The organism is Acinetobacter sp. UBA801 (assembly GCA_002296655.1).
Classification (GTDB): Bacteria; Pseudomonadota; Gammaproteobacteria; order Pseudomonadales; family Moraxellaceae; genus Acinetobacter.
This window is the reverse complement of record DBIN01000022.1, coordinates 24,621-67,871: the sequence shown is the minus strand read 5'-3', so window position 1 is coordinate 67,871 and position 43,251 is coordinate 24,621. Positions and strand designations below refer to the sequence as shown.

General features: G+C 40.0%; 36 protein-coding genes, 1 tRNA gene and 3 pseudogenes. 26 read left to right on the top strand and 14 right to left on the bottom strand.

Annotated elements, in window-relative coordinates; genetic code table 11:
• Nucleotides 1-186: transposase (locus tag B2W49_RS04125; RefSeq protein WP_291334786.1), on the bottom strand; the 186-nt coding region annotated here is incomplete at its 3' end.
• Nucleotides 187-264: 78 nt separating this feature from the next.
• On the opposite strand from B2W49_RS04125, the gene B2W49_RS04120 reads away from it, so the two are divergent.
• Nucleotides 265-831 carry a cold shock domain-containing protein gene (locus B2W49_RS04120; protein WP_291334784.1) on the top strand — a complete coding sequence of 189 codons (567 nt, stop codon included), beginning with the start codon at nucleotides 265-267 and terminating at the stop codon, nucleotides 829-831.
• A gap of 38 nt (nucleotides 832-869) precedes the next feature.
• Here B2W49_RS04120 and gigC read toward each other — a convergent pair whose 3' ends face one another.
• Nucleotides 870-1,751 (bottom strand): LysR family transcriptional regulator GigC, encoded by an 882-nt coding sequence (gigC, locus tag B2W49_RS04115; RefSeq protein WP_236162525.1) that lies wholly within the window; start codon nucleotides 1,749-1,751, stop codon nucleotides 870-872.
• Nucleotides 1,752-1,836: 85 nt separating this feature from the next.
• Between gigC and B2W49_RS04110 the strand changes: the two genes are divergently transcribed.
• A complete protein-coding gene (locus B2W49_RS04110; protein WP_236162526.1) occupies nucleotides 1,837-2,598 on the top strand; it encodes a ferredoxin--NADP reductase in 762 nt (253 codons plus the stop codon).
• A gap of 817 nt (nucleotides 2,599-3,415) precedes the next feature.
• Here the strand turns inward: B2W49_RS04110 and B2W49_RS04105 are convergent.
• Nucleotides 3,416-3,838, bottom strand: coding sequence for a hypothetical protein (locus B2W49_RS04105; protein ID WP_230245208.1), 423 nt, complete (start codon nucleotides 3,836-3,838; stop codon nucleotides 3,416-3,418).
• A gap of 206 nt (nucleotides 3,839-4,044) precedes the next feature.
• On the opposite strand from B2W49_RS04105, the gene B2W49_RS04100 reads away from it, so the two are divergent.
• From B2W49_RS04100 to B2W49_RS04085, 4 genes are all read left to right on the top strand, one after another.
• Entirely contained in the window at nucleotides 4,045-4,323 is a 279-nt protein-coding gene (locus B2W49_RS04100) for a hypothetical protein (RefSeq protein ID WP_291334778.1), read from the top strand.
• 258 nt (nucleotides 4,324-4,581) lie between these two features.
• Nucleotides 4,582-6,309: a mechanosensitive ion channel gene (locus B2W49_RS04095; protein ID WP_291334776.1), complete on the top strand. Its 1,728-nt coding sequence runs from the start codon at nucleotides 4,582-4,584 to the stop codon at nucleotides 6,307-6,309.
• Between the two features lie 97 nt (nucleotides 6,310-6,406).
• Entirely contained in the window at nucleotides 6,407-6,577 is a 171-nt protein-coding gene (locus tag B2W49_RS04090) for a hypothetical protein (RefSeq protein ID WP_291334774.1), read from the top strand.
• A 185-nt stretch (nucleotides 6,578-6,762) separates the two neighbouring features.
• On the top strand, nucleotides 6,763-6,915 hold the full coding sequence (locus B2W49_RS04085) for a hypothetical protein (RefSeq protein ID WP_291334772.1): 153 nt from the start codon (nucleotides 6,763-6,765) through the stop codon (nucleotides 6,913-6,915).
• A 183-nt stretch (nucleotides 6,916-7,098) separates the two neighbouring features.
• On the opposite strand, the gene B2W49_RS04080 is transcribed toward B2W49_RS04085, so the two are convergent.
• The gene (locus B2W49_RS04080) at nucleotides 7,099-8,301 is read right to left on the bottom strand and encodes an NAD(P)/FAD-dependent oxidoreductase (RefSeq protein WP_291334770.1); all 1,203 of its coding nucleotides are present in this window, start codon (nucleotides 8,299-8,301) and stop codon (nucleotides 7,099-7,101) included.
• Nucleotides 8,302-8,511: 210 nt separating this feature from the next.
• Here B2W49_RS04080 and B2W49_RS04075 point away from each other — a divergent pair.
• A pseudogene (locus tag B2W49_RS04075) lies at nucleotides 8,512-8,706 on the top strand (IS5/IS1182 family transposase); the annotation flags it as partial.
• A gap of 1 nt (nucleotide 8,707) precedes the next feature.
• Nucleotides 8,708-8,917 (top strand): annotated as a pseudogene (locus B2W49_RS12175) (hypothetical protein); the annotation flags it as partial.
• Nucleotide 8,918: 1 nt separating this feature from the next.
• Here B2W49_RS12175 and B2W49_RS04070 read toward each other — a convergent pair.
• A complete protein-coding gene (locus B2W49_RS04070; protein ID WP_291334769.1) occupies nucleotides 8,919-9,791 on the bottom strand; it encodes a 1-aminocyclopropane-1-carboxylate deaminase/D-cysteine desulfhydrase in 873 nt (290 codons plus the stop codon).
• Between the two features lie 118 nt (nucleotides 9,792-9,909).
• Here B2W49_RS04070 and B2W49_RS04065 point away from each other — a divergent pair, with 118 nt between their 5' ends.
• Entirely contained in the window at nucleotides 9,910-10,119 is a 210-nt protein-coding gene (locus B2W49_RS04065) for an NF038215 family lipoprotein (RefSeq protein ID WP_291334767.1), read from the top strand.
• A 76-nt stretch (nucleotides 10,120-10,195) separates the two neighbouring features.
• On the top strand, nucleotides 10,196-10,819 hold the full coding sequence (locus B2W49_RS04060; protein WP_291334765.1) for a LysE family translocator: 624 nt from the start codon (nucleotides 10,196-10,198) through the stop codon (nucleotides 10,817-10,819).
• A gap of 38 nt (nucleotides 10,820-10,857) precedes the next feature.
• Here the strand turns inward: B2W49_RS04060 and B2W49_RS12140 are convergent.
• Nucleotides 10,858-11,157: pseudogene (locus B2W49_RS12140) on the bottom strand (hypothetical protein).
• 192 nt (nucleotides 11,158-11,349) lie between these two features.
• The gene (gene metG / locus B2W49_RS04050; RefSeq protein ID WP_291334761.1) at nucleotides 11,350-13,407 is read right to left on the bottom strand and encodes a methionine--tRNA ligase; all 2,058 of its coding nucleotides are present in this window, start codon (nucleotides 13,405-13,407) and stop codon (nucleotides 11,350-11,352) included.
• Nucleotides 13,408-13,685: 278 nt separating this feature from the next.
• On the opposite strand from metG, the gene apbC reads away from it, so the two are divergent.
• From apbC to B2W49_RS04015, 7 genes are all read left to right on the top strand, one after another.
• Nucleotides 13,686-14,939: an iron-sulfur cluster carrier protein ApbC gene (apbC, locus tag B2W49_RS04045; protein ID WP_291334759.1), complete on the top strand. Its 1,254-nt coding sequence runs from the start codon at nucleotides 13,686-13,688 to the stop codon at nucleotides 14,937-14,939.
• 372 nt (nucleotides 14,940-15,311) lie between these two features.
• Entirely contained in the window at nucleotides 15,312-15,905 is a 594-nt protein-coding gene (locus tag B2W49_RS04040; protein WP_291334757.1) for a LysE family translocator, read from the top strand.
• Nucleotides 15,906-16,319: 414 nt separating this feature from the next.
• Nucleotides 16,320-16,889: a dCTP deaminase gene (gene dcd, locus B2W49_RS04035; protein WP_004975507.1), complete on the top strand. Its 570-nt coding sequence runs from the start codon at nucleotides 16,320-16,322 to the stop codon at nucleotides 16,887-16,889.
• Nucleotides 16,890-17,133: 244 nt separating this feature from the next.
• The gene (locus tag B2W49_RS04030; RefSeq protein WP_291334754.1) at nucleotides 17,134-19,137 is read left to right on the top strand and encodes a hypothetical protein; all 2,004 of its coding nucleotides are present in this window, start codon (nucleotides 17,134-17,136) and stop codon (nucleotides 19,135-19,137) included.
• Nucleotides 19,138-19,150: 13 nt separating this feature from the next.
• On the top strand, nucleotides 19,151-19,867 hold the full coding sequence (locus tag B2W49_RS04025; protein ID WP_291334752.1) for a hypothetical protein: 717 nt from the start codon (nucleotides 19,151-19,153) through the stop codon (nucleotides 19,865-19,867).
• 33 nt (nucleotides 19,868-19,900) lie between these two features.
• On the top strand, nucleotides 19,901-22,147 hold the full coding sequence (locus B2W49_RS04020) for a DUF6160 family protein (RefSeq protein WP_291334750.1): 2,247 nt from the start codon (nucleotides 19,901-19,903) through the stop codon (nucleotides 22,145-22,147).
• Between the two features lie 14 nt (nucleotides 22,148-22,161).
• Nucleotides 22,162-23,586 (top strand): hypothetical protein, encoded by a 1,425-nt coding sequence (locus tag B2W49_RS04015; protein ID WP_291334748.1) that lies wholly within the window; start codon nucleotides 22,162-22,164, stop codon nucleotides 23,584-23,586.
• Nucleotides 23,587-23,644: 58 nt separating this feature from the next.
• Here B2W49_RS04015 and B2W49_RS04010 read toward each other — a convergent pair whose 3' ends face one another.
• The 4 genes from B2W49_RS04010 to B2W49_RS03995 all read right to left on the bottom strand — a co-directional run bounded on the left by B2W49_RS04010 (nucleotide 23,645) and on the right by B2W49_RS03995 (nucleotide 30,477).
• Nucleotides 23,645-25,360, bottom strand: coding sequence for a proline--tRNA ligase (locus tag B2W49_RS04010; RefSeq protein WP_291334746.1), 1,716 nt, complete (start codon nucleotides 25,358-25,360; stop codon nucleotides 23,645-23,647).
• A 122-nt stretch (nucleotides 25,361-25,482) separates the two neighbouring features.
• A complete protein-coding gene (locus B2W49_RS04005) occupies nucleotides 25,483-28,587 on the bottom strand; it encodes an efflux RND transporter permease subunit (RefSeq protein ID WP_291334744.1) in 3,105 nt (1,034 codons plus the stop codon).
• Nucleotides 28,588-28,649: 62 nt separating this feature from the next.
• Nucleotides 28,650-29,783 carry an efflux RND transporter periplasmic adaptor subunit gene (locus B2W49_RS04000; protein WP_291334742.1) on the bottom strand — a complete coding sequence of 378 codons (1,134 nt, stop codon included), beginning with the start codon at nucleotides 29,781-29,783 and terminating at the stop codon, nucleotides 28,650-28,652.
• Nucleotides 29,784-29,832: 49 nt separating this feature from the next.
• Entirely contained in the window at nucleotides 29,833-30,477 is a 645-nt protein-coding gene (locus B2W49_RS03995; protein ID WP_414630578.1) for a hypothetical protein, read from the bottom strand.
• 277 nt (nucleotides 30,478-30,754) lie between these two features.
• On the opposite strand from B2W49_RS03995, the gene pilG reads away from it, so the two are divergent.
• The 6 genes from pilG to B2W49_RS03965 all read left to right on the top strand — a co-directional run bounded on the left by pilG (nucleotide 30,755) and on the right by B2W49_RS03965 (nucleotide 39,355).
• Nucleotides 30,755-31,138, top strand: a complete 384-nt coding sequence (pilG, locus tag B2W49_RS03990; RefSeq protein ID WP_004975524.1) for a twitching motility response regulator PilG — start codon at nucleotides 30,755-30,757, stop codon at nucleotides 31,136-31,138.
• A gap of 32 nt (nucleotides 31,139-31,170) precedes the next feature.
• Complete coding sequence (locus B2W49_RS03985; RefSeq protein WP_291334740.1) at nucleotides 31,171-31,539, top strand: response regulator; 369 nt, start codon at nucleotides 31,171-31,173, stop codon at nucleotides 31,537-31,539.
• A gap of 3 nt (nucleotides 31,540-31,542) precedes the next feature.
• On the top strand, nucleotides 31,543-32,079 hold the full coding sequence (locus B2W49_RS03980; RefSeq protein ID WP_291334738.1) for a chemotaxis protein CheW: 537 nt from the start codon (nucleotides 31,543-31,545) through the stop codon (nucleotides 32,077-32,079).
• 45 nt (nucleotides 32,080-32,124) lie between these two features.
• Nucleotides 32,125-34,200, top strand: a complete 2,076-nt coding sequence (locus B2W49_RS03975; RefSeq protein WP_291334736.1) for a methyl-accepting chemotaxis protein — start codon at nucleotides 32,125-32,127, stop codon at nucleotides 34,198-34,200.
• Between the two features lie 169 nt (nucleotides 34,201-34,369).
• On the top strand, nucleotides 34,370-38,893 hold the full coding sequence (locus B2W49_RS03970) for an Hpt domain-containing protein (protein WP_291334734.1): 4,524 nt from the start codon (nucleotides 34,370-34,372) through the stop codon (nucleotides 38,891-38,893).
• Nucleotides 38,894-38,896: 3 nt separating this feature from the next.
• Nucleotides 38,897-39,355 (top strand): hypothetical protein, encoded by a 459-nt coding sequence (locus B2W49_RS03965; RefSeq protein ID WP_167846162.1) that lies wholly within the window; start codon nucleotides 38,897-38,899, stop codon nucleotides 39,353-39,355.
• A gap of 82 nt (nucleotides 39,356-39,437) precedes the next feature.
• On the opposite strand, the gene dapE is transcribed toward B2W49_RS03965, so the two are convergent.
• The 3 genes from dapE to B2W49_RS03950 all read right to left on the bottom strand — a co-directional run bounded on the left by dapE (nucleotide 39,438) and on the right by B2W49_RS03950 (nucleotide 41,864).
• A complete protein-coding gene (gene dapE, locus B2W49_RS03960; protein ID WP_291334732.1) occupies nucleotides 39,438-40,571 on the bottom strand; it encodes a succinyl-diaminopimelate desuccinylase in 1,134 nt (377 codons plus the stop codon).
• A 141-nt stretch (nucleotides 40,572-40,712) separates the two neighbouring features.
• Nucleotides 40,713-40,859 (bottom strand): entericidin A/B family lipoprotein, encoded by a 147-nt coding sequence (locus tag B2W49_RS03955; RefSeq protein ID WP_070152591.1) that lies wholly within the window; start codon nucleotides 40,857-40,859, stop codon nucleotides 40,713-40,715.
• 120 nt (nucleotides 40,860-40,979) lie between these two features.
• Complete coding sequence (locus B2W49_RS03950) at nucleotides 40,980-41,864, bottom strand: DUF1853 family protein (RefSeq protein WP_291334728.1); 885 nt, start codon at nucleotides 41,862-41,864, stop codon at nucleotides 40,980-40,982.
• 87 nt (nucleotides 41,865-41,951) lie between these two features.
• Between B2W49_RS03950 and B2W49_RS03945 the strand changes: the two genes are divergently transcribed.
• The 3 genes from B2W49_RS03945 to B2W49_RS03935 all read left to right on the top strand — a co-directional run bounded on the left by B2W49_RS03945 (nucleotide 41,952) and on the right by B2W49_RS03935 (nucleotide 43,203).
• Nucleotides 41,952-42,332 (top strand): YbaN family protein, encoded by a 381-nt coding sequence (locus B2W49_RS03945; protein ID WP_291334726.1) that lies wholly within the window; start codon nucleotides 41,952-41,954, stop codon nucleotides 42,330-42,332.
• An 8-nt stretch (nucleotides 42,333-42,340) separates the two neighbouring features.
• Nucleotides 42,341-42,865 carry a cell wall-recycling L,D-carboxypeptidase ElsL gene (gene elsL, locus B2W49_RS03940; protein ID WP_291334724.1) on the top strand — a complete coding sequence of 175 codons (525 nt, stop codon included), beginning with the start codon at nucleotides 42,341-42,343 and terminating at the stop codon, nucleotides 42,863-42,865.
• Between the two features lie 262 nt (nucleotides 42,866-43,127).
• A tRNA-Val gene (locus tag B2W49_RS03935) sits at nucleotides 43,128-43,203 on the top strand.
• Nucleotides 43,204-43,251 lie beyond the last annotated feature (48 nt).

Genomic DNA, 43,251 nt, shown 5'->3' with positions numbered 1-43,251 from the left:
ATGATGGCTGAAGATCCTGATCCAAGGACTGACAAGGTTGGCATTAATACTATGTTGCAGTGCGACCGAAGCGATCGAGGTATTAGGATTTTTACAGGCATTGACAATACTGAGTTTGAATTCTTTGCTGTATGTTCTGCGTTTTTTAGCAACAGGAGGTGTTGCTGAATATATATCCATGTTCATGGATTAAGTCCCCACTTGTTTTTAGGTGGGAACTAAATTAAGGCTTATAGGATCGCTTGGTAAGGCTGTGTTAGCCGGATGCTTACAATAAAAACTTATAACGAAGAACGAGGCTTTGGTTTTATTCAAATAGAAGGAGAGCCTAAAGATTTGTTTTTTCATATTAAAGATTTTCCCAATAAAAATATTCCACTAAAGGTTGGAGAAAATCTAAAATTTCGTAAAGTAGAAGAAAATGGCAAGTTCAAAGCAGATAATATCGTCCGTCTAGATATTAAAGTTGCAGTCGAAAGGCATACGCCTCAATCAAGGGCAATTCATACCACAAAGCAGAATCATAAAAGACAGCAGAAGTCTGAAAATAACTCATCCAATTTTGTGACTTTTATGGGTATATTGATTATATTCGGCTTGTCTTATGCAGTATTTAATAAGTATCAAGCTTGGCAAAATAGTCAGCCTGAAGCTTTATCAGTACAAAAAGCAGTAGAAGTTCCAGTAGTCGAACAGAACTTTACTTGTGATGGGCGTGAGCACTGTAGTCAAATGACGTCTTACGAAGAGGCGTTATTCTTTGTAAGAAATTGTCCAAATACTAAAATGGACGGTGATGGTGACGGCATACCATGTGAGAGTCAGTTTTAATTGTTAAAAAAGAGTACCTTGACTGGTACTCCTATGAACTATTTCGCGTCGCAAAACTTCATAAATGCTTTTAAACCAGGTCCTTGGTATTTCTGACGGTGTACCAACATGAATAACGGGCGCGTCAATTGCCAGAAAGGTGTATCCAAAATCACCAATTGACCTTTTTCTAGTAAAGGCTCAATCGCCAATCGTGAAATACACGACACACCAATTCCACCTGCGACAATTTTTAAAATCGCTTCGTTATGACCCAAAGTTAAACGAATATTGGCATCAGGCAGGTCTTTTAAAATTGCATTGTCAAACACTTCACGGGTGCCTGAACCTTCTTCACGTAAAATCCATTCGGCATCTTCAAAATCTGCAATGCTTAAGGAACGGTTTAACTGTGCTAAAGGATGACTTGGTGCACAGCACACAGCAAGTTCATCGTCACGCCAATGAATACATTGCAGTTGTGGTAAGTGACAAGAACCTTCAATCAGTGCTAAATCTAGTTGAAACTGGTTCACAGCTTCAATCATTTGGCGAGTATTGCCCACTTGTAATTGTAAATGCGCCTGAGGTTGAATTTGCAAAAAGTCTGCCATTAAATCAGGCATCAAATAGTCACTGATGGTCAGCGTTGCGCCTAAACGCAAATCAATACTTTGTAGCTCGCCTTTAGCAGCTTGCTCAAAAGCTTCACAACGACCCAAAATTTCTAAGGCTTGTGGCAATAAGAAACGACCTAAATCGTTCAGTTGTAGACGCTTACCCAAACGGTCAAACAGTGGAGCGCCTAAGCCATCTTCCAAATCTGCTAAGGCCATGCTTGCAGCACTTTGGGTGAGCTTAACGGCATCACTGGCTTTAGTTACTGTCCCTTCCTGGGCAACTGCTACAAAAACCGCCAACTGGCGTAAAGTCATGCGCATGAATCAAGCCTTAACATTTAAAAAATATTCATAAATTACCCCGACATGCTAACATGAGCACAGTCTTTCATGCCACGCTCAAATCATGTCAATTGAAAAATTTACTTTAGAAAAAGTGCTTTCGGTTCATCGTTGGACCAACACCTTATTTAGCTTCACTATGACCCGTCCTGCACATTTTAAATTTACCGCAGGGCAGTTTGCACGTATCGGGTTAAAAGTGGGTGATGAATTGGTGGTACGTGCTTATTCGGTGGTGTCATCACCATTTGCTGAAACTTTGGAGTTTTTTTCGATTGTTGTGCCAGATGGTGCGTTTACTTCTAACTTGCAGCACCTTCAAGTGGGCGATGAGCTGTACTTGGAAAAAATTCCGTATGGTTTTTTGACTTTGGCGCGTTATCAATTGCCTGCACCACACGATTTATGGTTACTGGCCACAGGTACAGGTCTTGCCCCATTTTTATCCATGCTGCAAGACTTTGAAACATGGACAAAATATCAACATATTTATTTGGTTTATAGCGTGCGTACCGAAGCCGAATTGGCTTATGTCGATAAAATTCACGAAATTGCCGAAACTTTTGGCGAAGGGCATACAGGCTTTGAATTTATCCCAATTATCACCCGCGACCCTCAAGCTGCTTTGCATGATCGTTTACCTGTGTTAATTGCAAATGGTGAACTGGAGCAGGTTGCAGGCAGTGTATTTAACCCTGAAACCAGCCATGTAATGTTATGCGGTAACCCTGCTATGGTCGATGACACCAAAGAAGCCTTAAAAGCACGTGGTTTAAGTATGAATCGCCGCGGGGAAGGCAATATTGCAGTTGAAAATTATTGGTGAGGATGGGATGCAGCTATTTAAATAACCACTGTTTAAATTTATAGCCAATCTAGGCTTCATGTTTCATATTTATAGTCGCATATACCATACAGGCTGAAATTCTGGAAACTCAGGTATCTGTGCAAGATCATGTGCTCAATTTAAGATGGACCAATTAGCTGTCAAACCAGTGCACCATTAGCTGAATTACTTAAACAGTCCGACAAGATTAAAACCTTAACAATCAATAGTCGTGGTGGTGAGATCGGTTTCGCATTGATTTGGGTAATTTGGTTTATGATCATCAACTTGATGTACAAGTTGGATAGTATTGCTGTTGTTCTTGTGCCAATTATGTGTTTGCTGCGGGCAAAGTAAAAGATTTAAACTTGCGTAGCCCACTAGGTGGCATGTGGCGATTTTTAAAAAAATGCAATTTGACAGTGCCGAAATGGAGCAAATGTATAACGAATATATTGGCTCAATCTGCGAAAGAAACCGCTTTTTTCAGAAATTCAAAGTTCAGCAAAGCTAAACCATTGCAAGGCAGGCGCTTGAATATGAAAAATAAAACGCTGGGACGTTTGGTGCTATACGTCTAATAAAATACAAATTTTTGTAACTATCAGGTGCGTTTTACGCTGTTTTTGGATGCCTAAATCAAGTTTAAAAATAAATGTATTTTCACAATTCGCTAAAAATTAGGTGTTGATGTAACTTTCATCATCCAGACAAAAACCTCAACTACAACGTTGCAGATGAGGTTTTTGCTTTGTACGATTCCAGTTTGGAAAAAGCTTTTGAGGGCAATGCTTGAAAGTGATTTTTTTGAAAGAGATTAGTGTACAAACATATCCATATATTCACGGATTTCCTGAATCGCGCTATCGACATCACTACTTAGCCAAGTCGGTTCGAAAAAGCCTGCATAATGTTCTAAGCGTTCTTGAGGAACCACCAAACGCACAGGGCATTCTTCTTCAAGTAAGCGCCACGGCAAAATTGGCACTTCATTATCCAAAAATGCAGCAATGTTGCGAATATCAATGATCATGGCATTTACACAATCTGGAAATGGCATGACCGAAAATTCTTCGGTACGACGACGAAAATATTCTAAATCGCTCCAGTTAAGCAGATAGCTTGGCTTGCTAAATTCAATAATACCAATCAGATGCCCATCACGGGTATAGTGCAAGGCACATTGATGAGTGACGTCAGTGTCAAGATCAAGCGATACACTTTGTTGACGATACGCCATAAAGCTTTAAATACACAAAAAACGGGCCATGATTATAGCGCATTTCCACACTTGAGGCAGATTTGTCTGCATGGACGGATCAGTGAGTATGGGCGATTCACATTTATTACATCTATTCACCATCTCACTATGCTTTGTGACACAAAGCATTGCAGCAGCTTGTTAGTATAAAAATTCACCAGATAAATATTTTAAGTGAGGGGAACATGCCACATGATTTTAATAAACCACCTCATGTAAGTTCCACTGAGGAAATCACCCGTAAAAAACGTATTCCAGTGTTTATGCTGATATTGGTGGGTATTTTTTTATTGGCATTGCTGATTTACATGATGGCGGACCGCAAACCGAGTCCAAGTGATGCACCGCCTGGGCATCCTAATCCTGAAGTTCAACAAGCGACACCCAATAGTACAACAACAGGTACAGCAGGGGATGAAGCTCGAGCAGTGGACAGAGATACTGCCACCGCAACTGATCAGTAGCGATGAGTTACATGAGTTGAAAAAATCGCCCCATAGCATTGAAGCCTTGCATTATGCAGGGCTTTTTTGTGGGTTTTCGCAAGTTTTATTGACACTCCTTTGTAGAATTGTTGCGATTCTGCATCCTAAGGTTGAATAAAAAATATGCAAATTCTATGGTGAATAGAGCTTTACTCAATAATTTGAATCGATAAAAAGCAGTTTTGCGCCGTGGTGCAAACCTAAAAATGAATCTAATCACCATGAGGATTAAACAAGATGAATGATTATTTTAATGGGAACCTACATGGCAGAGCTTTTGATGCCATGTATTATTGGGAGCAATTTCAACCCATTTTAGCTGCAGTCGCAATTTTACTTGTCGGGTGGGTGATTGCATTATTGGTTGCGGGTGGAATTAAAAAGGTTCTACAAAAATTAGGCACCGATCAAAAGTTATCAAATGCAACGGGGCATCGTTCAAATATTGAACTGATTGTGTCACGGGTCGTGTTTTGGGTGATTTTAATTATTGCGGTCATTGGTGCGCTGAATGTGTTGAATCTGACCAGTGTCAGTGGGCCATTCAGTAATATGATTCAGCAGTTCTTACTGTTTATTCCTTCTTTACTGGCTGCTGTAGCCGTTGCTTTTATTGGGTGGATTTTGGCAAATCTGGTCAAAGTGGGGATGCAAAAACTGTTGGGACGTACCCAGTTGGATGAAAAACTCAGTACCGATGTCGGTGTGAGTGGCTTGAGTCAAAATATCAGTGAAATTGTTTATTGGCTGATTTTATTGCTGTTCTTGCCAATTGTGTTGTCAATTTTAGGCTTAAACGGTCTGTTGTTCCCTGTGCAGAACATGGTGAATGAAGTTGTGCTGTATTTACCAAACATCTTCATTGCAGGCGTGATCATTTTTGTTGGATACATTCTGGCAAAAATTGTGCGTGGCATTGTCGAAGGTTTATTGGGCAGCCTGAATATTCAACAGCATGCTGAAAAAGTCGGCATCTTCAAAAACTCAAATTTACCTAAATTACTCGGTTCGTTTGTTTTCGCCTTAGTGATCATCACCGCCTTGATTATTGGTTTTGAAGCACTTGGAATTGAAGCCATTTCTCAGCCTGCGACTGCCATGCTGTATGAAATTATGAATGCAATCCCGCATATTATTGCGGCAGGTCTGATTCTTATTTTGGCTTATGTGGTGTCACGCTTTGTATCCAATATTGTGGTGGAAGTGGTTGCAGGCACAGGAGTAGATGATATTCCTGCCAAACTCGATTTACAGCGCTTTTTAGGTATGACTAAAATTTCATGTGTGGTTGGTTATCTGATCGTATTCTTTACCATGCTATTTGCGGTATCTGAAGCGGCAAACCGTTTGGGCTTTGATCAAGTCAGCGGCTTGATTGCCATGTTTATCCAGTTTGGTGCAGATATCCTGTTGGGTGCTGTTATTTTGGTGGTGGGTTTCTGGCTCGCGAACTTGGTCGCCAAAGTGGTACAGCGCGGTGAATATAACAGCTCACGTTGGTTGGCAAACTTAGTCCGTATTTTAATTATGGGCTTGGTGGTTGCCATGGGCTTACGCGCGATGGGTATTGCCGATTCGATTGTGAATTTGGCCTTTGGTTTAACCCTCGGCTCTGTTGCAGTGGCTTTCGCACTCGCCTTTGGTTTAGGCGGTCGCCAACCTGCAGAACGAGTGTTAACTGATTTGATTGATAAAGCCAAACGTGAGGCGAATCAACCGAATCCTTTGCACAAAGCAGAAACAGCAACGACTACACCAACATCAAACGTGATGACACCTATTGTATCTGAGCAGCCACAAACCTCTGTAAGTGATGTGACTACAACACCTGAAGCGGCAACTGATCATGCTGTGCCAGATACCTTAAAGGTTGATCCTGAACATCCACCAGTCAATAACCCATTTGGTTCGACAGGTGAGACTGAGCCAGATGTCGATGAACATCCAAAAAATGACCCGAAATAAACTGTTCAAATTTTGATTTGAATCAATAAGATGATCGACCAATCACCGTATTGGTCGATTTCTTTTCGGTATTCATTAAAAAAAAGAGGAAACGATAATGTCTAAATCAGCACCTAATAAGTTTTTTGCCCCAATCGTGATTGTTGGTATCACCATCGGTTTTTTTGTTGCAGCTTATAAGTTTGTCTTTGCTAAGCCAGCAGCAACAGAAAAATCAACTGAAAATATTGAAAAAAGTTATCTAAAAGAGGATAGACCAAGCTCTTAAATTATGTTAAAAATTAATCAACTTTGACAGGAATAAGTCAAAGACTGATTTTGGATAATCAGATTAATAGCTTGGAAGGCTTAATGAGCGTTTAAAGGGGGAAATATAAAATTTGGTTTTTAACCGAGCTGAAATATTTAAGTCTTAAAATTCGCGCAAGGATGACAATAATGAGAGAAATCAATATGCTAAATAAACTCCGTATCAGTTTAAAAGTTCAAGTGGTAAATTCGTTACCTATGCATCAACAAAGTGCAGTCCTCAAAATGCAGCAAACTGAATCACGTTTGGCAAACACGCCAAAATTGGTATTATTTCGTACCGATTATTTAGAATAAAATAACAAGATTCACGTATTGCTCAGTTTTATAGTGCGTGATGCTGTTCATTAAAGAAAAAGCCAGTTTAGAAAAACTGGCTTTTGTTATTTTAAAATTTGATTCGCAACATCAATATTGATTCATTTTGACTCGAAGCATTGCTATCACATGCTTTAATTGAATGTTTCATATAAAAGCTGCTTAAACATACTCCGATGCTGCATGTGCAGATGACCATGCCCATTGAAAGTTGTAGCCACCTAAATGTCCTGTCACATCTAAAACTTCACCAACAAAATACAAGCCTTTTTGTTTTTTACTTTCCATAGTTTTAGAGGAAACTTCTTGGGTATCCACTCCACCTAAAGTAACTTCGGCAGTACGATAACCCTCTGTACCCGATGGTTTAACTTCAAAGGCATTTAAACGTGCTGCAATCTGTTCTAGCTTGTCATCACTAATATTGCCAACTGCAGTTTCAGAAAGCTCTGGCCAAATTAGTTGCTGTAACTCTACTACTACACTTTTTGGCAAATGTTCACTGAGCAAGGTGCGCAGTAAGACTTTAGGACTTTTTTGCTTTTTATCTTTAAAAAAGTCGTAGAGTTCTAAATAAGGCAAAAAGTTAATTTTAAAATTTTGCCCGACATCCCAATAATTAGAAAGCTGTAAGGCACTTGGTCCACTCAAACCGCGATGTGTAAATAGCAGAGCTTCGGTAAAACTATTCAATGAATTTGTTAAAGTCGCTTCCACCGCATTACCGCTTAAACGTGTAGTGACTTCTTTAAAGCTGTCTGAGAAGGTAAAAGGCACTAAGCCTGCTCGGGTCGGGTAAACACGATGACCAAACTGTTTAGCAATTTCATAGCCAATTCCAGAGCCACCTAAAGTTGGAATAGATAAACCACCTGTTGCAACGACCACTGCGCTTGCTTGGAAATAACCCAAAGTCGTTGCAATTTGGAAACCTTGATCTTCTAGGGCATTCACTGCTTTGACTTCACAATTGGTTTGAATATTGACCAAATTGGTTTTTTCACATTCGGCCAAGAGCATGGCTAAAATTTCTTTAGCACCTTTTAAAGTGAATAATTGTCCGTGTTTACGTTCTTCATATTCAATGCCGTATTCGCAAACCAAACCAATAAAATCCCAGTTGGTATAACGGGTGAGAGCAGAAATGACAAAATGTGGATTATGTGAAATATAATGGTTTGGCTCGACTTCTAAGTTGGTGAAGTTACATTTGCCACCACCAGACATCAGAATTTTTTTGCCCACTTTATTGGCTTTTTCTAGCACCAATACTTTACGACCACGTTGTGCTGCCATATAAGCAGTCATCAGCCCCGATGCACCCGCACCTAATACCAAAACATCATATTGATTTGCAGTTGCCATGTTGCACCGAGAGAAATGAGAAAGCGCATTATTATAGACTTTATCGTTTGTCGTTGCCGTTTTTTTGCATTTGAATTGTGATTTATATGCCTATCTTTCAATAAAGCATGAACTATTTATCATAAAAATAGATCATTGCTGTGATGCACTCACTTCGGCTTTGTTGCATAAACCTATGTGTAAAGGCTTTTTCAGCAGTATGAATTTCAAATGAAGAAGCCTACACACAAAATCTACCGCACAACCCATTGGTCTTTATATAACCGAGCACTCGTTAATCGCGGAAATATGGCTATGTGATTCGATCCAACTACGCAATGGTATGCTCCATCAAAAGGCAAACAAAGACGAAATCAAATCTACTCCGACGAAGCCATCCAAGGCTGCTTAATGATTAAATCCTTGAAGTTGGGTTGAAACTAAGATGCATTGCATCAAATGATGAGGAGATAAACTCAGTGCAAGGCGTTTTGATCGCCAAGTCAAAGAGATTCATGCACGTGTAGCAGTTCTCAACAGATGTACGCAATTAGGTCTGACCTTACCCAAATTGCGCTTAAATTTGCTGATTTGTGGCGCTTTGCCTTTCAAATCTTTATGCAACAAAGTCTGTTGAATTAGGCAGATGCAATATGCCTGCCTTGTAAACCACCACTATGAATGAGCAAAATATGTTCGCCTGTATTGAACTCGCCTCGTTGTATCATGTGACTTAATCCAAACAGCATTTTTCCTGTATAAATTTGCTCGAGTGGAATTGCATGTTCTTTTTCAAACGCTCGAATAAAGGCTAGTAATTCAGGTGTGGTTTTGGCATAACCGCCACAGCAAAACTCATCAGTGATTTGCCAATTTCTTTTCATGGTCAGTTGTTTAACATCCTGCGTTAAAAAATCTCCCTTTAATGCAGAAAAACCCAAAATCTGTTGATGTGGATGACTCGCTTCAATCAAACCTGTAAGTGTGCCACCTGTACCAACGGCACAACAAATCAGATCAAACTGATGCAAATCATCGGCACTTAAAATTTCCTGACAGCCCTGAATTGCCAATGCGTTAGTACCACCTTCAGGAAGAATATAAGCATCGGGATATTCATGCTGCAAATCCTGTAAAAACTCGGGACTGCTTTTCTGACGATACATTTCACGTGAAACAAATTGAAATTGCATGCCCATCTCATGGGCTAAAGCCAAAGTTGAGTTCAAAGGGCGTTGTGCCAACTCTTCACCACGGATGATTGCGGTACTTTTCCAACCAAACAACTGAGCGGCAAAAGCGGTTGCAGCAATATGATTTGAATATGCGCCGCCAAAAGTCAGAACGTGTTGATAACCCTGCGCTTGGGCAGCTAAAAAATTATATTTTAGTTTGTAAAACTTATTGCCCGAAATATTAGGATGCACTAAATCGAGGCGTTTAATCCACAGCTCACGACCATAAAAATCAATACGTTGTAATGGAATTTCTTGCGCGATGGTATCGAACACACAGATCAGCAATAAGATTAATAACATAATTATAAAGGGCACGGTAACAAACACAATGAATTTACGTGCTGAATGAATGCTATGCTCGAACGATAAATATAAGAACAGGAGAAAAAACATGTCATTCTTTTCTCATCAATGGTGTTGTTTATTTTTGCTTAGTGTGATTCTGGGTTTATGTGCATGTGATGCCGCAAGTGTGCAAGAAACACAAACGCAAAGCTCAAACAAAATAGAAACTCGCGGCGTGATTATGGTGGGCATGCCTGTACATGAACATCACTATCAATTGGTTACGACATCTAGTAGGAAAATGAGCCATAAATAATTTGACCAAATAGTACAACCATGGAAATAAAAACCGTAAAATAGCTAAATTGATTTTGTTGTGTTAGGTGTTGGTTTTGGAATCCTTGCTTATATTAGGTTCAATTGCGATGGCATTAATGCTAGGCGCAATGAGTCCTGGCCCCACCTTTATTTATGTGGCAAAAAATTCGATAGCCATTTCGCGTAAGCATGGTTTATATACGGCCTTAGGCACAGGTACGGGTGCCGCAATTTTTGGTTTATTGGCGGTGATGGGGTTGCAGGCTATTTTATTGGCTGTGCCTTCTGCATATTTGCTGCTTAAAATTTGTGGTGGTTTATATCTGTTATTTTTGGCTTATAAAATTGTGAAGCATGCTAAAGCGCCTATTCAAACCAATCTTGTAGATGGGCTGCAAATGTCATTGCGCCGCGCGTTTACCACAGGTTTAATTACGCAGTTATCTAACCCTAAAATTGCAATTGTCTTGGCGAGTATTTTTACGGCTTTGTTGCCTAAAGAAATTCCGAACTATTTTTATGTGGTGCTGCCAATTCTGTGTTTTTTTATTGATGCAGGTTGGTGCTCATTGGTTGCGGTGGCTTTATCGGCTGAAAAACCGCGTCAGGCTTATATTAAATTTAAAGCTATTTTTGACCGTGCGGCAGGGGCGGTTATGACGGTATTGGGCTTAAAGTTAATTTTTGGGGTGAAGTGATTTTTTGTATAAATCCTCTTAAGAAAGAGGCTTTATACTTAGTACATATTATTTTTACATTCTGGTTGAGAGCGATCAATAACTTGAGTACCTTCAACGCGATAACCAATTTGACCTACAATGAATGCTTGGTTTAATTGAGTAATAACAATATCAGATAAAGCAACTGCACAGCGATCTTATTCAATTGCGCGATCTACAGCGGTTTTGAAGTTCGGAACACCTAAAGGAAATAATACAACAGGTACTTTATCTTCACCTGTAACTCGTTCACCTTTTACAAATTGATTTGAGTTTAAGTTATAGTTTTTCGTAGATGCGACCGTCATATCCGCCATACGTACTGAACAACCTGTGAAAGCAAGTGTCGATACAGATCATGCGATTGCTAATAGTTTTTTTTAATGCATCTAAAACATTTTTTAATAAATACAAGCAACGATATTTGAATTAGAATTATTTAGAAATCAATAAAATAATTATATTTTTAAGAAAAATGCGCCATTTCGGCGCATTTTTCAATTTACAGCTTAGCTGACTTTATCCCCTGGTTTCGCACCGCTTTCAGGTGAAATGACCCAAACACCGTCACCATTCCCCGCAGCGAGTACCATCCCGTTAGAAATACCAAAACGCATCTTACGTGGCGCAAGGTTAGCCACCATTACCACAAATTTACCTTTTAAATCTTCAGGTGCGTAAAACTCGCGGATACCACTAAATACATTACGTGGCTCGGCTTCACCGACATTTAAAGTCAGTTGAAGCAGTTTGTCAGAACCTTCAACGGTAGTAGCTTCTAAAACTTCTGCGACACGTAAATCAATTTTGACAAAGTCATCAATCGTGATAATTTCCGCTTCACCCACTTTAGGTTCAGCTTTTTTCTCTTTGGCTTTTTCTTTTTTCTTTTCTGCTTTTGGTGCTTCAGTAGGTGAGGCTAAAGAATCTTTAGATGCATCCACCATTGCAGCTACCGCTTTCGGGTCTAAACGTTGCATGAGGGGTTGGAACAAAGCAATTTCATGTGCAACCAAAATTTGCTGACGAGATTCAAAGTTAAAGCTGTCTAATTGCAAGAAGGCTTGAACTTGTTCAGCCAATGTCGGCAGTACAGGAGCCAGATAAATCGCCAACTGACGGAACAAGTTAATCCCCACAGAACATACGTCATGAACTTGCTGTTCTTCGCCTTCAATTTTGGCTAAAGCCCAAGGTTTTTTCTCATCAATATATTGGTTGGCACGGTCTGCAAGTGCCATAATTTCACGAATGGCTGCAGAGAATTCACGCTCTTCATAGGCTTTGGCAATCGAGTCACCTGCAGCAATAAAGCTTTGTACTAATTCAGGTTCAGCACAGTTTGCACTTAATTTGTTATCAAATTTGGTGTTGATGAATTTCGCACAACGGCTGGCAATATTCACCACTTTACCCACAAGGTCAGAGTTTACTTTCTGCACAAAATCATCCAGATTTAAGTCAGAGTCTTCAACTTTGTCAGACAGTTTTGATGCAAAGTAATAGCGTAAATATTCAGGGTTTAAATGCTGTAAGTATGTTTCTGCCTTAATGAATGTGCCGCGAGATTTCGACATTTTTTGACCATTTACAGTCAAGAAACCATTTACAAATAAACCTGTAGGTGTGCGATAACCTGCGCCATTCAACATTGCAGGCCAGAACAAGGCGTGGAAATATACGATGTCTTTACCAATGAAGTGATAGACTTCTTTGTCTGAATCTTTTTTCCAATAATCGTCAAAATTTAGGTCAGGGCGTTTGGTTTTCACGTAGTTTTCAAAACTCGACATATAACCAATTGGCGCATCAACCCAGACATAAAAATATTTATTTGGCGCATCTGGAATTTCAAAACCAAAATATGGCGCATCACGTGAAATATCCCAGTCATTCAAGCCATTTTCAAACCATTCATCCAATTTGTTGGCAATTGAAACTGGCAAACGACCTTCATCACGCGTCCATTTTTGTAAGTATTCGCCAAAATTAGGCAATTTAAAAAAATAATGATCTGATGATTTTTCTACAGGTGTTGCACCGCTTAAAGTCGATTTTGGATTAATCAGCTCAGTCGCGTTATAGGTAGTGCCGCAAACTTCGCAAGAATCGCCATATTGATCTTCTGCTTTACATTTTGGACAAGTGCCTTTGATAAAACGATCCGATAAGAACATGCCTTTTTCAGGATCAAATAATTGCGTAACAGGACGCACGGCAATATTGCCTGCATCACGGTTTTTGACATAAATTTCACTGGCACGTGCGCGGTTGGTGTCACTATGGGTTGAATCATAATGATCAAAATGCACGCCAAAACCGTCAAAATCACGAATGTGTTCTTGTTGCACATTGGCAATTTGCTGTTCAGGACTAATTCCATTGGCTTCGGCACGCAGCATGATTGCTGTACCATGAGCATCATCCGCACAGACATAAGTCACATCATGTCCCATTGCACGCATGGCGCGAACCCAGATATCTGCCTGGATATAACCGAGTAAGTGACCCATATGGATCGGACCATTGGCGTATGGTAGGGCGTTAGTGACTAAAATTTGACGCACGGATATAACTCTCTCAAATAGGGACGATGCAATTCGGTCAATTTTACCTTAGATAGCACATAGATGCACAAGGGATTCCATGAATTCTTTTCAAATCCGGCTAGAAGGCTAAACACAATATCGAAACAAGCTCTTGGTCTGTATTTGAAGATAAATCATGTCAAAAACCAAGCAATATACTCAGAATTAAGTATTTCACTGATAGCACGACTTAACCTTAGACTGAATTATCGTTACACTATCAAAATCGCGGTATTTCCAAACTTTGGAGTAAATCTATGTCTTGGCTTTCTTCACTTAAATCTGTTTTTTCACCTTCGCATACGGTGAATGAGGAAGCTATTCAGCACGTGCTACAAAGTTATGTATTGCCTGAATCTGAACATGCTTTAAAAGATCGTATTTCCCAAGTGAATGTGCAGGGTGAAATTTTACAAATCACCATCAATACTTATCCTGAAGAAAAACAATATTTACAACAAATTCATGATGAGTTGGCAGATGCTTTAGAAAAATGCGGCATTAAAGAATTGAATATGCATGTGATTCAGCAGAAAACTGGACAGAAAAAAGAAAGTTGTGGGCATCAACATACTGAAGGTGAAAGCTGCTCAACATCGACCACACAGACCACAGCATCTCATTTACCCCCCGTGATAGATGCTGCAGGTCAAAGTTCAATGCAAGAAGCCGATCCGAATAATCCACCGATTCAAAAAGCAGCGCCACAACAACGTGATGTGCCGAAACATCCGCGTATTCAAAACGTGATTTTGGTTGCTTCGGGCAAAGGCGGGGTTGGAAAATCCACCACTACGGTAAATTTGGCTTTGGCATTACAAAAGCTTGGCTTAAAAGTTGGTGTATTAGATGCCGATATTTATGGTCCTAGTATTCCGACCATGCTCGGCAATGCAGGTAAAACCCCAATGATTGAAGCTGAGCAGTTTGTACCGTTGGATGCTTTTGGGATGCCTGTGTTATCCATCGGGCATTTAACGGGTGACCACAACACACCTGTGGCATGGCGTGGACCAAAAGCCACAGGTGCATTAATGCAACTTTTTAATCAGACTCTATGGCCAGATTTAGATGTATTGATGATTGATATGCCACCAGGAACGGGGGATATTCAACTGACACTTGCACAGCGCATTCCTGTAACGGGAGCGGTAATTGTAACCACACCACAAAATGTCGCTTTAATGGATGCTGTCAAAGGCATAGAGTTGTTTAATCGTGTGCAAATTCCTGTCATGGGTGTAATTGAGAATATGTCGACGCATATCTGTTCAAACTGTGGCTACGAAGAACAAATTTTTGGTCAGGGCGGCGGCGATAAACTGGCAGAACAATATGACATTCCGTTGCTTGGGCGTTTACCCTTAAATGTCAGTATTCGTGAAAATGTCGATGCAGGTACGCCGTCAGTGATTGCAGGCGATGATGCTGCCGATAGTTACATTGCGATTGCTCAGAAAATTGCAAAAAAACTGCCTAAAGCTGAAAAAGATCAGAATCGTATTTTCTAATCGGGGACCTCTGCTTGGAATGATTGCAGTTGTCGTCATTCAGTTATCGTCCTTTAAATTCTGAATGATTCATCTTTAAAAGCTAAGTCACAATATTTTGAAAATTTGGCTCACTTCGGTGAGCTATTTTTTTGATTAAAAAACACACAAGCATCTGATTTAATGGCGTTTAATCTCTAATTAACTTAAAAATGTTAAGAAAAAATGACTTATAAGTTACTATTCAATTAAATAATATTTTCTATATAAGTGTTTGAATAAGAATAATAAATTTAAAATATTAAACTAATCAGTAATTTGTCTTACAAAATACTTTTTGCCAATTGCAATGAACTATTTTAATCTGCGTTCATTCAGTAGTGAGGTCAATTCATGATTTCATGGTTTTTTATCGGTTTGGTGATCACAATTTTATTGACACCAGGGCCAACCAATACCTTGCTTGCATCATCAGGTATTCAGGTTGGTATCCGTAAATCTTTCCGATTAATTCCAGCAGAAGCATTGGGTTATTTGATTTCTATTACACTTTGGGGTGCTTTAATTGGTACAGTGTCTACCCATCTTCCATTATTGCCCACCATTCTAAAATTATTCAGTGCAAGCTATATTATTTTCTTGGCGATTAAATTGTGGCGCACGGCCAAAGTTGAGCAAAGCTTTAATCAATCTACGATTCGTGCGAGTGAGCTATTTTTAGCGACTTTATTGAATCCGAAAGCATTGTTGTTTGCCTCTGCGATTTTCCCAACGATTGCATGGGTAAAAGCAGACTATTATGTGGCACACATGCTGGCATTTTTATGTTTAATCGTGCCGATTGCTTTTTTCTGGACATTTATTGGTTCGGTGCTCGCTAAAAATAAAATTAGCTGGCTCAATCAGTGCAATCTACAAAAAACAGCTTCTATTGTGTTGCTGAGTTTTTCAATTCCTTTAAGTTATTCGGCTTTATTGAGTTTGTAAAGCTAACGTTGTATCTAGAATTTATATCTACTGGAAATAGGGTCTGTTGACATTTCATAAATGGCTTGCGCTGTGGGCTAAAACTGAGCAGATCAGGCATGAAACGCAGGGAATAGCGAGACTATTTCCAAGTTTCATAACGCAATCTGAGAAAGTTTTAGCCACAGCCTTTCAGGACAAACATATTTTTTGCTGCTATTGCGTTATGTGCCAGTCATTTAGAATGACTAAATTTCCTGTCCCATGCCTTATATCAGCTAAAAAATATGCGTTGTCGCAAACATAGACGAATTGTCAACAGACCCTAATCATTGCACTCAAAAAGCGATGTGAGGGAAACGGCTGGTTTTCATTAACTTAGATTTCAGTTAAAGTACAGCACAGTTAAACATTCATATTTTGGATAGAAAATAAATGGCAATTAAGTCTGATCGTTGGATTCGCGAAATGAGCGAAAAACACGGCATGATTGAACCGTATGCAGAAAACCAAGTTCGCTTTGATGAAAATGGCGAAAAACTCATTTCTTATGGTGTTTCTAGCTATGGTTATGATGTACGTTGTGCCCGTGAATTTAAAGTCTTTACCAATGTTCACTCAGCAATTGTCGATCCAAAAAACTTTGATGAAAAAAGTTTTATCGATATTGAATCAGATGTGTGCATCATTCCGCCAAACTCGTTTGCATTGGCGCGTACCGTTGAATATTTCCGTATTCCACGCAATGTATTAACAGTGTGTTTAGGTAAATCGACCTATGCACGTTGTGGCATTATTGTGAATGTCACGCCACTCGAACCAGAGTGGGAAGGTCATGTCACCTTAGAATTTTCTAATACCACGAACTTGCCTGCACGTATTTATGCGGGCGAAGGTGTGGCGCAAATGCTGTTCTTTGAATCAGATGAAGTTTGTGAAACCTCGTACAAAGACCGTGGTGGTAAATATCAAGGGCAGACAGGCGTGACCTTGCCTAAAGCATAAGCAACAACTATCTATCACAATTTTTCTATTGAAGAAGCGAGCCAATGTGCTCGCTTTTTTTCATTCATCGGAAAGCTGTGCTGTTTAGCCAGTTTGTTTTGCATTTGCATAAATATTCAGCATAATTAAATATGAGAATGGTTTGGCATAATCACGTTTTTAAGGATAAAAACACTCAAATAAATAGCCAAGCTATAGATAAATAAAAGAAAGATGCGGAGCATCAGATAAAAGGATGGTCGAGATGACTGAACACGCAATTACTTTCCCTTTTTGTAAGCATTGCTTAGCCACTGCGATAGGCTTTTTTTTGGCGAACCCAAGTTATGCCTTGCAAGCACTCTCCGATGACTCTTTGTCAAATACCACAGGCGAAGGGGTTGCTTTAGTTCTTGATAATTTCAAAATGGTGTTTCAGCAACCGAATGATCTATCAACAGGGTCGAGCTATACACGTGGGTTAGAAAACCCTAGTCAATATGATACGGGCTTTATTCGTATTATCCCGACGGGGGAGAATTATCAGAATATTTCAGAACATACCTATAAGAAAGTTTATAATCAGGTTTATGATGCTGAATATTTGGCAGGTGTTTCAACTACATCAACATTATATCAAAGTACCTATACAACGACTTTCAATAACTATAAAACACAAAATTATAGCTCTACAAAAACAGCAGTGAGCAGTGAAATCTCAGTTGGTGTGCGTCAAAGTTTAGTGGCAGAATACTTTGAATCTGACCTAATGCAAGAATATTATCAACAGCGCTATAATGATTATTATGATGGTACAATTATTACTGGATTAAAAAATGATGGGACTACCTCATACACATTAACGGCATTGCAGGAAAATAAATCTAATGAGTATGCAGCAATAAATACCTATGAAATGATTGAAATTTTATATGGTAATAGAAGTGCTGATACCGTACCTTCAACACAGTGGACGCAAGGGGTTACAAGAGTTAATCATATTGATCCTAAGGTTGCTCAAACTGTAGAAACTGTAACTCAAGAGCGGCTAAACTATGAAGGGGATAAAATTGCAAACACAGCAGCTTCAAATGCAATCAAAGAATTAGAATTATTAGCAGTAAATAACGCAACTCAAGCAGCAAAAGCAGCAGCGGCACAAACTTCAGTAGGGGCACTCAGAACTAAAGCAGATGTCTTTATTTATGGCTTAGCATTGTCTAAAAGTGATAACTCATTAAGCAGTCGTTATAGCAATCAAGGCTTTAACTGGGGTTCAGCAGATAACCCATGGTTATTCCGTGCAGGCACAGAAAAAGTAAAACAATTTAAAAATGTAGAAAAAGATGTTGGTTATTTAGCACTAGAGGCACCACTCGCGACTACTACGCCAACTGAAAGTGATAATAATATTAAATTGGGTTTTTGGACTGATATTTTTTCACGTCAGTTGAACTCAAGCGCAGAGGTAGATCCAAGCACTGGGGCGCCAAAATCGGGTTTAGATAAAGAACACCGTTTACGCACTCAGTTTATTGCCAATGGTTTAAGTTTAAATGGTTCACAGACCCGACTATTTCAGACTTTAGACTCTGATAACCCAAATCATCATCAAACCTTGGGTATGGCAAGTGTATTGCGTTTAAATACCAATGATAATCCTGCGAATCTAAGTTTCACAGATTCAAACTTAGATAGTAAAGGAATTCGCATTAGTACAGCAGCAAAATCAGATACTTTGGATGGAACGGCGGTCACACCAGCAATAGATGGTTCATTGGCACCAGTTTTTCATGATACAGAAGGTTTGTATTTATACAGTCCAAATATCAATTTAGTTTTAGGGAATATGTATCAGCCTTTTGTGGTTGGTTCTGAGGGCAATAATATTGTGCTAGAAGTAACACGTATTCCGAATGTTCCTGAAATTTACAATAAAATTTATCAAAATTATGAAGACGGAAAGGGTGGATATTTAGGTTCTACAGCATTTACAGGTTCTACCTGTAATGTGGTGAGCTGTGGCACACCGCTAAAAGCCAATGCCAATGACAGTGCTGCGATGTATCAAGGACGTAATGCGACACATAGTAGTATTGCAATTGGTACTGTAGAACGCTTGCCAAATAATATGTTGCGTGCCAAGGATCATGATAATTCCACAGGTGTTGTATTTAAAGGTGTAGATGGTACTGCTAAGAATCTAGGTTCAGTTGCAATAGATGGTGTGCTGATTCAGCACCTTAAATTTAAAACAACAGGTCTATAAAAGGAGAATCATCATGTTGAAAAAACTGTCTTGTATTGCATTGATGTGTAGTCCTTTGACCCATGCCAATTTAATTGCACTGGAAAATCATGAATTAACGCAGGCTACTGGCCAAGGTGGAGCAGACCTCAGTTGGACGTTATCGTTAAACCATGAATATGCCGAAAATTTAGAACTCAGCAATATTTCTAAATTTAATGGTGGGACTAAACCTACAGAAGTTTATTATCGCTATAGTAAAAATTGTGCTGACAATAATGTGCTCTGTCGTTTAGCCATTGCACCCAATAACCATGAAGATAATAACGGCAATAAAAAATGGCTGGTATTTAAACAAATTCAGGGCACCATACAAATAGATAAATTTTCTTTAGATGGCACAACCATTATTAATCATAAAAATGACCCACAAACCGCTATGCAGCTTAAGTTTTATGATGATAAGCCGTTAAAAATTAGAAATTTAGGCTTCGCTGCATTATCTATTGAAACAGGTTCTGGGCAGGGAGTAAATGAAGGTTATGCAAATTCAGAGGTATATACCAATTTTCTAGGAAGAAATTATCAACAAGATGGTAGTTATAACTTAGTTCAGCAAGATGTACCTTTGTTTGATCAGGGCGCTGAAAAAGGATTTATGGGCTTAAATATTCACGGCAATATGCACATGTCTGGCAATGTGAAAATATTTAGCTACAACTGTACAGGTTCAGCAGCAAGTCGTTGTTGAATATAGGATTAAGTACAGTATAGGGAAATAACAATGAAAAAAATAATGCAGTTGAATTTATTAACATTGAGCGTACTTTGTGCGCAACAAGTGTATGCTTTAGAGCTGATTGCAGACCAGCATTTGTCTGATGTAAGTGGGAAAGATGGTATTGTAATCACCCATGAAATGTCTAAAGCCACGATTAATCAAGTCAATTGGTATGATCCTGATTTAGTGGCTGGAACTCAACAGGGTTTAGGCTTACATAATGTAGAAATTAAAGGACAGAATAACCAGCCTATTATCAGTAAGCTTGCTTTAGATGTGGGGAAAACTGATGTTGGCGCAGGTGTGCGTATCGATGCGAGTATTGATGCTTTTCAATCGACAGCTGACTTAAACTTGGTCAAAAGAAGCTGTGTTGCGAATAGTTGTACTAAAGAAACACAAAGCTTGGGTCAGTTCGGCTTAGAAACTAAATCACCTTTAAAAGTTTTATTAGAAACCAAAGCAGGTTTATTCAATCAAAATGAAACGGCACATTTAAACTTCCAGTTACAGAATGCCAAAATTAGTCATGGTTTAGGTAAGCATCAATTATCTATGCATGATTTTAACTTTAATTTTGCGACTGACGGCTATATGTATATTGATGCCGATGAGGGATTGGTCTTTACCACTAAAAATGGCTCTACCGACCATTTTGTAAATCTTGGACGAGTGAAAGACCTGAGTGATGTTGCAAGTAGCCGACAAAATGCAACCAATCCTGGGGTCAATATTGACTTGCGTTATGATGATAAAAATTTAATTCGCTTTGGTGCATCTGGTGCAGTGAGCAATGCGAAATTGTTTTTTAATGGGCAGCAAAAAAATGTTGCCAATTTTGACGTTTCGAATAAGGTCAATGGTGTAATTGAAACTAAAAATACCGCAGTTACAGGCTACGATACTGTGGTGGGACAAGGTGGTTTGCATTTGGGCTTATCTGCTGATTTTACCAATCAAAATACGACAGGTTTGGCCGCAGGGCAATTACCAACAACTTTAGAAATTGGGCACACAGGAAAAGGCAGTTATGCGGTTGAATTTTCGAATTTAAGACCGCTAACCACACGTGATGCACAAGGTAATTTGCACAATAAAAATGCCTATATCGATTTTGGCGATATTTATATTAATACCGTACAAGCGAAAAATCTCAATTTTTTAGTCAATGAAAATATAAAAAATACGATTGGTGCATCGAGTCCTATTTTAAACCAGTTGCTATCGAGTAAGCTTGAAGGTGATCAGTTCTCACTGATTGCTGTTCGTGGCATGGACTTTCAGTCAATTGCAGCCAAAGCGAGAATTATTTCTGACAATTCTTTAAATGAATTGTCAGGGGATGGTGGTTCTTGGGGTATTGGAATTCCAATTTATAATTTAAATGCCAATGTGGCATTGTCGGGTAAACAATATCTGTCACCTTATGATCAAACAAATAAAACTGGAATTGGTTATAACGCCATGGTTTCTACTGAAGGTTATGGCATTGATTCTAAAACAGGATTACCCAGTACCACTTCTATTATCTTAATTGATGGGCAAAATAGCCTGCATGCAGGAGAAACTGTTAACTATTATGCTGGTTTAAGAAATATTGATGCATTAATTCAGTCCGATGGTGTGATTGGTTATGAAGATGAAGGGATTTATATACGTGCAGATCATTTATTGATTGCAGCAAAAGCAGAGTTAGCGATTGGACAATTACCGGGTTCAAAATACAACTGCGTCACAGGATCAACTAAATGCGCTGGCTTTGTACCATACGATAATTTCTCTAAAAAAGATGATGTGTTGACCACAATTGCTTTTAAATTAGATGGCAATGGCGAGTTGTTGGTAATTCCAGGAATGGATCCAACCGATACTAATCCGAACACAAACTTTTTGTCTTTTGATGCGAACTTTAAGTTTAGAAGTCTAGATAGCACAGAACAGGCAGATCCAAAGAACTTGGGTAGTTATTTTAGTTTGATTAATGAAGATCAAGTGAATAATGAAACTGTTCAGACTTCTTCAATTAACTTGAATCGTATGGAAGGTCATTTAGGTGTTAAAGGAAAAGTCGTCGTCAGTGCAGATACGGTTACTTTAGACAATCAAGTTAAATTTAATTATAAAAATGATATTGCTCGACCGTTTAAAACAGACTTTGCAATGTCTACCAATGGCAATATGCAGAAAATTGCATCTGTCGCGCTTACTGGTGGAACCATGCGCAGCACATTGGGCATTACGCCACGCTAAAGGATAGAAATAAAATGAAAAAAACAATTTTAGTTGCATCTATTTTAAGTACAGCTTTTTCATTCAATTCTGCTCAAGCGATGCAGGCTTTAAATGATGATCAATTATCTCATGTACAAGGTCAGGCACTTTTGAACCTGATGACTGCGACAGATCAATCACAAGGGCTCAACTTTTATAAGCTGAGTGTTGATGCACTCATGGAGCTCAATGCCAACATTAAAACGCTACAATTGGGTTGTGGTGGTGTAAATAATGCGATTGGTAGTAAAGCGGGATGCGATATTGATATTTCCAATATTGCATTGAGTGGTTTGAATGAATCTTATGATTCAACAGGTAGCCCAAAGTTTAATGGTGAACGTGCGGGTACTAGTGCGCAAATTACCAATCCATTTATTGAATTTGCGATTAGTGGAAATAGTGCGTCAACACGTGAAGTGGTTGGTTTTCGCTTAGGTGCAGAAGAAATTTTAGGTCTACTGACTTTGGGGACTGATAACGTACAAAACCCCAATGACGGGATTAAAAGTTTTAGTGGTTATATGAAAATGGCACAAACTCAAGGGCATTCATTTACTGAGCAAGCGACATTTGGTATGACCGATGATGAAATTATTTCTGGTCGTTTAACAGCTTTGGGGCAGACAAGAAAGTTTGATAGTAAGCCATTTACAAATGGTGTTAGAACAGAAGGGCATACAGGGATTACAGTTCCTTCTATGAAAGTAGATTTTACTATGCCAGAAACGGTGGTTACGGGTCAACGTATGACTGCTGCCAAAGTGAGTGGTATTCGCTCATCTATTCCTTCTATTCCTTTAGCTGTTGCAGAGTCGGGTAAGAGTTTACCAGGTAGTGTTCAGGGAACTCCTGACTTCTCTCAAGACCAGCTTTATGTGGAATTTCCTGCTTTATTATTTGGTTCTCTTGGGACACACTCATTCTTTAAAATGGCAGCAGGCTCGAGTTTGGATGAACTTAATATGGATATTACTTTTGTTCAAGCTTTGAATATGATTCACAATATTCCACTCAATGGCACAGGAGGTTATTTATCTCTGCAAAGTAAACCTGTGCATTGGCAAGGAGCCGATCAGGGTGATGTTGCTCAACAAGGGTGGTGGATGTCTTTTAAAGAACCTATACAACTGGGATATTTAGCAACAACAGATAAGGTTGATATTTCTGCGGTATTACCACAAGTAGCTACAGCGATTAGTGACTATTTGCTCAATAAATCCGAACCAATTGAGGTTAGGGTTGATGAGGCTTTAGGTTCTTTGGCTGGCGTAGCTGTTGAAAAAAAATTGAATATTAATGTAGGTCAATTTACGAATTATGCAACAGGAAATCCAGCTACGATTACATTAAAGGATAAGCTTTTAAATAACCAAAACGTTACCCCTAACTGTTATGGTGGTATGAAATTCTGTTAATTCCAAATGAAAAAAATCCCGCCAGTTGTGCGGGATTTTTTATACTCAGTGTTTAATCTTATTTGGCAATTTGGATGAGTAATTCTTCTTTCGTTAGGTTGCTAGATTCAGCATCACGACGACCTTTATATTCAAAAGTACCTGCATCTAAACCTTTCTCACCAATCACAATACGGTGCGGAATACCTGTAAGCTCAAGGTCAGAGAATTTCACCCCAGGACGTTCATTACGATCATCCAGTAATACATCATAACCTGCAGCTTGAAGTTCAGCATAAAGTGCTTCTGCTGCTTCTAATGTACGTGGTGATTTATGTGCATTCATTGGCACAATCGCAATTTCAAATGGTGCGATGGCTGCAGGCCAAATAATCCCTTTATCATCAAAGTTCTGTTCAATAGCAGAGGCAACCACACGCGTAACACCAATCCCATAGCATCCCATGGTAACAGTAAACGGTTTGCCATCTTCACCTAATACTTTACAGCCCAACGCTTCTGAGTATTTAGTCCCAAGCTGGAAGATATGACCGACTTCAATACCGCGTTTAATTTGTAGCGTTCCTTTCCCATCGGGAGATGGATCGCCCTCAACGACATTACGTAAATCATAAACTTCAGTATATTGTGCATCGCGCTCCCAGTTCACACCTGTTGCGTGTTGATCAACTTGGTTTGCACCAGCAACAAAGTCAGACAGTACCGATACAGCACGGTCTACAATCACAGTTATACCTTTTTCAACCAAACCTTGTGGACCAACAAAGCCAGCAGTTAAACCTAATGCTGCAATTTGTGCATCGGTTGCAAAAGTAAGTGGTGCAGCAATCTGTGGATGCTTTTCTGCTTTAATTTCGTTGAGTTCATGGTCACCACGCAAGAATAATGCAATCACAGGGATTTGACCCGATTCATCTGCAACACCTTGAACCAAGAGCGCTTTGACTGACTGGTTACTATTCGTGCCTAAAAATGCAGAAACATCCGCAATGGTTTTTTTGTTTGGTGTATCTACAATCTTGAGTTCTTGCGTTGCAGCAGCACGTTCACCCACCAAAATGGCCTCAGCCATTTCAATATTGGCTGCATAATCAGATTCTGTAGAGAAGGCGATATCATCTTCACCACTTGAAGCTAGAACGTGGAATTCATGTGAACCTGAACCACCAATAGAACCTGTATCTGCTTGTACTGGGCGGAAGTCTAAACCTAAGCGCGAGAAAATTCGGCAGTATGTGTCGTACATGACATCATAGGTTTCTTGTAAGGAGGCTTGATTGGTATGGAAAGAATAAGCATCTTTCATAATAAATTCACGTGAACGCATTACCCCAAAACGTGGTCGAATTTCGTCACGGAATTTCGTTTGAATTTGATAGAAGTTAATTGGCAATTGCTTATAGCTTTTTAACTCATTACGTGCCAAATCTGTAATGACTTCTTCATGTGTTGGACCAAGTACAAAAGGATTGTCGTGGCGGTCTTTAAAGCGTAGTAATTCAGGACCATATTGCACATAACGCCCAGATTCTTCCCAAAGTGAAGCGGGCTGAGTGACAGGCATAAAAGTTTCTAAAGCGCCTGCGCGGTTCATTTCTTCACGAACAATAGCTTCAACTTTATTTAGCACACGTACACCCATTGGCAACCAAGTATATAAACCTGAAGCCAATTTACGAATCATACCCGCACGTAACATCAGCTGGTGAGAAATCACCTCGGCATCGTTTGGGGTTTCTCTTAACGTAGCAAATAAAAAGCGACTCGCGCGCATGGAAACTGTCCTAAAAAATGAAGCGTTAAATGGAATTTTTTCAAAGCCAGATTATACAATAAAAATCGGGCTAAACTTGCGTTAAAATTTAGCCCAACGTTTGTGTGAATTTGTGCGAGATTTTAAGAGATCAGTTTACGTGTTTGGCGTAACATAAAATTCTTAAAATCATCTAAGTAAGTGAAAATAACAGGTACAACCACCAAGGTGAGCAGGGTAGATGTCATCACACCGCCAATGACTGCATGTGCCATTGGTGCACTTTGTTCACCGCCTTCACCCAAGCCAAGTGCCAGTGGCACCATCCCCATCACCATTGCACTGGTGGTCATTAAAATGGGACGTAAACGGGTTTTTCCTGCAGCAATAATTGCATCATAACGTGACTCTCCCTGATCCATGGCTTTTTTAATAAAATCAATCAGCAAAATTGCGTTTTTGGTTACCAATCCCATCAGCATAATAATACCAATAATAGAAAACAGGTTCATGGTCGAGTTAAAAATAAACAGTGCCAAGAATACCCCAATCAGTGATAAAGGCAGAGAAGCCATAATTGCAGCGGGGTGAATGAAACTGTTGAATTGCGACCCTAAAACGATATAAATAAACACAATAGATAGGGTAATAGCAGTCAGCGCATAACCTGCAGATTCAGCCATGTCGGCATTGGCACCTTGTGTATCGAAGCTATAACCTGCGGGTAATTTAAAGTTGTCCTGAATTTTTTCAATGTCGGCACCAATGTCACCTGCAGGACGTCCTGCGGTGTTTGCTTCGACCAAAACTTCACGGGCTAAATCACGGCGGTTGATTTGTGCTGCACCTAAACTTTCCTCAAACTTAGCCACACTTGCCAAAGGCACTAAAATATTTTGTCCATTGGCATCGGTTTTTTGTGAAGTTAAATACATATTTTGCACATCGCTCGGCAAGCTACGACGGTTTTCTGTAAGGCGAACATTAACATCGTAGGTTTCGCCATGTTCATCTTGCCATGTAGTGACATCATCCCCTGCAATGAGTGGTCGGATAATATTGGCAATTTGATTCACCGATAGCCCCAAATCGCTAGCAAGCACGCGGTTTATATGAACACCTAATGTAGGTTTAGGGGCTTTTAGCGAGCTTTCTAAATCGACAATACCCTCCACCTGAGCAATTTCTTTCATAAAGCGGTCAGAAATTTTTTGTAACTCTGCTAAATCAGGACCTTTAATGGACACCATCACAGGTTTTTGCCCCCCCGAAACTGTTTCATCGGCAGATGCGACAGAGGTGATGGTGATGCCTGCAATACTTTGTAGACGTTGGCGGAATTCATTATTGAGTTCAGTCAGCGTTTGTTGACGTTCATTACGCGGGCTGACAGTAACACGCAAGTTAACATGATTTTTCCCGCGATCTGTCACGCTGTTAATTGCCCCGTAAGTCGCACGTACTTCAGGGTGTTGACGGATGATTTGGTCTACTTGTTTTAATTTTGCTTGTGAATATTCAAGAGAGGCATCCACAGGTGTTTCAAATTTAATCCGAATTTCACCTTTGTCAGGTACAGGTACAAACTCTGTGCCAATTAGTTTGGATAATCCGAGTGCGGCAAATAATGAAGCTACGGCAATCAATAAGGTAATAACGCGAAATCGTAGCGCTAATTTTAAAAGTTTTTCATAATGATGACTTAAATTGTCGAGTTTGTTGGAAATCCAATTTAAGAAGCGTTTTATTCGTCCAGGTTGTTTATCGGGATTGGGTTTTTCAGCCCAATGTGCAGATAACATTGGGTCTAGGGTAAAACTGACAAACATGGAAATCAGCACTGCAGTACTGACGGTTACACCAAATTGATAGAAAAAGCGTCCGATTATCCCGCCCATAAATGCTACAGGTAAAAATACTGCAACAATGGTCAGAGTGGTTGCTAAAACCGCCAAGCCAATTTCTTTGGTGCCATCTAAGGCGGCCGTGACATGGTCTTTCCCCATATCGGCATGACGCACAATATTTTCACGAACCACAATTGCATCATCAATCAATAAGCCAATACTGAGCGAGAGTGCCAGTAAGGTCATCATGTTGATGGTAAAGCCAAATGCCCAAATAAAGGTGAGTGTGCCGAGTAGGGCGATGGGTAGGGTCAATCCTGTAATGGCGGTAGAACGGAATGAACCAAGAAACAATAGTACAATCAGGACTGCCAAAATCGCACCCTCAATAATGGTGCGCGCTACATCACGGATACTGCCACGAATCCCTTTAGAAGAATCAGCCACGACTTTTGCAGTCATGCCTGCAGGTAGTTGGGTTTGAATACGTTCTAAGGTTTTGTGGGTGTTATCTACCACTTCAATAATATTAGAGTCTGAACTACGCAAGATATCGACAGCAACCGCAGTTTGCCCATTTAGAAACGCACTGGTTTCCAGCTCTGCCTGACTGTCTTGAATTGTGGCTACTTGTTTTAAAAAGATTGGCGCACCATTTTTATTGGCAATAATCAAATCGCCAAAAGCCAGAGGGTGAATGACTTTGGATTGAATTTCGACCACCAATTCACTATTAGCTTGTTTGAGTGTACCGCCTGGCACTTCAATATTTTCAGCTTTTAGGGTATTGATCACTTGATCCACACCTAAACCAAAACTCATTAATTTTTGTGGATCGACCTCAATCCGAATTTGTCGCTGTGCATCACCCAATAAATTGACTGTCCCGACGCCAGGTACGGTACGCAGTTGTGGCACAACCTGCTGATCTAGATAGGAACTTAGATCGCGCAAGGACATTTGTGAGGATTCAAAGACAATCGACAGAACCGCATTGGCTGTTGGGTCGTAGCGCTCCACTACAGGGTCTTGAATTTCATCTCGAAAACCTGCACTGACTGAGGAAATTTTATCGCGTACATCTTGTGCCGCCACTGCCGAAGGAACATCTAAATTAAATTCGGCTATAATGGTAGATAACCCTTCACTGGATTGTGAAACCAATTGTTTTAAACCTGAAATGGTGTTGATCTGATCTTCCATTTTCTTGGTGATTTCAGACTCAACTGTTTCAGGTGATGCCCCTGGATAGCTTGTATAAACGACTACAAATGGAAAATCGACGTCAGGAAATTCTTCCACGCCCATACGTTGCCATGAAGCCAAGCCAAGCACCATCAGACAAAACATCATCATGATGGTAAAAACGGGATACTTGACGCTAACTCGGGTAAACCACATACAACGATCCTGATTTTTTATTTATTGGACATCTGCACTACGACATTGAGATGAAATTCTAATTATTGAGGGTTATTCTGAATGATCACCTGCTGCTGGATTTGATCGGGGCTAAATACCACTCGACTTACTAGATCATTGTTCTTTAAGCCTTGAATCACAGCAGTATTATCACTGTAGCGTTGTTCTAAAACTGTGATATCAACACGGGCAATTTTTTGATCTCGAATCACCCAAACATAAGGTTTGTTTGGGATATCGTGAATGGTATTGAGTGGAATGATTTGCCCTGAAATTGTGCTGTTCGCTAAAATATAACCATCCACAAATGCCCCAATACTTAAAGATGGAAGACGCTCAAGCGGGGTCGCAAAAAACTCGATTTGACGACTGGCTAAATCTGCTACAGGGGAAACGCGACTAATTTGTGCATTAAATATGGTTGCTTGTCCTTGTAGTTGATATTCAATTTTTTGACCAATTTTGAGTGCGGCTTGTAAGTCGCTTGGTAATTTTGCTTGAATTTCTAATTGGTTCGGATCGACGATTTCAAATAAGGTTTGTCCTGCAGCCACAGTTTGCCCAGGCTCAACTTGACGTTGGGTAATGACACCATGAATTGGACTGGTAATCGTACCATCTTGATCGGCTTTTAGTGCTATATCGACATTGGCTTGTTGGGCACGTACATTTTCCATTTGTGCACGGTAATCTAACTGACTTTGCTCATATTCCACTTGTGAAATAAAACCCTGATCGAGCAAACGCTTTTTTCGTTGCATCATGTTTCGGGCTTGGTTGGCTTGTGCTTGCGTTGCAGCTAAATTTGCGCGAGCTTGTGCCAAACGCGAAGCATTATCCTGATTATTCAAGCGCAGCAAGGTTTGACCACGTTGTACGCTATCGCCTATTTTGACATAGACTAAAGTTGCTGTGGCAATCACCTGTGCTTGAATACTACTTTGATTGACTGCACGCACTGTCCCGGTAAAGGCAGTTTTACTGATTGCACTGCCTTGTTGTGGGGTCACTAAATCTTGCTGAATGAGTTCTACTTTTTCTGATGCTATTGTTTTATTTTCAGTTTCTGATTTTTGGCAGGCACTCACTAAAATACATAAGCCGATTGTAGCGATACGAAAAATGGGTAAATAATGCAGATTAAACCTAACTGCGATACGCTGTGCAATGTGCATGCATATTTGTCCTTAATAATTGCCAAAATGACAATGTAATTCAAATCAACTATTCAAGAGCTTTTAAGCGAGTAATAATTTTGTCGTATTCTGCTTGTGTATTTCGATAGCTTGTTTGTAAAGATTGAATCATATCTTTTTTAAGCTCGATGTTTTTCAAGTTATTGTCCAAATTGGTTTTTAGTTGTGCAGGCGCAGGTTTGACTTTGCGTAGATACTCCATTTCTTGACGTTTAAAAGTAATACGGTCATTTTGCAACTGTTTGAGTTGTTCTTGTTGGAAAGCAATTTGCTTTTTAATATGAGCTAAAGCGTTATTACGTTTAGTGATTGCGGTTTGACTATTGGTATAGGCTTTTTTTAAACGCTGATCAGATTCCATTTGATACGCTTGAGCAGCGCGTTGTGGAGCTTTTTTAATATCCGCTTCGGTGCTATATGGACGTGCACGCTGAATCACTTGCATGTTACGGTCTAATGCTTCATAGCCGTGACGAATATGATTAGGTGTCACATTACTACTAATATTCGCAACGCCCTGTTGATCATAATAGCGGTACCACACCGCTTTGTTCTGGTTGTCAGCCATGAGTGGGGCAGAGGGAAAGAGCAGTAAAGCAAGCATACCCAATTTGAGTGACTGCTTAGTTTGTTTTAATTTGACAGCGAGTGATTTTGCAAAAAAAGTACTCACGTTGTCCCCCACAATAAAGTTGACTAAATTACTTAAATTACACGTAATAATAGTGTTATATTAGATCAAAATTTAGGAATTAGAAAAATACAACCGATAAAAAAATATCAATGGTCACACGAAAGTGTGAGCGGTTTGGTGATAATGGTGTAAAAGTGTAGTTTTACACTAAATATGTTCATTGAAACTACAAGTAAAGATATGTTAAAAATACCATCAATATGTAAAAATTTTCTACTCAGTTGCTTGTGCAAACAAAAATGGGAAGGGTCATTGAATGGACGATAAATTCCAAAATCTAAAAGTCATGGTGATTGATGATTCAAAAACCATTCGCCGTACAGCTGAAACACTTCTACAGCGTGAAGGTTGTGAAGTGGTTACCGCAGTTGATGGATTTGAGGCATTATCCAAAATTGCCGAATCAAATCCAGATATCGTATTCGTAGATATTATGATGCCGCGCCTAGATGGTTACCAAACGTGTGCCTTGATTAAAAACTCGCAAAACTACCAAAACATTCCTGTCATTATGCTATCAAGTAAAGATGGTTTGTTTGATCAAGCCAAAGGACGTGTTGTGGGTTCTGATGAGTATCTGACTAAACCATTTAGTAAAGATGAATTATTAAACGCCATTCGTAACCACGTGACCGCGTAATTATTAGTTAGTTAGATTTATTGGGGGAAATAATGGCTCGTATTCTTATTGTAGATGATTCACCTACAGAAACATTCCGCTTTAGAGAAATCTTGACCAAGCATGGTTTTGATGTCATTGAAGCAGCGAATGGTGCAGATGGCGTGACCATGGCGCAAGCGGAATTACCAGATTTAATATTAATGGATGTAGTTATGCCAGGCGTGAACGGCTTTCAGGCAACACGTCAAATTTCGCGTGGTGATACCACCAAACACATTCCAATTGTAATTGTGAGTACTAAAGATCAGGCAACCGATCGTGTTTGGGGGAAACGCCAAGGTGCGAGCGATTACTTAACTAAGCCTGTTGACGAAAAACAATTAGTTAATGTGATTAATCAACACCTTAATGTAGGATAAGCTATGGCTGCAAATGGTTTTATTGAATTACTTCGGTTATCTAAACGTGGAAACAAAAACTACGTTAGTACCGAAAATGAGGTAAACCGCTGGTCAGGTATTGCTTTTGAGATGATGGGGCAATATTTCGTTGCTCCATTAGGAGAGGTTTCTGAGGTTATTTATCCACCGAAATATACGCCAGTACCAAATACCCAACCTTGGGTAGTAGGTCTAGCGAATATTCGTGGAAGATTACTTTCAGTTTCAGATTTGGCACATTATGTTTCTGGGCAAAGTAGCCAATATTCACCTACTCAAAAAGTAATGTGTATTAGTCATAATGACCATTATGTCGGTTTAATTGTAGATCAAGTTTTGGGTATACAGCACTTTAATAAGAAAAGTTTCTTTTCTAAACACAATGATTTAGATAGTAATTTACAAGAATATTGTCAGGGGTATTTTCACCAACATAACCAACAATGGCATGTTTTCTTATTTAGTCGTTTATTGCAAAACCCAAAATACATGAACGCATCTATAAAATTTATAAATTAACTGTCGCGCACCTAAAAATGAAGGCGTCAATCGGGGAGAAGCTGTATGGGCTTTAAACTTAAAAAGAAAAATCCAGGCGAAGAAACCGTCCGTAAAGCAAGTGGTTCAGGTTTTTTTGCAAAATTACAGGCGCGAACAGAAGAGTTTGCGAGTGTATTTGGCGAAACAGAAAAATCTAAGCCACTTATTTTAGGTGCAGCTTTTTGTATCATCTTATCGCTTTTCCTGTTGCTATACCTTTTTTATAGCGTGCCGCGTAATAACGACTTTACCCGTAGTTTGGGTGAATTACGTCTGTTGTCACAAACCATTTCTCGTCAAGCAACTGAAGCGACTGCATCAGGTACACCTGAATCGATTAAAAATTTAACAGATTCACAAAAAGCCTTTGCTGATAACTTAGAAACAGTGAAAGACATTCATCCAAATACAGATACCTTGCGTGATGTAGAAACACAGTGGAAATCAATTTCTGAAAATATTGATTTAATTGCTTCACAACAAAAAATTATTAACCAGCTTTATGACACGAGCATTGCAATTAGTGAAACCATCCCTGGTATTCAGGCGGAATATAATTTGATGGTTGACCAAATGGCACGTCAAGACATGCCAAGTAGCCAGGTGGTTATTGCAAAGAACCAAGTATTCATTGCAGAGCGTATTTTACGTTCAATCAATTCTGTATTGACAGGTACAGACAGTTCTCGTGAATCTGCAGATGACTTTAGTGCCGATATCGAAACATTTGGTGCTTACTTAGCAGCGCAGTTGAATGGTAGTGCAGAACTGGGTGTACAACGTATTACTCAAGAAGATTTACGTAGTTCATTAGAAAGCATTCAAGCAGAATATGAAGATGTATTGAAATCTGCTGCTGCAACGGTTTTAAAGAACTCAACGCAAATTGTAAAAGTACGTCAGGCTTCCTCTTCTATTTTTAACCAGTCAGATAAACTTTTAACCAATTTAAATAAATTGTCTGGCGGTTCAGGTTGGTCTATTGCGATTCCTGCAATTGGCTTGATTGCAGCATTACTTGCATTCTTGTTCTGTGTATTCAAATTACTTGGTTTACGTGGTGAAGCCGATAAAGCTCGCGTGGTTCGTCTACAAGATGAATATGACCGTAATCAGAACGCGATTTTACGTTTACTCGATGAAATTGCCGACCTTGCGGATGGTGACTTACGTTCTTATGCAACAGTATCGGAAGACTTCACGGGTGCAATTGCTGACTCGATTAACTTTGCGATTGACCAATTACGTGACCTTGTATCGCGTATTCAGGAAACATCGCACGAAGTTGCACAATATACGGCAACCACACAGAACATTACTAACCAGTTAGCAGAAGCATCTGAGCATCAAGCGCAAGAAATTGCCGGTGCATCTGCCGCAATTAACGAAATGGCAATGTCAATTGACCAAGTATCTGCCAACGCTGAAGAATCAGCAGCGGTAGCAGAACGTTCAGTACATATTGCATCGAATGGTGCAGACGTTGTAAACCGTTCAATCGAAGGTATGGATATCATTCGTGAGCAGATTCAAGAAACCTCAAAGCGTATTAAGCGTTTGGGTGAATCTTCACAAGAGATTGGTAACATCGTTGCCTTGATTAACGATATTGCCGACCAAACTAACATTTTGGCATTAAACGCCGCAATTCAGGCGTCTATGGCGGGTGAAGCTGGTCGTGGTTTCGCAGTCGTAGCCGATGAGGTACAGCGTCTAGCTGAACGTTCAGCATCTGCAACTAAGCAGATTGAAACACTGGTTAAAACCATTCAGACCGATACCAACGAAGCCGTAATTTCGATGGAACTAACCACATCTGAAGTTGTACGTGGTGCGAACTTATCTAAGGATGCGGGTGTTGCACTGGATGAGATTCAAACGGTATCGACCAACCTTGCGAAATTGATCTCTAACATTTCGGATGCTGCAAAACTTCAGTCTGCTTCTGTAGGTCACATTGCAACCACGATGAATGTTGTACAAGAAATTACCTCGCAAACGACCAGTGCAACTTTCGATACTGCACGTTCGGTATCTGAGTTGGCCAACATGGCAGAATCATTACGTGAATCTGTAACTGACTTTAAACTACCTGAATAAGCCGGATTCCAGCTTGGGGAAAGGTGTACCTATACACAGTTATGGGTGCACCATCATTCAGAGATAAAGCATCGCAAAGATGAACTTAACTTTTGGGTTAGGGGCATTCAGGATGGTTACAATTAAGTTGAAGTACCTTTTGGTGCTGAAAACGTAAGAAGCCTTAGCTATGAAAGAAATATTAAAAAATTTAGTTGAAACAATGACGCTTCCTGAAGATAGTTATCTTGAGCAAGATGCGGAAATTCTTGAAATTTTTATCGAAGAAATTGAAGAAATCTTCGAAGAATTAAATCCATTATTTACAAATTGGTTTGCGAACCCAACAGATCAAGAAACTTTAGTGACAATTCGTCGTCACTTTCACACTTTAAAAGGCTCGGGTCGCATGGTGGGTGCGAAATCTGCGAGCGAATTGGCATGGACGGTAGAAGATACTTTAAACCGTGTGCTTTCGGGTGCTGTTACCCTCAATACTGATATTCAAAAATTTGCAAAAACTGTTTTCCATATTTATCAATATAAACTGTATCCAATCTTCAAAAATGTGGGTGTCATTGATATTGATTTACGCCCATTGGTACTTTTAGGACAACAATTACAGCAAAACCAAAGTCCTGAACCAGCCTTAGAAGAATTACTTGTTTTAGCCGATCAACTGACTGCAACTGATATGCCGACAGGACTAGAATTGACGGATGCTGTAGTTGAAACAGCAGTAGTCACAGCAGTTGAATCATCTGAAGATGTAATGACTGCTGAAGAAATGACGCAGACAGAAGTTGCACAAGAAGCGGCTGCTGATGCGAGTCTATTGGCTGAAACTCTGGCTATTTTTGTAGAAGAAGCTGAAGAGCATTTAGCAACCATTGATCAGTTCTTGGCGCAAGATCAGATTCAATCGCAAGACTATAACGGTTTAATTCGTGCTTTACATACACTGCGCGGCAGTTCGTCTATGGCGCAAATTGATCAAGTTTTTAAAGCCAGTTCTAAAGTTGAAAACTTGTTTAAAATATTTGTGCAAGATGAAATTGAATCTACCTCTAAAGAAACTGCGCTGTTGGTGCAATATGCAGAATTTGTCCGTGATTATCTGCATGTACTTCGTCGAGGTCACTGTGATGGTTTAGATGTTATCTATGCAACTTTTAATAAAGCATGGGATAGCTACGGCTTTAGCACCAGCGATACGGAAGACTCTAATCCTCAAGGTTTGGTGTCGAAACTTATCGAACTGAATATCGATCGTTTACTTGATGCCGAATTTGAATTTGATAAATTGGCGCAAACGCAATTCCCAAGCTATTTAGAAGAACTCAGCGCACAAGCACAATTATTGGTAGAGCATACTGATAACCGTGCGTCAGTGGGTATCCATCAATTTACTGAAGAACTTAAAGCCGCTTACGACAGTGTTTTAGCCAAACCAATTCTGCTTAACTCTGAATATGGTTATGAGTTATTTGCACAGGCGCACCAAGAGTTTATTCATTTATTCGATACCTTGGCTGCGGGACAGCGTGTTACGGTTACCGAAGATATTCAGAAAACCTTAAATGACTTAACTGCATTCGTGCAGCAAGATATTGATGCAATTGCACTTGAAGATGCTGAAACATCAGAGAGCGACAACGCTGTAGAAACAGCAGTTGTTGCAGAATCTGAAGCGGTACCTGCTGCAGTTGCTAGCGAAAGTTCGGGTACGGTGAATTTGGCGCAATTGTCACAACGTATTGCGTCAGATCAACAAAACATGCATGCCGATGATGCCAATAAAGACTTCGATCCTGACTTGCTGGATATTTTCTTGGAAGAAGCAGAAGAACTTTTGGTGGGTATGGATGAAGACGTCAATACTTGGTCAAAAGATGCTAGTGATACTTCAGCATTAAACAACCTTATGCGTTATTTGCACACATTAAAAGGTGGTGCAAATATGGTCTCGGCGACGCATATAGGTTTAATTGCACATAACCTCGAGTCAATTTACGAGCGTATCATTAACAACCAAATTGCTGTTTCACCTGCGTTAATTCAAATTATCCGTTTGGTGCAAGATGATATTGCAGACCGTATTCAGATCATTCGTGATGAGCGTGTTGACTATGCTGCGCCAGAGTCCATTGCGATTTTAGGCAATATTGTCAGCTTGGCACAAGGCGATGCAGATTTATCTGTTGCAAGTGTGACAACTACAGCGCAGCTTGAGCAGGGTATCGAAGCAACTGAAGATGTTGATACCCAGCCTGAGTTGGCGGCAGAAGTGTTGCAAGACACGATTGCAGATTTAGCTAAAGATGACGTAGTTATTGGTGATGATGCAAGTCTTAAAGCAAGTGCTGAATCTGAAGATGAGCAATTGCATTCAGTTGTGTTTGAAACTTTCCGAGAAGAAGCGGAAGAAATTTTGGATGCTGCAGATCAGCGTTTGAAACAATGGTTCGAACAGCGAAGTGACCGAAGTATCTTGCTTCAATTACAACGTGCGGCACACAGCTTAAAAGGCGGTGCGCGTATGTTGGAAATTGAGCCTGTTGCACAAATTGCTTATCAACTTGAACGTGCCTTTGAACAGTTTGCGGTGCATCAATTTAACTCAAATGTGTATGATGCCTTGTTGCAAAATACGTTGGTATGGTTGCGTGATGCGATCTTCAATGCAGATTACAGCAATTATGACAGCTTAAAATCTAGCTTGTCGGCGATGCAGTTTGTAGATGTATCTGCACAATTGCCTGAGCGTTTAACGTATACCGACTTATTATCGCCAAGCCGTAGTTATGAGTTTGTTCAGGGTGATGGTACAGAACCACCTGCAATGTCGGGTGAATGGAGCGAAACCACGCAGCTGGACAACAGCAATGAGATGATTCGTATCTCTGCTGATTTAGTCGAGAAGATGATTGACTTGTCCGGCGAGAACTCGATTAACCGTTCACGTATTGAAATGGAGCTAGGGCAACTGGGCGGTACCTTGAATGAGATGGAATTGGCGATTAAACGTCTTGCCGATCAGTTACGCCGAATGGAAGGCGAGCTAGAATCGCAAATTATTGCCAAGCACGGTTCTGAAAACTCACGTTATGCAGATTTTGACCCATTAGAGATGGACCAATATTCATCGTTGAATCAGTTGTCTAAATCACTGGCGGAATCTGCATCAGACTTAGTGGACTTTAAGAGTACATTGGCTGAAAAAATCCGTGATGCCGAAGGCTTGTTATTACAACAATCACGCATTCAGGCCGAAATTCAAGAAAGCTTGATGCGTACACGCCTTGTACCATTTTCGCGGTTATTGCCACGTTTACAACGTATTGTGCGTCAGACTTCATCGACCTTAAACCGTCCGACAGAGTTGGTGGTTAATAACACTGAAGGTGAATTAGACCGTACCATTCTTGAACGTTTGGTGACACCGTTTGAACACATGCTGCGTAATGCGGTCGACCATGGTATTGAAGACCCTGCGCAACGTGCTGCAGCCAATAAACCTGAAGTTGGTAAAATTGAACTGAACATTACCCGTCAAGGCACAGATGTTGTGGTGACTTTTGTGGATGATGGTAAGGGTATTGATGATGCCAAGATTAAAGAAAAAGCATTGAGCTTAGGTTTAATCAAAGCCGATCAGAATTTAGATAAAAATGAAATTCTACAATACATTTTCCACCCGGGTTTTACGACAGCACAATCGGTTACACAAATTTCAGGTCGTGGTGTTGGTTTAGACGTGGTGCAAAGTGAAATTAAGGCACTTGGTGGTCACGTTTCTGTAGATTCAACATTAGGTCAAGGTACAACCTTCAGTATTCGCGTACCAACCACGGTTGCGGTATCTGATGCCTTAATGGTAAAAGTTGGCGATCAACAATTTGCTGTACCTTTGGCGCAAATTGACCGTATTGTACGTATCGCACCAACGACTTTGGAATCTTACTTCAATAGTAATGAAGACTTCTTTCAAATTGATCACCAAAACTATAAGTTACGCTATTTATCTGAATTCGTTGGCAATCAGCCATTACCTCGTTTAAGCCATGTAGGGCATTCACTGCCAGTACTGTTAATTAAAGGCAGTACAGGTCAAACGATTGCCTTGTTGGTCGATCAGTTGATTGGTTCGCGTGGTCAAATTGTTGTGAAGCCAATTGGACAGCAGTTCTCAAGTATTGGTGCAATTGCAGGCGCAACTATTTTGGGGGATGGTCAAGTTTGTTTGATTTTGGATGGTCAGAACATTGCCCGTCAAATTCTTGCAACGCACCGTACTAAACAAGCCAGCGATCAACGTGAAATCCAGCGTCGTAATACGCGCCGCTTAATTATGATTGTGGATGACTCAGTCACCGTACGTAAAGTAACTTCACGTCTGCTTGAGCGACAAGGTTATGACATCGTGACTGCCAAAGATGGTGTCGATGCCATGGAGCAGCTTGAAAACGTCAAACCTGACTTGATGTTACTGGATATTGAAATGCCACGTATGGATGGTTTTGAGGTAACTAACCTCGTACGCCACCACGACATGCATAGCAATCTGCCGATCATCATGATTACGTCACGTACAGGTGAAAAACACCGCGAACGAGCGTTTAGCTTAGGTGTGACGCATTACATGGGTAAACCGTTCCAAGAGGCAGAATTGCTTGCCAATATTGAACAATTATTAGCAGTCAGTCAGGGGTAAACGATGAGTCAGACGAATAGTCCAAATTTACTCGGGCAAATCAGTCAGCAAGAGCTGCAACATTTAATTACCGTATCTACCGGTTTTATTGATGCTTATATTGTTGAATGTCATGGTAAACAACCGATGCTGATACCTCAAAATATTGTGTTGTCAGCGCTGGATAACGCCACTCAAGTTAAAACTGTAGAATGGCACGAATCGCAATTGCCTGTTTATGCTGTCAACGACCCAGAGAAAAAAATGGGCGTGGCACTGGTGATTGAAGGTGACGAAATGGAACAGCGTTTTGCTTTGATGTGCAATGAAATGCCTAAAACACTGCGCTTGCGTATTTCTGAAGTGGTAGATGATGACCAACAAACCACGACTGATCCTGCGGTATTCCAATATGTCCGTATGGGTGAGCAGGTCTTTCATGTACCGAATTTGCAATACATTCAAGAAAACTTGACGGCTTAAACGCAATTTTCTATGTTGTAAAACAGAAAAGGAACTCTATTTGAGTTCCTTTTCTGTTTTGTGTAACTAATTCTTATCAAATTTAAGTGAGTAACCCTTCTAAAATCTGCTCATAAATTTCGGCTAAGGGTTCTAAATCCGCTACATCAACGTGCTCGTTAATTTGGTGAATGGTGGCATTGAGTACGCCTAATTCCAATACTTGCGCACCTGTTGGCGCAATAAAACGACCATCAGACGTACCGCCACTGGTCGATAATTCTGTTTCAACACCTGTGACATTGCGAATGGCCTGACGTGCAGCATTGACCAATTCGCCCACAGGGGTTAAAAATGGCAAACCTGAAAGCGTCCACTCGATTTCATAATCCACTTGATGGCGATCTAAAATTTCCAACACACGTGCTTTTAGCTCATCTGCAGTCACTTCAGTCGAATAACGGAAGTTAAAGGTCACAGTCATATTCCCTGGGACAACATTGGTCGCACCTGTTCCTGCTTGAATATTTGAAATTTGAAATGAGGTGGCAGGGAAGTATTCATTACCATGATCCCACACCGTTTCACAAAGTTCCGCAATGGCTTTAGACGCGGTATGAATCGGGTTAATTGCCAAGTGTGGATAAGCCACATGACCTTGTTTGCCTTTTACAGTCAAGACACCATTCAGTGAACCACGACGCCCATTTTTAATAATGTCGCCTAATTTATGAGTACTTGAAGGTTCACCCACCAAACACCAAGTCATTTTTTCCTGACGTCCTTCCAACATTTCAACGACTTTTACGGTGCCGTTAATAGAGGGGCCTTCCTCATCAGAGGTGATCAAAAAAGCAATTGAACCTTTGTGGTCAGGATGTTTAGCAACAAAGCGTTCAGAGGCAACCACCATAGCTGCCAATGCTGTTTTCATGTCGGCACTGCCACGACCATAAAGCTTGCCATCACGAATTTCAGGTACGAATGGATCGGTATTCCATGCGTCTAAATTGCCTGTAGGGACAACATCGGTATGACCTGCAAAGCAAAAGACGGGTGCTTCTGTGCCTTTACGTGCCCATAGGTTATCTACATCATCAAAACGCATAGTTTCAATCTTAAATCCAATTTTTTCTAAGCGTTCTGCCATGAGATTTTGACAGTTGTGATCGACAGGAGTGACAGACGGTTGGCGTAAAAGCTGCAGGCTTAAATCCAGAGTAGCAGAAGAGGTCATGAGAGTTTCAGACGTTTATCAAGAGTAAGTGCTAATAATAGGGGAATAATGCAACAAAAGTGAAATTTTTAGCGTGAAAAAACCTTGTTCTCGGACAAGGTTTTTTATGGTTTTGTGAAGATCTTTCTGAAATTGTCAGAATTATTTTCGAATTTCTTGTTGGGTTTTTTCAGCAGTGTTACTTACCGCATTACCTGCAGAAGATACGTCTTCGCCCACACCTTTAATTGTATTACAACCCGTTAAAATAAAGGTCAGTAACAGTGAAGTCGCTAGAATTTTTTTCATGATTATCTCCAATATACTCTAGATAGTTTATTTTGATGTGTTTTTTAGCTTAGGAAATAAACAGAATAATAAATAGTCAACTTTTATGGTGCTTGCGTAATAAAATGTTGAAACAGTTATTCAGTGTGTTAATGGAGGATAGCTAATCAGCGATGCAGCACGATACATATAAAATTGTGAATGGGCTTCTTGATAGTATAAACCATCTCCCCACCATTGATTCGGTAGGCTACTGGCTTGAGTATTTTGGCAAATCCATTCATGTCGTTGTAGGCGATAAAATTGTTCAGCTTGAGCAGGAATATCACTTCCCCAAAGACCTAAACGCCGAGCGCGATTGATCCAGTGTGGCGTAAGTGTTGTGGATGATTGTGCCAAGTGATACGTAGCTAAATATAATTGTCCTTTGAGTACGGCTAAGCGACGTTGAATTGGCACATCTAAGGCTTGCTTAAATTGAAATTGCTTTTGACTAAAATGATTTAATTTACGCACCAAAGTATCGGAGCGGTTTAAACCATACCAGTGTGCCAAAGAGCAATCCGCTTCGGCTAAATAGTATTTTAATGCGACTTCCCAGTGTTCAACCTGCTGTGTGTCATGGTTGCGCAGTAAAAAATCCAGTTCCCCTACGGTTCTAGCGCCATCAATAATTTGAATGCTGTGTCCTAATAATTCAAAGGGATGATAGTCACGATCTCGCAGCCAAAACCACATCAACATTTCAAAGCGTAAGCCTAAACGGGTACTTTTCAGTTGATTTAAAAAGTCGTAAACCGCTTCGGGATGAGAATCCAAATAGGCTAAACGTGATTGATAAGCTTGATAATGCTTTTGCCAAAAAGCATCTGAATGGAATTCAAAAGCATGTTGAATGGGCAATTGCTCTGGAACAGTACATAAAATATTCGGACTGGCCACGCTAAAAGCCAACTGACGGATAAGCGGGGTTTTATAAGTCAGCCAGACTTCGGGCAGAAGTTCGGGTTGATGCAACTCAATCATTATGAATCCATACTGAAAAATGCATAATTACAACGGAAAATTAAAAAACGCTTTATACTACCGCAATTCGTAGTTTGGGACAGTGGTATGCAAAGCTTGTTATGGCGAAGTTTAGTGGTGATCTTTGTCATCCTTGGCTTTATTGGTGCATTGCTGCCAGGCATGCCTACTACTGTTTTCTTGATTTTAGCAGCTTGGGCATCGTCGCGTGGTTGGCCGCAAATGGATAACTGGTTGCTGAATCATCCTAAATATGGCAGTACACTCAGAGATTGGCGTGCCAATGGCACAGTACCGCGTAAAGCCAAATGGTTAGCAACGATCATGATGAGTATCAGTGCCGTGATCATGCTGTTTACAACAGCACCTGTTGCGGTCAAAGTTTTTACCAATACCACCATGTTGGTGGTGTGTATTTGGTTGTGGTTACGTCCTGAACCACAACCGCTCAAGAAAGAAGAACAATAGGGTACGCAATGTCTTTTTTATACACACAAGCAGATATTTTGATTGATTTGGCTGAGCAAACTCTATATTTGCCGAAGCATCAGAAATTTTATGTCATTTCTAGCGGGGTGAATGGAATTGGTGAAACTGAAAATAGTGGTAAAACACCGCGTGGTTGGCATGAAGTCGCTTTAAAATTTGGTGAAAATGAACCTGAAAATGCAGTGTTCATTGCGCGACAACCCACAGGTGAAATTTACAGTTTAGATTTAGCCGAACAATTTCCTGAACGGGACTGGATTTTAAGCCGTATTTTATGGCTGAGCGGTTTGCAAGAGGGATTTAATCAGGGCATCGGCTGCGATACTTTTCAGCGTTATATCTATATACATGGCACACCAGACACAGAACCGATGGGCATCCCAGCATCGCATGGCTGTATTCGGATGCGTAACCACGATATTTTAGAATTGTTTGAACTGATTCCAGAAAAAGCACTGGTTTATATTTCTGAACACAAATTAGATTTAAATAGCTTAGGTGTACTTGGTTGATGGTGTAAGTTGATTGCATAAAGTTGCATCTATCACAATATAAAAATCAATACAGTGAGCAGGTTGATTACAGCGCTAACAAGTTGAAATGCACATTATTTTTTGCTCGAAAACTATAATAACTTGCAGAATTTGTTTGTTTTTATAGCGGATCACCTATTTTTTAATCACTCAGTCACAAAAAAATGAAAACAAGCCTAAAAGCGTTTGACAGGCGGTAAAGATTCTCTATAATGCACCTCACAAACGATAAAGACGTTAAGGGCGCTTAGCTCAGTTGGTAGAGCGTCTGCCTTACAAGCAGAATGTCGGCGGTTCGATCCCGTCAGCGCCCACCAAGCCTTTACGTTATAGATTCTTACGTGCAGCGGTAGTTCAGTTGGTTA

What these genes read in the sequence shown, in the direction of transcription:
- B2W49_RS04120 (WP_291334784.1), top strand. Translation starts at nt 265, where the DNA reads ATGCTTACAATAAAAACTTATAACGAAGAACGAGGCTTTGGTTTTATT.
- gigC (WP_236162525.1), bottom strand. Translation starts at nt 1,751, where the DNA reads ATGCGCATGACTTTACGCCAGTTGGCGGTTTTTGTAGCAGTTGCCCAG.
- B2W49_RS04110 (WP_236162526.1), top strand. Translation starts at nt 1,837, where the DNA reads ATGTCAATTGAAAAATTTACTTTAGAAAAAGTGCTTTCGGTTCATCGT.
- B2W49_RS04105 (WP_230245208.1), bottom strand. Translation starts at nt 3,838, where the DNA reads ATGGCGTATCGTCAACAAAGTGTATCGCTTGATCTTGACACTGACGTC.
- B2W49_RS04100 (WP_291334778.1), top strand. Translation starts at nt 4,045, where the DNA reads ATGCCACATGATTTTAATAAACCACCTCATGTAAGTTCCACTGAGGAA.
- B2W49_RS04095 (WP_291334776.1), top strand. Translation starts at nt 4,582, where the DNA reads ATGAATGATTATTTTAATGGGAACCTACATGGCAGAGCTTTTGATGCC.
- B2W49_RS04090 (WP_291334774.1), top strand. Translation starts at nt 6,407, where the DNA reads ATGTCTAAATCAGCACCTAATAAGTTTTTTGCCCCAATCGTGATTGTT.
- B2W49_RS04085 (WP_291334772.1), top strand. Translation starts at nt 6,763, where the DNA reads ATGCTAAATAAACTCCGTATCAGTTTAAAAGTTCAAGTGGTAAATTCG.
- B2W49_RS04080 (WP_291334770.1), bottom strand. Translation starts at nt 8,301, where the DNA reads ATGGCAACTGCAAATCAATATGATGTTTTGGTATTAGGTGCGGGTGCA.
- B2W49_RS04065 (WP_291334767.1), top strand. Translation starts at nt 9,910, where the DNA reads ATGTCATTCTTTTCTCATCAATGGTGTTGTTTATTTTTGCTTAGTGTG.
- apbC (WP_291334759.1), top strand. Translation starts at nt 13,686, where the DNA reads ATGTCTTGGCTTTCTTCACTTAAATCTGTTTTTTCACCTTCGCATACG.
- B2W49_RS04040 (WP_291334757.1), top strand. Translation starts at nt 15,312, where the DNA reads ATGATTTCATGGTTTTTTATCGGTTTGGTGATCACAATTTTATTGACA.
- dcd (WP_004975507.1), top strand. Translation starts at nt 16,320, where the DNA reads ATGGCAATTAAGTCTGATCGTTGGATTCGCGAAATGAGCGAAAAACAC.
- B2W49_RS04030 (WP_291334754.1), top strand. Translation starts at nt 17,134, where the DNA reads ATGACTGAACACGCAATTACTTTCCCTTTTTGTAAGCATTGCTTAGCC.
- B2W49_RS04025 (WP_291334752.1), top strand. Translation starts at nt 19,151, where the DNA reads ATGTTGAAAAAACTGTCTTGTATTGCATTGATGTGTAGTCCTTTGACC.
- B2W49_RS04020 (WP_291334750.1), top strand. Translation starts at nt 19,901, where the DNA reads ATGAAAAAAATAATGCAGTTGAATTTATTAACATTGAGCGTACTTTGT.
- B2W49_RS04015 (WP_291334748.1), top strand. Translation starts at nt 22,162, where the DNA reads ATGAAAAAAACAATTTTAGTTGCATCTATTTTAAGTACAGCTTTTTCA.
- B2W49_RS04010 (WP_291334746.1), bottom strand. Translation starts at nt 25,360, where the DNA reads ATGCGCGCGAGTCGCTTTTTATTTGCTACGTTAAGAGAAACCCCAAAC.
- B2W49_RS04005 (WP_291334744.1), bottom strand. Translation starts at nt 28,587, where the DNA reads ATGTGGTTTACCCGAGTTAGCGTCAAGTATCCCGTTTTTACCATCATG.
- B2W49_RS04000 (WP_291334742.1), bottom strand. Translation starts at nt 29,783, where the DNA reads ATGCACATTGCACAGCGTATCGCAGTTAGGTTTAATCTGCATTATTTA.
- pilG (WP_004975524.1), top strand. Translation starts at nt 30,755, where the DNA reads ATGGACGATAAATTCCAAAATCTAAAAGTCATGGTGATTGATGATTCA.
- B2W49_RS03985 (WP_291334740.1), top strand. Translation starts at nt 31,171, where the DNA reads ATGGCTCGTATTCTTATTGTAGATGATTCACCTACAGAAACATTCCGC.
- B2W49_RS03980 (WP_291334738.1), top strand. Translation starts at nt 31,543, where the DNA reads ATGGCTGCAAATGGTTTTATTGAATTACTTCGGTTATCTAAACGTGGA.
- B2W49_RS03975 (WP_291334736.1), top strand. Translation starts at nt 32,125, where the DNA reads ATGGGCTTTAAACTTAAAAAGAAAAATCCAGGCGAAGAAACCGTCCGT.
- B2W49_RS03970 (WP_291334734.1), top strand. Translation starts at nt 34,370, where the DNA reads ATGAAAGAAATATTAAAAAATTTAGTTGAAACAATGACGCTTCCTGAA.
- B2W49_RS03965 (WP_167846162.1), top strand. Translation starts at nt 38,897, where the DNA reads ATGAGTCAGACGAATAGTCCAAATTTACTCGGGCAAATCAGTCAGCAA.
- dapE (WP_291334732.1), bottom strand. Translation starts at nt 40,571, where the DNA reads ATGACCTCTTCTGCTACTCTGGATTTAAGCCTGCAGCTTTTACGCCAA.
- B2W49_RS03955 (WP_070152591.1), bottom strand. Translation starts at nt 40,859, where the DNA reads ATGAAAAAAATTCTAGCGACTTCACTGTTACTGACCTTTATTTTAACG.
- B2W49_RS03950 (WP_291334728.1), bottom strand. Translation starts at nt 41,864, where the DNA reads ATGATTGAGTTGCATCAACCCGAACTTCTGCCCGAAGTCTGGCTGACT.
- B2W49_RS03945 (WP_291334726.1), top strand. Translation starts at nt 41,952, where the DNA reads ATGCAAAGCTTGTTATGGCGAAGTTTAGTGGTGATCTTTGTCATCCTT.
- elsL (WP_291334724.1), top strand. Translation starts at nt 42,341, where the DNA reads ATGTCTTTTTTATACACACAAGCAGATATTTTGATTGATTTGGCTGAG.